Origin of the sequence: Profundibacter sp. (assembly GCF_965277155.1) — a bacterium.
GTDB lineage: Bacteria > Pseudomonadota > Alphaproteobacteria > Rhodobacterales > Rhodobacteraceae > Profundibacter.
Window position 1 is genome coordinate 639,380 of record NZ_CBDIBV010000013.1, and the last position, 57,671, is coordinate 697,050.

The following is a 57,671-nucleotide window of genomic DNA, read 5'->3' on the forward strand; positions in this document are numbered from 1 at the left end:
AGGTCCAGCCGCAACTGAAAAGACCCGTCAACACAGTTTTTACGATTGTAGCATTTCAGAAATCGAGGTCCAGCCGCAACACAGCGATCAGGACAGGCAGGCTCAAAGAGATTGTAGCATTTCAGAAATCGAGGTCCAGCCGCAACGGCGCGCACATCGGGCCATGAACGGGCCAATTGTAGCATTTCAGAAATCGAGGTCCAGCCGCAACTTGCATCAGGATACACACGATAAACATCAGATTGTAGCATTTCAGAAATCGAGGTCCAGCCGCAACTCTGATCAAATTGTAATCACGGAAGGTGTTATTGTAGCATTTCAGAAATCGAGGTCCAGCCGCAACTTATTTGTCCCCCGCCATGCATATACTTTCATTGTAGCATTTCAGAAATCGAGGTCCAGCCGCAACAATTTGGGACTTGTTCGAATTCTGCGACATATTGTAGCATTTCAGAAATCGAGGTCCAGCCGCAACTAGTCCATTGACGGTTTATGAGAAGATGAAATTGTAGCATTTCAGAAATCGAGGTCCAGCCGCAACTTTTTATACTTAACCCAATATTTACCAAAATTGTAGCATTTCAGAAATCGAGGTCCAGCCGCAACAATATATTCGGTTCGTCGACAGTGCTGTTCATTGTAGCATTTCAGAAATCGAGGTCCAGCCGCAACTTGAATAAACCCGTCAACACAGTTTTTACGATTGTAGCATTTCAGAAATCGAGGTCCAGCCGCAACAATCTGGGACTTGTTCGAATTCTGCGACATATTGTAGCATTTCAGAAATCGAGGTCCAGCCGCAACAGAGTTAGCTGTTAATGAGATCTTAGAGGTGGTCCCACTTTTTTGACCAGTCAGCAGCCAGTTTAAGATGGATCAGGGTTTCATTTAGGCTGCCAAACTCATTGGTTTTGTTTTTCTGTCATAGGCTTCATCCGGGGTCAATATTCCGTGGGTGGAATGCGGGCGCTCGGTGTTGTAGTAAGCCAACCATTTCCCGATCCCGGCGCGGGTCTGCGAACCCGTTTCAAATGCGTTGAGGTAAATGCATTCGTATTTCAAGGATCGCCAAAGCCGCTCGATCATCCGGTTATCGACCCAGCGACCTTTGCCATCCATCGAGATTTTCACGTCGGCTTCTTTCAGCGCCTGCGTCCATTCAAACCCGGTGAACTGGCTGCCCTGGTCGCTGTTCATGATATCGGGCTTGCCGTATTTGGCCATAGCCTCTTTCAGGGCTTCAACGCAAAAATCTGCCTCCATGCTGTTTGACAATCTCCAGCTCAAAACCTTGCGGCTGTGCCAGTCCATGATCGCGACCAAATAGAGGAACCCGCGCTGCATCGGAATGTAGGTGATATCTACGCACCACACATGGTTTGGACGATCAATCGTCAGGTCTCGCAGCAGATACGGGTAGATCTTATGCTGCGGATGTTTCTTGCTCGTGTTGGGCGTCTGGTAGATCGGAACCAACCGCATCAGCCGCATCAAACGGCGGACCCTGTGGCGACCACACTTGTAACCTTGGCGCTGCATGTGCCGGGCCATTTGCCGTGATCCATACCACGGCGTCTGCAAGAATTGCTTGTCGATTATTGTCATGAACCGCAAATTTTCAGCACTTTCGCCTTTTGGCTGGTAATACAGGTTCGAGCGCGCCAGAGAAAGTAGCCCGCATTGTCGTCGCACACTCAGATCATGCTCACGGCTCACCATTTTTTGCCTCGCTTCCCGAGCAACTGTTGCGAGGCGTTGGCTAAAAAATCCCGTTCCACGACCAGCTGACCAATCTTGGAGTGCAGCTTCTCAATCTGGGCTTCATCAACCCGATCAGGATCACGGCCCCGTCTGGAAAATGCCGTGGCCATGTTTTCAATCGCTGCTCGTTTCCATGTGCCAATCTGGGTTGGATGCACACCATACTTCTTCGACAGCTCCGCCATCGTCATTTCCTCGCGGATTGCTTCAAGCGCAACGCGGGCTTTGAATTCGGGAGAATGGTTCTTTCGTTTCGTCATTTTGAATCGTCTTTCTCATAAGTCGATCCACCTTAACAACTGGTCCGAATTTCCGCGACCACCTCTCTTTTGTGAATTGTAGCATTTCAGAAATCGAGGTCCAGCCGCAACTAGTCAACAGAAGGTTTACGCGATGAAGTATTGTAGCATTTCAGAAATCGAGGTCCAGCCGCAACTGACCGTAGACAGTTTGCCGGTTTTTCTGAATTGTAGCATTTCAGAAATCGAGGTCCAGCCGCAACGTTATTGCTGGTGACAGTATTAATATTGAAATTGTAGCATTTCAGAAATCGAGGTCTGTAAACGGCGGAGCAATACTAGGGTCGAGACTCAATCAAGTCCACCACAGGATAAAGGCAGCGATAGCGACGGCTGACAGGAAGTTTTGAGCCAGTTTGTCATAGCGGGTGGCAATGCGGCGGAAATCCTTGAGGCGGCAGAAGGCGCGTTCGATCAGGTTGCGAGCGCGATAAGCCTGCACATCATGGGGGATGGGGCGTTTTCGGGATCGGGTGGAGGGGATGACGGCCTCTGTTCCGGCCCGCGCAAGAGTTGCGCGCAGGCTGTTTGCATCATAGCCTCGGTCGCCGAGCAGGCGGCGTGGTGCGGGCATGGTTGCCAGCAGAGCAGGGGCAGCCGAGATGTCGGCAATGTTTCTGGGGGTCAGACTGAACGCGGCAATGCGCCCGTAACCATCTGTCAACGCGTGTATTTTCGTCGTGGGCCCGCCACGCGAGCGCCCGATGCAGTGAATCTTCGCCCCCCTTTTCCGCCATGCGCCGAGCGATGCGCCCGAACGGCAGTGGAATCGATACTCAGTTCGTGTGGGATTTCCGCCTGTCCGACCAACTCCGCGAAAATCTTCTGCCACAGTCCACGCCGGCTCCAGCGGTTGAACCGGTTGTAGATGGTCGTCGGCGGGCCGTATTCGCGCGGGCAGTCCTTCCAGCGACAGCCCGACTTCAGAACATGGATGATCCCGCTGATCACCCGTCGGTCATCTTTCCTGCGCGCGCCCGGTTGATTGTGCGGCAACAGCGGTTTGATCGCCGCCCACGCTTGATCCGAGAGCCAAAACCCTTCCGTCATCATCCACCTCCGGCTCGTTTTCCCGCAGTGAATCAGACACATATCGCAAAATCAACAGGTTGATTGGGTTTTAACCCTAAGGCGCGTGGCAAACAGGAACCCGGCCAATCCCGCGGTAAAGCCGGAAAACACATAGGTCAGAAACACCATCCGGCGCACCCTGATCCCCGCGTTGTGGGCCGACCGGCGCGACCCGCCCACAGCTAGGATATGCCAGCCGATGCGCGAACGGGTTAGGGCTATGTGGGCAATCACCGCAATGATCAACGCCGTCCAGACGGGCACAGACGCCCCCAGAATCGTATCATCCCCGATGAAATCCCACAGCTCGGAATAGACCTGGGACATCTGCGCCTTGCCCGCAAAGGTAGTGTCGCGAGTTTGGTGGAAATTCGAGGACGGCGTAATCTCCGGGTGCATCGAAGCCACCCAACCGGCGGCTGGAACCGCCAAGGAGATCACGCCATGACAAAGAATACAGCAACATCGACATCCGCGCTACTGGCCAATGAAGCAGGCTATGACCCGATTGAAGACCGGCTGCGCCAGAACATCCGCGCGACGATCGAGGCGGTTTTCGAAGAGGAGCTGGAGCAGTTTCTGGGCCGTTGCCGGTATGGCCGCAGCGGCGGGGCAAAGGCCGGATACCGCCACGGGCATCGCGAGCGGCAACTGGTCGGAACATTTGGAACCGAAACGGTGCGCGTGCCGCGTGCGCGGATCACAGGCGAGGCCGGCAAGGCCAGAGAATGGCGCTCGAAGGCATTGCCCCGCTACCAGCGGCTGACGAAGAAGGCCGAGGCGCTGATCGCTGCTGTCTACCTTTCGGGCACCAACACACGGCGGGTAAAACGCGCCCTGTTCGGCCTGTTTCAGGGGGCGGTCAGCAAGGATGTGGTGAGCCGCGCCTGGCGCAAGGTGAAGGTGGACTGGCAGGCGTGGTGCGCCCGCAGCCTTGCGGATGAAGACATCGTGCGGCTGATCCTGGACGGCACCGTGATCAAAACGCGGATTGACAGGAAGGCCACCAATATCTCGGTTCTGGCCGCGATTGGCGTGCGCCGGGATGGGCAGAAGGTCTTGTTATCACTGATGAACATGGGCGGCGAAAGCACCTCCGCCTGGCGTCAGTTCATCAACGATCTGGATGCGCGCGGGTTGAAACGGCCCGAATTTGTCATCGTGGACGGGGCACCGGGACTTGAGGTCGCTCTCATTGCCCTCTGGGGTGAAGATCTGCCGATCCAGAGGTGCACGGAGAGGTGGTCGCGGAAATTCGGACCAGTTGTTAAGGTGGATCGACTTATGAGAAAGACGATTCAAAATGACGAAACGAAAGAACCATTCTCCCGAATTCAAAGCCCGCGTTGCGCTTGAAGCAATCCGCGAGGAAATGACGATGGCGGAGCTGTCGAAGAAGTATGGTGTGCATCCAACCCAGATTGGCACATGGAAACGAGCAGCGATTGAAAACATGGCCACGGCATTTTCCAGACGGGGCCGTGATCCTGATCGGGTTGATGAAGCCCAGATTGAGAAGCTGCACTCCAAGATTGGTCAGCTGGTCGTGGAACGGGATTTTTTAGCCAACGCCTCGCAACAGTTGCTCGGGAAGCGAGGCAAAAAATGGTGAGCCGTGAGCATGATCTGAGTGTGCGACGACAATGCGGGCTACTTTCTCTGGCGCGCTCGAACCTGTATTACCAGCCAAAAGGCGAAAGTGCTGAAAATTTGCGGTTCATGACAATAATCGACAAGCAATTCTTGCAGACGCCGTGGTATGGATCACGGCAAATGGCCCGGCACATGCAGCGCCAAGGTTACAAGTGTGGTCGCCACAGGGTCCGCCGTTTGATGCGGCTGATGCGGTTGGTTCCGATCTACCAGACGCCCAACACGAGCAAGAAACATCCGCAGCATAAGATCTACCCGTATCTGCTGCGAGACCTGACGATTGATCGTCCAAACCATGTGTGGTGCGTAGATATCACCTACATTCCGATGCAGCGCGGGTTCCTCTATTTGGTCGCGATCATGGACTGGCACAGCCGCAAGGTTTTGAGCTGGAGATTGTCAAACAGCATGGAGGCAGATTTTTGCGTTGAAGCCCTGAAAGAGGCTATGGCCAAATACGGCAAGCCCGATATCATGAACAGCGACCAGGGCAGCCAGTTCACCGGGTTTGAATGGACGCAGGCGCTGAAAGAAGCCGACGTGAAAATCTCGATGGATGGCAAAGGTCGCTGGGTCGATAACCGGATGATCGAGCGGCTTTGGCGATCCTTGAAATACGAATGCATTTACCTCAACGCATTTGAAACGGGTTCGCAGACCCGCGCCGGGATCGGGAAATGGTTGGCTTACTACAACACCGAGCGCCCGCATTCCACCCACGGAATATTGACCCCGGATGAAGCCTATGACAGAAAAACAAAACCAATGAGTTTGGCAGCCTAAATGAAACCCTGATCCATCTTAAACTGGCTGCTGACTGGTCAAAAAAGTGGGACCACCTCTCGGTGCACAAGCACCGCAACCTTCTGGCCAAGGCACCCAAGCGTATGCATGATGAGTTGACAGAAGATTACCGCGACATGATCTACGCCAAAACACCCGAGGAAATCGCCACCCGCCGCAAGGCATTTCTGCGAAAATGGCGGCTGAAATGCAAGGCCGTCGCTGACAGCTTGGAAGAAGCAGGAGATAAGCTTTTCACCTTCACGCGTCTGCCACAAGGCCAGTGGAAATCGGCCAGAACGACAAATGCGATCGAACGCCTGAACGAGGAATTCCGCCGCCGCATCAAGACCCAGACCGTGCTGCCATGCGCCGAGACCGTGCCGATGCTGCTTTGGGCTCTGATGGCCTCGGGGCAGATCGTCATGCGAAAGGTCGATGGCTGGGAAACGCTCGCTCAGCCCGTCGCCGACGCAACCCTTGACCAAGCCGCCTGACCGGCGCATAACTCAACCCGCTCGGAGGTGCCTGAAATCAATTTCCACCACTTTCGAGACACAACCGAGTTCTCTTTTACTTTTCTGAAACGTAAATCTATAAAAAACAATCATTTTCTTAATTATTACCACCTTTTAACACCAATCTGCACGCCATATTATGGATACAGCCCTCACCAATCCCGTAGTGGTGGTAATGCCTGATATTTGCTCGCAAATATGCTGGGTCTGCCCCGACAAGAGGTAAATTTATGTATTCGGTGCGATATAGCCATCCCAAACACCTCTATTTCCCTACGGGAGAAAGATCTAACTGCGCTTACGGCTCAGCATCCCTTTTGATGGGTCATAAGCATAGATTGCAGCACCCATAAACAGCAGCGTCGCCCCTGACACCACAGCCAAAGCCAGCCAATTTATCTGGCCATACAGCCCAAAACGTATCAATTCGACGGCATATGTGAAGGGGTTGTAGCGACAGATATCATAGAGCAGGATGCTGGATTCTTTCATGCGCCACAGCGGATATAACGCGGATGATGCAAAAAACATCGGGAAGATCACGAAATTCATCACGCCCGCGAAATTTTCCAACTGCCGGATGGTTGACGATAAGAACAACCCCATCGCCCCCAGCATCAGCCCCGACAGCACCAGCGCGGGCAGCACTGTCAGATAGCCCAGCGGCGGCGGATCCACCCCCCAGAACCACGCGATCAACAGGAATGCGTAGACCTGCAAGATTGACACCACGACCCCTGCAAACAGTTTTGATGATAGCAGAAACCAACGCGGATAGGGGCTAACCAGAAAGATACGCATCGCACCGGTTTCACGGTCATAGACCATTGAAAGCGAAGATTGCATACCGTTGAAAAGCTGGATCATTGCGCACAGGCCCGGGGCGACGTAAACCTCGTACAGCACATAGGTTTCATAGGGCGGCGTGATCGACAGCCCCAGAACCGAGCGAAAACCGGCGGCAAAAATGAACAGCCAGACCAGCGGGCGCACCAGTGCCGACAGGAAGCGTTCGCGCTGTTTGGCAAAGCGCAGGGCCTCGCGCCAGATGATGCCGTATAGGGCGCGCATCCGACCGCTCCAGCCAAGGGGAGTGTCGCTCATAAGGCTCCCTCCTCTACGCCGGTCAGTGACAGGAAGGCTTGCTCCAACGTGGTTTTCCCAGCAATGTCGCGCGCTGATGCGGTGGTCAGGATTTTACCCTGATGCAGGATAGCGACGTTGTCTTGTGGCTGCACTTCGTCCAGCAAATGCGTGGCCCACAGCACCGCTACGCCTTCGTCGCGGATCAGCCCGCGCACCAGTTCGGCCACATCCAGACGCGATTTCACATCCAGCCCCACCGTTGCCTCGTCCAGCAGCAGCAGGCGCGGTTTGTGCATCAGGCTGCGGGCGATTTCTGCGCGCCGTGACTGGCCGCCCGACAGCGTGGACACCCGCGCATCCAGCTTGTCCGACAGACCGACACGTTCGATCATTTCGGCAGTGCGGGCGCGTGTATCGCGCCGTGACATACCGTGCAGGGCGGCGTGGTAAAACAGGTTCTGGCGCACGGTCAGATCGAGATCCAGCGAGCGGGTTTGAAACACGATCCCCAACCGCGCCAGCGCTGGCCCCGGCTGGCGTCGCACGTCATATCCGGCCACCTTTATCGTGCCTGTGATATTGTCATATAGCCGCGTGATCAGGGAAAACAGCGTGGTTTTGCCCGCGCCGTTGACCCCCAGAAGGGCCATGAACTGCCCTTCGCCTACCGCCAAAGATACATGATCCAGTGCTTTTAGCTTGCCAAAGGCGTGACTAACATCGGAAACTTCAAGCGCTGTCATATAAAATGCCCATCATTGCCCCATAATGTTAAAGACGGCTTTCTGTGTATCACCACGCGCGCCCGGAATAGACAAAACATACCGGCCGGGAATGATGGCAATGAAACCGATGGTCATTTCGCCTTCATCCTCCATCGCGATACCGTTCAGCCCCGTGGGCATGATAGTGCCACTTTCGGTTTCGATGCTATCGACCCAAACGGCCCGAAAGAAATCCCCGCCCGTCAGTTTTTGCGCGGTGGTGCCGTCCGCCATGATCGTCAATTCATAATAGGTGCCGGATGTCAGCATATAAGGCGCGTCGGTCAGTGGCTTGCCGGCACTCAGGGTGATTGGTTCCAGCTCTTCCTTGTTACTGCCCGCCAGCACACCGGCAGGCCCAAGACCCAGATCACGCGCCCCTGCTGGCAACGCCAAAATGATACTTGCAGCAATGATAATTCGTTTCATAAGAATCTCCTAGTTTGGCGACACCGCCACACCCCACGGCTGTTGCCCGACCTGAATGGATTTGGTCACCTTTTGCCGCGCTACATCGATCACTGAAATGTCGTTTGAATTGCCGTTGGTGGTAAACAGAAATTTCTGATCAGGCGTGAACGCCATCTGCCAGACGCGTTGACCGACCAGCAGATAATCCAGCACCTCGAAGGTCTTTCCATCCACCACAGCAACACGGTTGGCCGGTCCAAGTGCAACATAGATGATGCTGCCGTCCGCCGTCACCTTGACCCCGACCGGCTGAATGGTTTCATCGGGCAGGCCGGGAATTTCAAAGGTGATCTTGTGAATGGCTTCATGTTTAGCAACATCAATCACCGTCACAGTGCCGCCGATTTCGGCGCTGACAAACAGCAAGCTGCCGTCATCGGTGAACTGCGCATAGCGTGGGCGCTGGTCTACCAGCACATTCTCGACAATCTCGTAGCTGTCCGTGTCGATAAAATGCGCCATATTTGTGGTTTCCGAAGTGTTGATCACCACCTTGCCATCCGGGCTGATCGCCACACCTTCGGGTTCCACCCCGACCGGTATCTCCGCCAGAACCAGTTGGGTTTCTACATCTACAACGGTGACCAGATTGTCATCCTCGTTGGCGATATACAGCGGGTTGCCGGACGGGTGCAGGGCAAATTGTTCGGGGTCCGGCCCGCTGGGAAGGGTGTGCAGCAGTTTCAGCGTGGCGGTATCGAATACCTTAACCGTGTCCTCGTCGGAAACGCAGATATACAGCTGCGCACCATCCTTGCTGACCAGAATGCCACGCGGGCGCTGACCGACATTTATGGTGTCTGTCACTTCAAGCGTTTCACTGTCGAGCACGCTGACGGTGTTGTCTTTTTCATTTGTGACATAGACCGTATACGCCGCTGACATCGAGGGCAAAATCACCCCCAATAGCGCGGCAAGGCAGGCAATAATCAGTTTCATCGCGTTTCCTTTTTTCAATCAGCGGCCTTCCAGATGGCAGCCGCTTTCGGGCTGATCAATTCCTAATGTGTCCAGTTGCGAGACCTGATGCAAAAACCCCTCTTGCGGCGAAACCGAGACCAGAACCCTTGCCCCCACCAGCAGGATCGGTTGGCGCAACTGTCCGTTCCAAGGCCGGAATGTCAGCTTTTCACCCTTGAAGGCCGCAATTTCGAAATCATCCCCCAGCAGGTATTTTTCCAGCACGTCATGCCGATCAGATCTGGTGCGCGTTGCGGCTTCGCTTAAGACCCGTAAGGCCAACCAGACCTGATAATCCTCGGGTCGCATATAGCGCCCGTTCAGTTTCTCAAACCGGCGCTGGAACTGGGTTGCCCCCCAGGCCTCTTGCGCGGGGTGCCATGTGGCGGGACGCAGACCTGTCGATCCGGCGACGGGGCGGGCCTCCCATGTGTGAAAGGGCAGATAGACGGCGAATATATCGGCTTCGTCAGCAGCAATCATCACGTCATAATCCGGTGCGCGCTGGGTGAAAACGGGGATCTGTTTTTGCACTTGAACATGCCCTGAATCCGTTCGTCGCGCGCCGCCGGTATCCTCGAACACGCGCTGTTCGACGATCTTGGCCCCGAATTTGCGGGCAGCGCGGCGATAGGCGTCGGCCAGCGCCTTGTCTTCGGGGTGCGATCCCTCAACCAGAAACCAGCGGTTCCATTTCTTCCAGATCAGGAATTGTGCCAAGGCATCTGTCAGCATCGCGCGGCTGGGGGCGATATGCAGCAGATTGGCGCGGCAATTATCATTGCGAAGCGCATCATCCGGCGCCAAAGCATTCAGCACCAGCGCCCTGTCACCCGCTGCATCCGCCAGTTTTAAGACCATCGGAGCATCTGCCAATACCACGATATACTGCGCACCGTCGGCAATCGCCTTTTCCATTGCCGCAATGGCCCCGTCGGGCGGCACAGCTACATTTGCGGTAACAAACTCCTGCCCCATGAAACGCCCTGTGGTCTGGTTATCCTCGGTCGCCAGTGCACCCCCGGCAAAGCCCAGATCATCGGGCGGCAGATCAAGCCGCGAGATCGGCTTGGTCTTCGGCGTGTCCACCCGCAAAACCAGCGCTGAGATTACCTGCTTTTCCGCAGCGAATGCCGCACCGGACAGATCCGATATGATCACACAGATCACAAGGACCCACCGCACCTGCCAAACCGTTTTCGCCATGCCACTGATTGTTATCTGAATATCCATATCCCTGCCAGACTACGACCCAATGACCGCCCCTGCCCTTGGACTATGGTCGATATTGACCCGATCAAAGCCAGCGGGGACCATCGAATAACAATTCGGGCGCTTCAGGGAGGAAAAGATGAGAATTTACACAATTATGACCGCATTCATGGTGCTGCTGTTGTCAGCCCTGACCGCATACGCCCACGGCCCGTCACGCCAGAAGATCACCCTGACCGCCGAAGTTGCCGCCCCGCCAGAAGAAGTCTGGGCCGCGATTGGCAACTTTCAGGATATGAGCTGGCATCCGGTGGTGTTCAGCACCGAAGGTGAGGGCGGAAACGAGATCAACGCCACCCGAGTTTTGACACTGGGCAAAGAAGGCGGCCCGACCATCAACGAGTTGCTATACAAATACAGCGACGAGAAGATGAGCTATTCCTACCGGATCGAAAAAGTCGACGTGAAGGTTCTGCCCGTCACCAACTATTCCTCGCATCTGACAGTCAAACCACGCGAAGGCGGTGGCTCGATCGTTGAGTGGCGAGGGGCGTTTTATCGGGGGTATCCGAACAATGATCCGCCCGAGGAACTGAACGACGAAGCCGCAATCGCTGCCGTAACAGGCGTATACAAGGCCGGACTGGACGCCCTTGTCGAGCGGTTCGGCGCAGCCAATTGATCCACCTTCTCCCGGTCCTTCTGGTCGGTTGGCTGGGCATATCCTCTGCTTTGGCGGGGGATATTGCTTTTGTCACCAACCAGTCCAGCAATGATATCAGCGTGATCGATCTGGACAACGGCAAGACGCTGAAAACCATCCCCGTAGGTGGCAAACCAGCGGCGGTTGCAGTGGGTCCATACGGCGCGCGCATCTATGTGGTCAGCCCCGACAGCAAAACCCTGAGCGTGATCGCGCATGACACCCTGAGTGTGACCAAAAGGATAAAACTTGACGGTGGCCCGTTCGGGGTGGCGGTTCATCCTGACGGGCAGCGGGTTTACATCACCGACTGGTATAACGCGCGGGTGTTCGAAGTGGCACCGGACACGGGTCAGGTTTTACGCATTATCAAGGTCGGAGAGTCCCCCGCAGGTGTTGCCGTTACACCAGACGGAAGCAGGGTGTTGTCTGCGGATCGTGATTCAGACCAGGTTTCGATCATTGACACAGATAGCGGCGAACGCATTGCCATTGTCCCCGTCGGCGAACGCCCATTTGGCGTGACAATCGACAGCACCGGAACCCGCGCCTATACGGCGGATGTGGGGACAAATACGGTGACGGTGATCGACATCGCAAACGCCCGTGCAATCGGACAGGTCAAGGTGCAAGAACGGCCCTATGTGGTGGCGCTGACCGGCGGGCGCGGCTTTGTCACCAACCAGTATGCCGATACGGTCAGCGTGTTTGATCTGGAAACGCTGCAACCCGTTGGCACGATCGATGTCGGCGAATACCCCGAGGGGATCATCAATTCGACCGACGGGCGCAGGGTTTATGTTGCCAACTGGTTTTCCAACACCCTGTCAGTAATTGATGTGCAAACGCTGCGGGTAACAGCGGAATATGAAACCGGCGATGGCCCGCGGGCCTTTGGGGCGTTCCTTTTGGCCGAATGATCCATCTACGACCATAGGAACGGTGACAGGTCATTGACGCAAGGGAACCTCTGTAAATTCCCGTTTTCGCCTTCTTCGCGGCGGGGTGGACGGTTTTTCGCCTGTCCCGCCTGATTGCTTCGGATCATAAACCCATTTTCACCGGTTTCAAGCCGGTTTTGGGTATTTCAGGCACACCTCACCCCATGAACCCTTATCCCGGCGCCGCCAGGCCGCATTCGAACTGGACGAAGCGCTTCATGTTGTAGACCAGGTTCATCATCCCGATGCGAAATCGCGCCCGCTTCAGGCCGATGGAGCGGATCAGCTTGCCGCCCATGGAGCGCTCCTGAAAAGCGAATACATGCTCGACCCGGACCCGCACTTTCGAGCGCCTCCGGTTGGCCTTTTGCTGGCGCTCGCCAAGCGGCTTGCCGCGCCTGCCCTTGTGATGGATATGGCTGTGAAGCCCCCGCTCTTCCAGCTCGCTTTCGATCTTTTGCGAGCGATAGGCGCTGTCGGCCCACAGGTCCGATGAGGTGTTGCTCGCATCAATCAGACCGGCAAGCGCCTGGCTGTCATGCACGGCGGCATCGGTGACATCATAAGCGCGGATGAATTTGTGCCGCCGGTCGACATTGATGTGGTTCTTGTAGCCGTAATAGCTCTTGCCGTGCTTCTTCGTCCAGCGCGCATCCACGTCCTTCTGGCGCTTCTTGTGGGGTTTTTCCTCCCACTCTTCAGGCGTTTCGCCCGCCTTGATTTTCTCGTTCTCGTCCCTTTTGTTGTGCTGGCGCGGCGCCGGAACGATGCTCGCATCAACAATCTGCCCGCCCATCGCCAGATAGCCCTTTTCGCGCAGAAAGGCATCGAACTTGTCAAACAGCTCCTTCATCTTCCCGGCCCCGGCCAGCCTTTCACGGTAGGCCCAGATGGTCTTGGCGTCAGGTACGCTGTCTTCAATGCCAAGGCCGAGAAACCGCATGAACGACAGGCGGTCGCGGATCTGATACTCGATCTGATCGTCAGAGAGGTTGTAGAGCTGCTGCAAAACCATCGTCTTGAATATCAGCACCTCATCCCAAGGCGGGCGGCCAGCGTTGGATTTGCGCTGTTCGGGCGGCGTGCGCCATATGGCCTTCAGCTCGTCCCGGTAATCCTCGAACGGCACCATGTCGTTGAGCAACACCAGCGGATCACCAGATTTGTCCAGTCCCGCGTATCGGCTGGAAAGATCAAAAAATCCCATCTGACCCATGACAAAACCCCGTCGGTCGAATCATTTTCATCCTGATGACGATTCTACCCCGTCAGGCCGGATTTTGGGGGATTTTTAGAGGTTCCCTGAAGTCTTTTGGCCAGCTTAACGAGGTTGCCAGATGCACCTTTTGGGTTTCGCCCGGCGCGATCGTCATATCCCACGCCGCCACGCCGCGCACATCGTCCACATCTGTTTCCGAGGGGTTCGGGCGGATACGGGTGCTGACTACCAAATCCACTTGCTGGGAATAGGGCAATGCATATAGCGCGCGCACCTCTTGCGGCCTGTCGGTCAGGTTCTCGATCGAGAACTCCACCACATCCTCGCGGGTGTTGCTGGTGGTGATGATGCCGCTGTCGCCGGTTTCCTGACGCAGGGAAGTATAGGTCAGACGCACCCCTTCCATCGCGCCAAAGGGCAGGTCGGTTTCGGCCCCCGAGGGGATCAGATCAAAACTGTTACGCCCGATAAACGCCCCGTCGCGGTAATAGGACGCCATGCCGGGCAACAAGGGTTCGCCCGTATCGTTGGTGATCGCGGCCATAACGAATGCGGTTTCATCCCTGCGCGGGATCGCCAGCAGGCTGGTCTCGACCGGCAGATCGAAACTGTCCAGCACCAGTTGCACCGTTTCGTTATTCTCCAGCGTCACCTTGCGCGGATAGACATAGCGCAGGCTTAGCCCGTCGAATTGGGCCGAGGCCATGATGACCGCTTCTTCGACCATAACCGGTTCGGCCAAAGCCATATCCGCACCTGCCGACATGCGTGCCGTTGAGGTTAGCTTGGCCACCGGTGCATCCTCATAGATCGTGGCCAGATTACGCCCCGCATCGCTGGGCGCGGATTGCGAAAACGGGTTGGCCGTGGACAGAACCAGATCAATATCCGCCTACGCCTGCCCCGTGCCTTGCTGGACCACCACCTTGCGTTCCACCGTCAGACCGGGGTCATCGCCATAACTCAGGCGAAAATCGTAATCGACGCTCCACCGCGCGTTATCAACGATCCGCGCCACTTCAAAACTGGCACTGACCGGTGTGGTCACCTCGACCGAAATGGCCATCAAACCACCCTGACCGGCGGGCGGGGACAGGCGGGCGAACAGGCGTTCGGCCTCGGCCAGATCATCGTTCAGATCGCGCAATTCCTTGTTCAGGTCGCGTGATTGCTGTTCCAGTTCCAGCCGCCGCGCAATCGACGCTTCGGCCTCTTCCCGAACCAATTGCGCCAATGCGCGCACCTGTGCCGGATCGGCATTACCCAGTTCACTGCCGTTAATGGATTTCAAGAACCCTGCCTGCGTATCCAGCGCTACCAGTTGCAGGTTCACAGTGCGGGTTTGGGTCTGCTTGGCGGTGATCGCATCCTTTGCAGCCTCGACCGCCACCTTGGCTCTGGCCTGGGCGGGCGACAGCAACGCGTCCTGATCATAGGTCACATCGTCCAGATAATTGATCGCCCCGATGGTCACACCTTCACTGACCTTTAGCTGCGGTGGGGTGAAATTATAGCCGGACAGATCATAGGGCAGCAACACACGGTGACTGCCGGCGGGCAGGTCCACAGTAGCACGATAGGTCACGCTGGCCCCTTCGGAATAGATGGTGGCGGCCGTAACATTTAGCGGCGTGGTAATATCATCAGCCCACGCGGGCAGCGCGATGAACGAGGCAGAAAGACCCAGAAGAAGGTTACGCATGAAAGCACCTGTTTGTTAGGTTTAAAAAGTTGGCTCTAATTCTTTGACGTATCCTACCTTAGTATCCTTGGAAAAATATCCAAGCGGGTTGATCATCAAAAAGGGCTTGGCAGAAATCATCCGCCAAGCCCTGAAATTAACTTCGCAATACCCGAAAAATCAGCGCTTGCTTAGAATCCGGTTCACATAAACCTCGGCAATCTGCACCGCGTTCAGTGCAGCCCCCTTGCGCAGGTTGTCCGACACGCACCACAGGTTAATCCCGTTATCAATCGTGCTGTCCTGACGGATACGCGAAATGAAGGTGGCGTAATCACCCACACATTCAACCGGTGTGACGTAACCGCCGTCCTCGCGTTTGTCGATCACCATGATACCGGGGGATTCGCGCAGGATGTCGCGGGCTTCGTCCTCGTCCAGATGGTCTTCGAACTCGATGTTTACGGATTCGGCGTGGCCAACGAAAACCGGCACACGAACGCAGGTCGCGGTGACCTTGATGTTCTTGTCGATGATCTTTTTGGTCTCGGCGACCATCTTCCATTCTTCCTTGGTCGAGCCATCGTCCATGAACACATCAATATGCGGAATTACATTGAACGCGATCTGTTTGGTGAATTTCTTGGGCGGCTTGTTGTCGACCGGGTTGTAGATCGACTTGGTCTGATCCCACAACTCGTCAATGCCTTCTTTGCCGGCGCCTGATACAGACTGATAGGTCGAAACCACCACCCGTTTGATCGTGGCGCGGTCGTGCAGCGGTTTCAGCGCTACAACCATCTGCGCGGTCGAACAGTTGGGGTTGGCGATGATCATCTTGTTTTTGTAACCCTCGATCGCATCGGCGTTCACCTCGGGCACGATCAGCGGGATTTCGGGGTCGTAGCGATACAGCGACGAATTGTCGATCACCAGACAACCGGCCTTGGCGGCTATGGGGGCATATTTTTTGGTGGCGACCGAGCCAACAGCAAACAGCGCAATATCCCAGCCGGAAAAATCGAACGTATCCAGATCCTGCGTCTTGAGTGTTTTATCACCAAAGCTGACTTCGGTTCCCAGAGAGCGGCGCGAGGCAAGCACGGCAAGCGTATCCACGGGGAACTGGCGTTCATCCAGAATGTTCAGCATTTCGCGGCCCACGTTACCGGTGGCCCCAACGACGGCGATTTTATAGCCCATGACGGGTCTCCTAAATGGGAATCTCTTTGTAACGCTGCGCTGATACCGCAAGCGGGCGGTGGGGGAAAGGGGCAGTTCGCAACCTATGGCACAGCGGGCACAGCCGAACCGCGCCCCTCTGCTTCCAACACTCGCCTGTTGACATTCCCCCCCGCAACCCCGATATGCCATTCATCCCGAGCGGTCGCCGCGTGAGCAGCCCGCCTTAATTGGCAGTCGGGACGCCCCAAGGCGCGATAGCCTTTCACCAAGTTCCCATTCACGCGGGGTTCTGACGGCCACACTGGCCGCAACCTCAGACGTTGGCCCACATATGGGCCTAATTGCTGATTCCATCGGCTGGCCCGTTTTGTGCTGCCGAATACATATATGAAAGGGTCATTCCTTGACCACATTTGCAGATCTGGGCCTGTCGCCCAACATCCTGAAAGCCGTTGACGAAGCCGGCTATAAAACCCCCTCGCCTATTCAGGAACAGGCAATCCCGCTGGCATTGGCCGGCCATGACATCATGGGCCTTGCCCAGACCGGCACCGGCAAAACCGCCGCTTTCGGCCTGCCGCTGATCGAAAACCTGATGAGCGACGGCTACAAGGCCCCGCCGAAAAACACCAAGGCGCTGATCCTTGCGCCCACCCGCGAACTGGTTAACCAGATTGCCGAAAACCTGTGCGCCTATGTGCGCAAAACCCATCTCAAGGTGAACCTTGTGGTGGGCGGCGTATCAATCAACCGCCAGATTCAAAACCTGTCCAAAGGCACCGACATCCTTGTCGCCACGCCGGGCCGTTTGATCGATCTGCTGGATCGTCGCGCCATCTTCCTTGATAAAGCCCGCTTTCTGGTGCTGGACGAGGCCGACCAGATGCTGGACATGGGGTTCATCCACGCCCTGCGCAAAATCGCCCCCCTACTGGGCACCCCGCGCCAGACCATGCTGTTTTCGGCCACCATGCCCAAACTGATGAGCGAAATTGCCGGTGCCTATCTGAAAGACCCGAAAAAGGTTCAGGTTTCGACGCCGGGCAAAGCTGCCGACAAGATTGCCCAGACGCTGTATTACACCGCGCAAGCCAACAAGACGGAATTGCTGAAGGAATACCTGAACAAATCCCCCGATGGTCTGTCGCTGGTGTTTTCCCGCACCAAACACGGTGCGGAAAAGCTGAAACGCACGCTGGAAACAGCGGGTTATTCCGCTGTATCGATCCACGGCAACAAATCCCAGGGCCAGCGCGAACGCGCGATCAAGGCGTTCAAATCGGGCGAGGCCCGCGTGTTGGTGGCCACCGATGTTGCCGCGCGCGGTATCGACATTCCGGACGTTAGTCACGTTTACAACTACGACCTGCCCGAAGTGCCGGAAAACTATATCCACCGTATTGGCCGGACCGCCCGTGCAGGCAAAGGCGGCGAGGCGATTGCCTTTGTTTCCGCCACCGAAATCGGTTATCTGCGGCAGATCGAAAAACTGATGAAGATCGAAATTCCGGTCGCTGGCGGCATCCGCCCGCAAGAGGAAAAACCGGCCCCGCGTGGCGGTGGTGGTGGCCGCCGTGGTGGCGGCGGTGGCGGTCAACGTCGCGGTGGGGGCAAACCCCAAGGCGGCAATCCTTCCGGCGCACCCCAAGGCAACAAACCCAAACGCCGCCGCAATCGTCGCCGTAAACCGGCAGCCTGATTTGTGGCTATCCCGAGTTTGATCCGGGACCTGAAACCAAAAGGCCCCGCATCCGGTGCGGGGCCACACCAACCTTGACCAGCACGGCTTGAATCACCACTTACCCCGTATGGTTCGTATTTTTACCCGTCTGTTGTTCGTCCTGTTGCTCGGCCTTGTCGCGTTCATTGCCTATGATCGCTACACTCAGGAACCACCCCTCCACCCGCGCCACTGACCGAACAAATCGACCATATCCTGATTGAAAAATCTGCCCGTCGCCTGACAGTTTTTCGCAACGGCGAACCGGTGCGAACCTATAAAATCGCCCTTGGCTTTGCCCCCGCTGGCGACAAGGTGCAACAAGGCGATGGCAAGACCCCCGAAGGGATGTTCACCATCACCCGCCGCAATCCGGACAGCAAATATCACTTGTCACTGGGCATTGATTATCCGCAAGCAGACGACATCGCCCGTGCACAGGCGGCAGGGGTCGATCCCGGTGGTGATATTTTCATCCACGGACAGCCCAACGGATTCGGAAAACTCGCAACCATCCCGACGGATTGGACCGCCGGTTGCATTGCCGTTTCGGATACAGAAATCGAAGAACTATGGCGCGTAGTTCAAACTGGAACCACCGTGGAAATCAGACCTTAATTTCCTAGCAGCGCGATTGGCGCATTCACATCACGCACGAAATCCAGCGGTGCCTTGTCCTTGGCCACGGTGCTGCGTTTGAATTCATACACCATCTGGCCGTTCTCCTCTTCCGAGGCGACAATCAGGCACTGATACAGATGACGGGAACCATCATACAGATCGACCAGCCCACGCAGATGCGGCGCGTTTTCAGCATCCAGCGCAAAGCCGGTTTCCCAGAACCGCAGCACTGGAAAAATTTCGTCATCGGTATGCACCCGCAGACGGCTTTTACGTTTCAGATCGCGCTTGCGGGCCGCTTCCAGCCCCTCACGCACTTCTTTTGGCAGAAATTCAAACATCGCTCGCCCACCCAGTTTCCTCCCCCTACCTTGCCACGGTGTTGGTAAAGGTCAAGTTAAGGGAACCTCTGTAAATTCCCGTTTTCGCCTTCTTCGCGGCGGGGTGGACGGTTTTTCGCCTGTCCCGCCTGATTGCTTCGGATCATAAACCCATTTTCACCGGTTTCAAGCCGGTTTTGGGTATTTCAGGCACACCTCACCCCATGAACCCTTATCCCGGCGCCGCCAGGCCGCATTCGAACTGGACGAAGCGCTTCATGTTGTAGACCAGGTTCATCATCCCGATGCGAAATCGCGCCCGCTTCAGGCCGATGGAGCGGATCAGCTTGCCGCCCATGGAGCGCTCCTGAAAAGCGAATACATGCTCGACCCGGACCCGCACTTTCGAGCGCCTCCGGTTGGCCTTTTGCTGGCGCTCGCCAAGCGGCTTGCCGCGCCTGCCCTTGTGATGGATATGGCTGTGAAGCCCCCGCTCTTCCAGCTCGCTTTCGATCTTTTGCGAGCGATAGGCGCTGTCGGCCCACAGGTCCGATGAGGTGTTGCTCGCATCAATCAGACCGGCAAGCGCCTGGCTGTCATGCACGGCGGCATCGGTGACATCATAAGCGCGGATGAATTTGTGCCGCCGGTCGACATTGATGTGGTTCTTGTAGCCGTAATAGCTCTTGCCGTGCTTCTTCGTCCAGCGCGCATCCACGTCCTTCTGGCGCTTCTTGTGGGGTTTTTCCTCCCACTCTTCAGGCGTTTCGCCCGCCTTGATTTTCTCGTTCTCGTCCCTTTTGTTGTGCTGGCGCGGCGCCGGAACGATGCTCGCATCAACAATCTGCCCGCCCATCGCCAGATAGCCCTTTTCGCGCAGAAAGGCATCGAACTTGTCAAACAGCTCCTTCATCTTCCCGGCCCCGGCCAGCCTTTCACGGTAGGCCCAGATGGTCTTGGCGTTAGGTACGCTGTCTTCAATGCCAAGGCCGAGAAACCGCATGAACGACAGGCGGTCGCGGATCTGATACTCGATCTGATCGTCAGAGAGGTTGTAGAGCTGCTGCAAAACCATCGTCTTGAATATCAGCACCTCATCCCAAGGCGGGCGGCCAGCGTTGGATTTGCGCTGTTCGGGCGGCGTGCGCCATATGGCCTTCAGCTCGTCCCGGTAATCCTCGAACGGCACCATGTCGTTGAGCAACACCAGCGGATCACCAGATTTGTCCAGTCCCGCGTATCGGCTGGAAAGATCAAAAAATCCCATCTGACCCATGACAAAACCCCGTCGGTCGAATCATTTTCATCCTGATGACGATTCTACCCCGTCAGGCCGGATTTTGGGGGATTTTTAGAGGTTCCCTTAAGAATTTGCGACAATATGGATCAGGTGTTGTGATCCTCAACCAGATCAACCCCGACCACAGGTCGTAAAACATGTGGTTTATCAGGGTCATACAGCGCGGAATCCTTAAATTCCCGCACCTCGCCCAGCGCCGGACCAACCAGTATCAACGCCGTGCGTGTGATCTTCTCGACCCGCACTTTTTTACGAATATCCGTCAGGGTGCCCCGCAGAATCATCTCGTCCGGCCAGCCCACGCGATAGGCCACCACCACAGGGCAATCCGGCCCGTAATGGGGCACCAGAACGCGTTCGATCTCGCGCATGTTGCGCACGCCCAGATGGATCGCCAATGTGGCACCGGTGCGGGCGAAGTTCTCCAGTGTCTCGCCTTCGGGCATCGACGTGGATTGCATGGAAACCCGCGTCAGAACAATAGATTGCGCCACTTCGGGGATGGTCAATTCCTGCCCCAAAGCCGCCGCAGCCGCCGCATAGGCCGGTACGCCGGGAATGATCTCGTAAGGTATACCATCGGCCCGCAGCCGCCGGATTTGCTCGGCAATCGCGCCATATAACGACGGATCACCCGAATGAACCCGCGCCACATCCTCGCCCCGCTGGTGCGCGGCCAGAATTTCGGCGTGGGTATCATTCAGCGTCATCGCTGCCGTGTCCTTGACGGTCGCCCCCTTTGGCGCTCCGGCAACCACCTGTTCGGGCACCAGAGACCCCGCAAACAGGCACACCGGACAGGCCGCAATCAACCGCTGCGCCTTGAGCGTCAGCAACTCGGGATCACCCGGCCCCGCGCCAATAAAATAGACCGTCATGCCAAATCCCCATCAATTTTCCGCGCATAGCCGCGCGGGGTAAACATCCGCGGGCCTTCGCCCAGTTGCGCCAATCGCGAATGGCTGGAGCCAACCAGAACCACCGTCAGCATATCCACCTCATCCACCTGCAAATCCGCCAGATTGCGATAGCGGATATGTTCCTCGGGACGGCCCAGCGAACTGGCCAGCATCACTGGCGTATCGGAAGGGCGGTGTTGCAGCAGAATGTCCCGTGCCTCGGCCAGCAGGGTGCGGCGCCGCTTGGACACCGGATTGTAAAACGCAATCACGAAATCCCCCTCGGCGGCGGCCTTCAGCCGTCTTAGAATATCCTCGCGCGGGGTCAGCAGGTCGGACAGGGAAATCGCGCAGAAATCATGGCCCAGCGGCGCACCAGCCCGCGCCGCCGCCCCTTGCAACGCCGAAACGCCGGGGGTCGAGACCACCTGAACCCGCCGCGCCGCATCCGATACGCCATGCGCGTCCGGACCACGGTCCAGCAGTTCAAACACCAGCGCACCCATCGCGTAAATCCCGGCATCGCCGGAACAGATCAGCGCGACGTTTTTCCCTTTGCCCGCCTGCTCCAGCGCATATCGGCAGCGGTCCTCTTCCCCGCCCAATGGAAAATCCGAGCGCGCCTTGCCCGATACCAGCGGTCCCAGCAGGTCAATATACAAACCATAGCCCACCAATTCCTCGGCCTGTGCAATCAGCTGGCTGGCTTCGGGCGTGCGCCAACTGTGCTGCCCCGGCCCGATGCCGACAATCGACAGTTTGCCGCGTTTTCTGCCGTTTTGGGCTGTAATAGGTTCTGGTGCCCGCGCCAGCGCACAGGTGCAATTCGCCGTTTTGCGTTTTTCGACGGCCAGTTTCGCGTCCTTGCCCGCCGCCGCCAAAGCCGCCGCTTCGGATACCCCGTGGCAGCCCACTTCGGCAAAAACCACATCGGACGGGTTCGCCAAGCGCGCCGCCTCACCCTCCAGTTCCGCCGCTGTGAACAACCGCAAAGGCACCCCTAGCCGCCGCGCCAGTTCGTTCATCGCAGGTTCATCCGCCTTCAGGTCCAGCGTGTTGACCGAAGCAATCGCACCAGCGGCAATCCCCGCCTGATCCAGCGCACTCTCCACCAGTTCCCACAGCTCTGCCGGATCAGCCCCGCGCGCACAACCAACCCCCAGCGCAAACCGCTGCGGATGATAGACAAGCCGCGTGTCAGAGCCTGTTTCCGGCGCCTCATTCACCACCAATTCCACCGCGCCATCGGGATCAGCCGGCAGATCAAAGATCGCCTCGCCCACCTGTCGCGCGCCGCCGCCGTTCAGCAGCGCCATCATCACACCCTTGGCATCCTCGGGATTGGCCAGCCGATAGCCTACGGGTGGTTCGTCCAGCGCCACACCCAGCGCCACATCGCCCGCCGTGGTCACCGCTGCCTTGGCCTGCAACACTTGGGCAATCTGGCGCGCCAACCGGTTCGCGCCGCGATGCCCGCCCAGCAAAGGCACCACCACCGCGCCATCATCCGACACCGCCACCACCGGCGGCTCCACTCGTTTATCCGTCAACACCGGTGCCACCGCACGGATCAATATCCCCGCCGCGCAGACCCCGACCACCGGCGTGCCGCTGGCAAACAGCATGCGCACATGGTCCAGCGCATTGGGGAAATACGCATCCGCCACATCCACACGGCACTCGCGGCCATGCACCATCGCGCCCAGCTCAAGCGCCACATCATGGGCCACCGTCTCGCCTGCACGGGACAGGCAAATAACAACAGGTTTTAAAGCCACGGATCGGTCCCCTTTGTGATAAGTATCATTGAAAAATACGGCGCGTTTTGTGGGGCATCCTCCAGCGCCATCCGCTGTTCCTGCGCCAGAGAGGCCCGCTCGATATAATGCGCCCGATCCAGCAGGCCCAAACCGTCGATCACCCGCCTGATGCGCTCCAGATGCCGCCCGACCTTCATGATCACCAGTGAATCCGCAGTCGCAATCCGCGCCTTTAGCGCATCATCCTCCAGCGGCCCGGGGATCACGCTCAACACCTCGTTGCGTGCGGCCAAAGGCAGGCCCAAAGCTGCTGCGCTGGCTGTCATAGACGTTACCCCCGGCACCACCTCGACCGTGAACCGGCCCGACAGACGGGCATACAGATACATAAACGACCCATAGAAAAACGGATCCCCCGCGCACAGCACAACCACGTCCAAACCAGTCTCTAACATGGCGGTAATCTCGTCTGCAGCCTTGTCATAGGCCGCCTGCGCCGGTGCACGATCCACCACCATCGGCACATCAATCCTGATCTCCCGCACCCCGTCAGCCAGCAGGTCCGCCGCAATGCTTCGCGCAAAACTCTCGCCACCGGCCAGCGCCGGATAGGCCACCACCCGCGCCGCCCCGATCAACCGCGCCGCCTTCAGCGTCATCAGCTCCGCATCTCCGGGGCCAAGGCCGATACCGTACAAAGTGCCACTCATCGTTTGATCAGGCTCCACTGTGTCACCGGCCGCATCGGTTTCCAGCCGCTTAACGGCCCCAAAGCCTCGACCCGGCTTGCCGCGATCTTCACCAGATCACCGCCAAATTCCCTGTGCAACGCAATCAACACCGCCTCGCTCTCCAGCGTCACCGCATTGGCCACCAACCGGCCCAGTGGGCGCAACGCCTCCCACGCCGCTGCAAACACCTCGCGGCTTAACCCCCCGCCGATGAATATCGCATCCGGCGCTTCCAGCCCGTCCAGCGCCTCGGGCACCATACCGTCAACCAGTTCCAGCTTTGGCACCCCCAACGCCAGCGCATTCGCCGCCGCCAATGCGCGTCTGTCTGCCCGCGGTTCAATGCCGATTGCCCGCGCATAGTGCGCGCCGCGCATCCACTCCACCGCAACCGAACCACAGCCGCACCCGACATCCCACAACAATGCCCCGCGCATCGGCATTAGTTTCGCCAAGGTCAACGCCCGCACTTCCTGCTTGGTCATGGTGCCGTCGTGTTGAAACAGATCATCCGCCAACCCCGGCACCCGAGGCAACAATGCCGCATCGGGCGCAGCCACACATTCCACCGCCAGCGTGTTGAACGGCGGCACCACATGGGTCCAGCTTTCGGCCACACCGTCAAACCGCGCCTCGTCCTCTCCGCCCATATTCGCCAGCACTGCCATCCGGCTCTTGCCAAAGCCACGTTCGGTCAGAAACGCGGCAATCTGCGCCGGTGTTTCCTCGCCCGTGGTCAGGATTAACAGCCTCTGATCCGGCTGGATATAGGCAATCATCTGCTCGACCGGACGCCCATGCACAGTCAGCGTTTCCAGATCAGCCATAGACCAGCCCATCCGCGCCGCCGCCAGTTGAAACGCACCGACCTGCGGATGGTAAACCACCTCGGATGGATCAATCTTGCGCCCAATCTTTGCTCCAACCGAATACCACAACGGATCACCTGACGCCAAAACCACCACCCGCTTGCCGCGATTGGTCTTCAGCGTGTCAATCAGGGCATCAAAGGGGGATGGCCAACTGACCCGCTCGGCCCCTGACAAACCCGCCAGCGCATGGTGCCGCATCCCGCCGACAATAACCTCGGCCGCCTCGACCACCGCGCGGGTCGCAGGCGTCAAACCATCCAAACCGTCTTCACCAATCCCGACAATATGCAACCAGGGTTTCATTTCGACCCCTCCATTACCGTTCCCGAAATATCCCCGCCGGAGGCATAGAATCTCTTCATGCCCCCACCTCGGGCAATCCCGCCGCCAACGCATTCACCGCCGCAGACCCCATCGCCGACCCCCCGCGCCGCCCACGCAGGGCAACAAACTCGCACCCGCGCGGATTACCGGCCAGTTCCGCCTTGCTCTCGGCCGCGCCAACAAACCCCACAGGGAAGCCCAATATCACGGCAGGCTTTGGCCAGCCCCCATCCAGCAACTCCAACAGATGAAACAGCGCTGTCGGCGCATTGCCGATCACCACCACAGCACCCTCGATATGATCCCGCCACAGTTCAACTGCTGCCGCTGACCGCGTATTTTCGATCTCCTTGGCCAATGCGGACACCGAAGGATTATTCAATGTCACCACTACATCATTCCCCGCAGGCAAATACCGCCGGATAATCCCCGCGCCCACCATCTCGCAGTCACACAAAACTGGCGCACCAGCCTCTAATGCGGCCCGTCCGGCCTGATAAGCCCCATTGGAAAACGCCAGCCGGTCCGCTACCTCGACCATGCCACAGGCATGAATCAACCGGATTGCCACCGCTTCCATCCCCGCACCGAACCGCCCCAACCGCGCTTCTTTGCGGACCGTGGCAAAGCTCTGGGCATAGATTGCCGATGGCTCCTTTTCATAAGGTCTCATGTGCGCACCTCGCCACAAGCACCAATCAAAATATAGTGCAAACGCCCCGCAAGGGGCGTTTTCCGCTTGGTTAAACTACGCATCTTTCTTGCGCGCGCTTTCCGGCCCCAAGGGGTGTTTTGCGTGCGGATATTCCGGATGGTGGTGGTGATCATGGTCATGATGATGATGCCCATCCCCGTGGTCATGATCGTGATGATGGTGGTGGTGATCCATATCCAGCCGACATTCGCCGGTGCAGAACGTATCGCACAAATCACAGGTTTCCACCGTCGCACCGGGTGCATTGGCACCCTGACCTTCAACATGGTGATGGTGGCTTTCCTGAACCGCGCCCACCTCGGCCTCGAACCCCAATACCTGCGTGCGGTATTTGCACGTTCCGCAGGTTTCCGGTGGCATATCGCCCAGTTGCTCCATCACCCGTTCGGCAAAGGTTTCCAGCACCTGCGCATGATCATTCAGATAGCCCGCCTTCACAAACTGGATATCCGGATGTGCCGCCGCCACCTTGTCGGTAAAGCCATAAATCCGGTCAATCAGGATGCCTGCAAACAGGAAATACGGAAATACGATCACCCGCTTGTAGCCCAGCCGCGTGGTGTGCTCCAGACAGGGTTCGACCAGCGGAAAGGTCACGCCGGAATAGCCAACCTCGCACCAGCCAAACCCCATGCCTTCCCACAGCATCCGCGCCACTTTGGCGACATTGGCGTTGGCATCGGGATCAGACGCACCGCGCCCGATCACCACCAGACATGTTTCTTCCAGCGGCAGATCACCAAATTCGGCATTGGCCGCGTCAACCGCTTCCTGCACCCGCGCACCGGCGGCTGCGATCATTTTGGGGTCCACGCCCAATTCGCGCCCGTAGGTCACATCAATGCCGTGCTTTTTGGCATAGGTGTTCAGCACCGTCGGAATATCGTTCTTAGTGTGCATCGCGGCAAACAGCATCCCCGGAACGGCAATGATACGATCACATCCGGCCCCACGCAGACGGTCCAGACCGTCGCGGATCACCGGATTGGCAAACTCCAGATAGCCGTAATCAACCGCATAATCATCCGGCAACAATGCTGGCAGCTTTTCGGCAAGCACCGCAAATTCATTCACTGCATCTTGCGAGCGCGAGCCGTGGCCGCAGATCATCACACCAATCTTGCCCATAAACTCAGGCCTCCTGCGGTTCAGCGTCGGTTTCTTCTTCTTCCGAAGCTTCCTGCTCCTTACCCTTTTTGGCTTGCCACAGGGCAGCCGCCGCCGCAGCGGCAATCGCTGCCAGTCCAATCCAGTGGCTATGGCCTGCAACCTCGATAATATGGGTCGGATGCGCAAAGGCTGGGGCGGCCATCATGACCAGCATCACAGAAATCAGGGTTTTCATCGCATATATCCTCTCGTAACCGGCCCAAACAGGTCAGGTGACAGGAACATATGCTCCCGACGACGCTGGTTTTGATCCCCTGTTTGGGTCAATCATCCACCAGCCAACCGTTCTGGCCCTTTGGGCTTCGTCTGATCCAGCTATAGGACGGCAAACCCGTCACTGCAAACGGATTCACGACGGCCAAGGCGCGGATGGCGACATCCCTCTTGCAATCGGGCGGGTAATCCGTTTCATCGGACCAGAACAAAGGAAACCCGCATGACCACCACCATCACCATCTGCGACACATGCAAACGCGAAGGCTGGGATGAAACCACCCACAAAACAGACGGCGAATTGATGGCCGATCTGATCGAGGCGGCTGCCAGCGACACCCCCGTCAAAACCCGCCGGTTTTCCTGCCTGATGGGCTGTGACCGCGCCTGCAATGTCACCATTCAGGCCGAGGGCAAGTTGAACTATACCCTTGGACAATTCACCCCCACGCCCGAGGCCGCCGAAGCCATTGTTGCCTATGCCACCCTGCACGCCGACAGCACATCGGGGCAGGTGCCCTATCGCGACTGGCCGCAAGCGATCAAAGGCCACTTTACCACCCGCCATCCACCACTTCAGACAGACGAATGAACACCGCGCTGATCCTTTTGCTGGCCATGCTGCTGGATGCCCTGCTGGGCGAGCCAAAATGGCTGTGGTCCCGCGTGCCGCATCCGGCGGTGCTGATGGGGCGGGCTGTGGGTTGGCTGGATGAAAACTTCAATACCTCTGTGATCGGCATTGACCCGAAGGAACGCAAACGCAGCGGCATCCTGACCATGGCTGCGCTGGTTCTGGCAGCGTGGGTTGTTGGGGTTATCGTCTCTAACCTGCCGGATTTCGGCATTTTGCAAATCATTCTGGCCGCAATGCTGCTGGCCCAGAAAAGCCTGACCCAGCACGTCACCGCCGTGGCCGACGCCCTGCGCCTGTCCACCGCTGACGGACGGCTGATGGTGGCGCGAATTGTCGGACGTGATACGGCGACGATGGACGATACAGCCGTGGCCCGTGGCGCGATTGAAAGTGCGGCGGAAAACCTGTCGGACGGGGTGATTGCACCTGCCTTCTGGTTCCTGTTGTTGGGTCTGCCCGGTCTGCTGATCTATAAAATCACCAACACGGCAGATTCGATGATCGGCTATAAAACCGAACGCCACGCCGATTTTGGCTGGGCCGCCGCGTGGCTGGATGATGTGTTGAACTACATCCCCGCCCGCCTGACGGCCCTGCTGATTGCCGCTACCCATGGCACCTTGAACAAATGGCGCCTGATTCTGCGCGATGCACCCCTGCACCGTTCGCCTAATGCCGGCTGGCCCGAAGCGGCCATGGCCGTCACCCTGAACATCGCCTTGTCCGGCCCGCGCAGCTATCACGGGCAGATGCGCGATTTCCCCTATGTCCACCCCGAAGGCCGCCGCATCCTGACTCCGGGCGACATTGATGCGGCAATAATAGCGTTGTGGCGGGCATGGGGCGGAATGGTCGCAATTGTCGCCATAGCGGCACTGTTCACCTGACCTATTGCCACTGGCCGCAGCCCTGCTAATCTGCGCCCGAATTGGTATTTTGAAAGGCCCTTTTATGCGTAACCCAATAATCCCGATGATGGCGGTTCTTTGCCTGACCCTGACACCCGCTTTTGCAGGCAGTCAATGCGGCGGCAAATTCAGCAGCTTTGTTGCCAACCTGAAAAAAGAGGCCATCAGTAAAGGCCATGACCGCGCCACGGTGGATCGTTTCTTTGCCTCGGTCCGGCAAGACCCGAAAACCCTGAAAGCGGATCGCGCCCAAGGGGTGTTCCAGAAAGATTTCATCGCCTTTTCCCGCGCCCTGATCAGCAAATCCCGCTTGAATAAGGGTATATCCAACGCTCGGAAATACGACAGTGTGTTTGACCGCATCCAGCAGAGTAATGCCCGAAAGTTGGTGATGGGGTGATTGGGTGGCATATCATGGCGGTGTTGACGCGCCGCGATTCTCAGAGAGAAAAGGATATGCCACATGGAAGACGATACTATTTTGGAGTTTACCGATCCAGCCGGAATTTCACCTGATCCGCTGACGGATATCTTGCGCAAAGGCGCGCGGGATCTGTTGGCACAGGCGGTCGAGGCCGAGGTTTGTGATCTGATGGCGCAACACGCGCATTTGAGGGATTCGGCCGGTCGCCAGCGCCTTGTTCGCCACGGATACCTGCCGGAGCGCGAGGTGATGACGGGGATCGGCCCTGTCCCGGTGAATGTGCCTCGGGTGCGTGATCGTGGCACGGGGGCGGAGAAGATCAGGTTCACCTCGACGCTTCTGCCGCCGTATCTGCGCCGGGCAAAGTCGGTCGAGGAGTTGTTGCCCTGGCTCTATCTCAAAGGTATTTCCACGGGTGATTTCGGCGAAGCACTGGCGGCCCTTCTGGGGCCTGATGCGGGTGGTTTGACATCGAGCACGATTTCGCGCCTGAAGGCGGAGTGGTGGGCAGAATACGAGCGTTGGAACCGGCGTGACCTGTCGGCCAAACGCTATGTGTATTTCTGGGCCGACGGGGTTTATTTCAAGCCGCGCACGGATGCTGACAAGCAATGCATGCTGGTGATCATCGGCGCGGACGAGTGGGGTAACAAGGATGTTCTGGGCCTCGTGGACGGGTATCGAGAAAGCAGCCAGAGCTGGCGTGAACTGCTGCTGGACTTGCAACGTCGTGGCCTCAGAAAAGCCCCTGATCTGGCCGTTGGTGATGGCGCGCTCGGCTTCTGGAACGCCTTGCGGGAGGTGTTCGGTGAGACCCGGGAGCAGCGCTGCTGGGTGCATAAAACCGGCAACGTCCTGAATGCCATGCCGAAGTCGCTGCAAGCCAAAGCCAAGGGCCATCTACAGGACATCTGGATGGCCGAGAACAAACGGGACGCCGAGGCCGCGTTCAATTTCTTCATCGAAGCCTATGGCGTGAAATACGAGCGTGCCGTGGGGAAGCTGACCAAGGACCGGGACGTGCTGCTGACCTTCTACGACTTCCCTGCCGAGCACTGGAAACACATCCGCACATCCAACCCCATCGAAAGCATATTTGCCACCGTGCGGCACCGAACGAAGAAGACCAAAGGCTGCCTCGGGCGCAAGACCGCCTTGGCAATGACCTTCCGCCTGATGATGTCGGCAAAGAAGAAATGGCGTAAACTCGACGGCGCATTCCGATTGCCGGAAATCATCGAAGGGGTTGAATTTAAGGACGGGATCAAGCAGGAAAAACATGCCGCCTGATTACTGCGTCACCAACTTTTGGGCATAGCTCCATCCAGCAGAAATACGGTATCAACCGTGGTGTTTTACTGGCTTTCTGGGCTTTTGAAACCGATTTCGGTGCGGTTCAGGGCAATTTCAATACGCTGAATTCACTGGTCACACTGGCGCATGACTGCCGCCGCCCGCAACTGTTCCACCCGCAGATTTTTGCGGCATTATCGCTATATGAACAAGGCGATTTTTCCCCGACCAAAACCAAAGGTGCGTGGGCGGGCGAAATCGGGATGGTGCAAATGCTGCCTGCCGATATTCTGGAAAACGGTGTGGACGGGGATGGCGACGGGCATATCCGCCTTAAAACATCACCTGCGGATGCCCTGATGTCCGGGGCCAAAATGCTGTCCGGCCTTGGCTGGCGACCAAACCAGCCGTGGTTGCAGGAAATCATCGTACCGCAAAACCTAGGGAACCTCTAAAAATCCCCCAAAATCCGGCCTGACGGGGTAGAATCGTCATCAGGATGAAAATGATTCGACCGACGGGGTTTTGTCATGGGTCAGATGGGATTTTTTGATCTTTCCAGCCGATACGCGGGACTGGACAAATCTGGTGATCCGCTGGTGTTGCTCAACGACATGGTGCCGTTCGAGGATTACCGGGACGAGCTGAAGGCCATATGGCGCACGCCGCCCGAACAGCGCAAATCCAACGCTGGCCGCCCGCCTTGGGATGAGGTGCTGATATTCAAGACGATGGTTTTGCAGCAGCTCTACAACCTCTCTGACGATCAGATCGAGTATCAGATCCGCGACCGCCTGTCGTTCATGCGGTTTCTCGGCCTTGGCATTGAAGACAGCGTACCTGACGCCAAGACCATCTGGGCCTACCGTGAAAGGCTGGCCGGGGCCGGGAAGATGAAGGAGCTGTTTGACAAGTTCGATGCCTTTCTGCGCGAAAAGGGCTATCTGGCGATGGGCGGGCAGATTGTTGATGCGAGCATCGTTCCGGCGCCGCGCCAGCACAACAAAAGGGACGAGAACGAGAAAATCAAGGCGGGCGAAACGCCTGAAGAGTGGGAGGAAAAACCCCACAAGAAGCGCCAGAAGGACGTGGATGCGCGCTGGACGAAGAAGCACGGCAAGAGCTATTACGGCTACAAGAACCACATCAATGTCGACCGGCGGCACAAATTCATCCGCGCTTATGATGTCACCGATGCCGCCGTGCATGACAGCCAGGCGCTTGCCGGTCTGATTGATGCGAGCAACACCTCATCGGACCTGTGGGCCGACAGCGCCTATCGCTCGCAAAAGATCGAAAGCGAGCTGGAAGAGCGGGGGCTTCACAGCCATATCCATCACAAGGGCAGGCGCGGCAAGCCGCTTGGCGAGCGCCAGCAAAAGGCCAACCGGAGGCGCTCGAAAGTGCGGGTCCGGGTCGAGCATGTATTCGCTTTTCAGGAGCGCTCCATGGGCGGCAAGCTGATCCGCTCCATCGGCCTGAAGCGGGCGCGATTTCGCATCGGGATGATGAACCTGGTCTACAACATGAAGCGCTTCGTCCAGTTCGAATGCGGCCTGGCGGCGCCGGGATAAGGGTTCATGGGGTGAGGTGTGCCTGAAATACCCAAAACCGGCTTGAAACCGGTGAAAATGGGTTTATGATCCGAAGCAATCAGGCGGGACAGGCGAAAAACCGTCCACCCCGCCGCGAAGAAGGCGAAAACGGGAATTTACAGAGGTTCCCCCTAGATTGGTCAAAAACCGGCCTGACCCACGAGTTACCGGTCAGCCAATGGGCAAAACTGGGGGTGAAGGCCCGAAACGGCAAGCTGGCATCAGGCAAACTTCCGGCCTCGGTTCTGCTACCAATGGGACGCAAGGGACCGGCGTTTCTGACCTATCCGAACTTCCGCGTCTATTTTGAATGGAATCAAAGCTTTGTCTATGTCACCACAGCCGCCTATTTTGGCACGCGGATAGAGGGTGCCAAACCCTATAACGCGGGCAAACCCGATCCGGCGCTGAGCGGCACGCAAATGAAAGCCTTGCAGAAAAAGCTGGTCGCGCGCGGATATGATGTAGGTAAAATAGACGGTATTCTGGGCGCTAAAACCCGTGCTGCCGTTCAGGCCGAGCAAATCCGGCTGGGGTTGCCAGCCGACGCCTGGCCAACAAAGGCCCTGTTGAACAAGCTGTGAAAACCAAAAAGCCCCGCGCGGTTTGCACGGGGCTTTTGTATTAGTCAGTACCAGCGATTACCAGTCGATAAACTCTTCAAATTCCTCAATAAGGAGGCGCCACCAATCAACCGTATCAACAAAGTTTGGGGCTGACCCAGATAACCTAAAAAGAGGTTATGATGGGAAGCATGAGAAAGAGTCGCCTGAGCCACTACAAGCAAGACCGTCTTACGGAGCATTTTGTTTCGGGATCGACAGCACGAACAGCAGCCAGTTTGTGTGGTGTAAACCGCAAGACCGCAGCGTTTTATTTTCTACGCCTGCGCGAGATAATCGCCTATGAGCTGGAGGCGGAAAGCCAAGCTATGTTCGGCGGAGAAATAGAAGTGGACGAAAGCTACTTTGGCGGCAAACGCAAAGGTAAACGCGGGCGTGGTGCGGCAGGTAAAATTCCCGTTTTTGGTATATTAAAAAGGGGTGGGAAGGTTTACATCAAGATCATCCCGGACGCCAAATCCGCCACTCTGATCCCGATCATAGAGCGCAAAGTCGTGCCGGATTCCATCGTCTATTCCGATTGTTGGCGCGGTTATAATGTGCTGGATGTGTCAGACTTCCACCACTTTCGCATCAACCATTCCAAGCTCTTTGCAGACCGTCACAACCACATCAATGGCATCGAGAATTTCTGGAACCAAGCCAAGCGCCACATGCGCCGATTTAACGGTGTCCCCAAGGCCCAATTTGGGCTATATTTGAAGGAATGCGAGTGGCGTTTCAACAACAGTGACCCTTCAGCTCAGTTATTGCAGCTAAGACAATGGGTTAAGCGTTACTTGAAGTAGTTATCTGGGTCAGCCCCCAAAGTTTTTCTCTCCGACGCCATCATAGGCCAAATTAACATCCATTTCGATTATTGGATCACCTTCGTCATCAATATAGGCTTTTGCAAAACGATTTTCTTGATTCCATTCATTTATTTTTAATGCCGAAATTCCTACTTTCAAATCATACGCCGCTTTGAACATCACTGATGTGCAGTTCTTATTATCTTCACAACCCCAAAAATACACAAAAAAATCTGAGTCTGATACGTGACTAATGATTTTGGGGTCGCCCTGTTCATCCTTGTCCATTGAGGCTTCTAACCCATAACCCTTTAACTCGTTCATAATGACAAATGCATCCGTTGCAGTCACTTCGGCTGTCGTCACTGCGGGCGCACCAACAATGGCAATAACCGTCAACCCGCCAAATAGTTTCGTTTTAAATGTCATGGTGCACCTTTTCATCAAAGTTGTAATTCTGGGGGACTGAAACAAATATCGGCCGGTTGGTCAACGCGATTTCATGTCTCAGGCAACCATTTGCTCGGCTTTTTTCAGATCAACGCTCACCAATTGGCTGACGCCCAGCTCGCCCATTGTCACCCCGAACAGCCGATCCATCCGTGCCATTGTCACAGCATGGTGGGTGATAATCAGAAAACGCGTATCGGTGCGCCGCGTCATTTCGTCCAGCATATCGCAGAACCGCGTGACGTTGGCATCATCCAGCGGCGCGTCCACCTCGTCCAGCACACAGATCGGGGCCGGGTTGGCAAGGAACACCCCGAAAATTAGGGCCAATGCCGTTAGCGTCTGTTCCCCGCCGGACAGCAGCGAAAGTGTTGACAGTTTCTTACCGGGCGGTTGGCACATGATTTCCAGCCCCGCCTCGAGCGGGTCATCGCTTTCGACCAGAACCAGCTTGGCTTCGCCACCGCCGAACAGATGTTTGAACAACATACTGAAATTCGAGTTCACCTGCTCGAACGCCGTTAACAGCCGTTCGCGGCCCTCTTTGTTCAGGCTGGCAATGCCGGTGCGCAGTTTCTTGGTGGCCTCTTCCAGATCAATCTTTTCATTCAGCAGGGTGTCGTGTTCTTCCTGCACTTCGCGGGCGTCTTCCTCGGCGCGCAGGTTCACAGCCCCCAAGGCATCGCGCTGGCGTTTCAGACGATTCACGTTGGATTCGATGCTTTCGGATGACGGGATCTGATCGGGGTCGGTGTCCAGTTCCTCAAGCAGGTTTTGCGGCGTGGTTTCCAGTTCTTCGGCAATCCGGTCGGCGGCATAAGCCACGGTTTCCCGTGCCGCATCTGCCCGTGCTTCTGATCGTGCGCGCGCCTCGCGGGCCTCGGAGGCCGCACGTTCGGCATCGCGTTCGCCGTCCACGGCCTGACGCAGGGCCGTTTCGGCCTCAGCCAAAGCATCGGCGGCGGCGCGGCGACGCACCTCGGCCTCGCCAATCGCATCGGCCAACTCGTCACGTTTGGCGGCGATTTCCTTGGGGGCGGCGCTGGCCTCTTTCAACTCGGCCTCGGATTGAACCCTGCGCTCCTCCAGTTCCGCAATCCGCTTTTCGGCGGTTTCCAGACGGTGCCGCCAGCCGGAAATCTCTTTGGTAATCTCTTGGCTGCGCTTAACACGCGCCTCGCCTTCGCGGCGCAATTCGTCATGACCGGAACGTTTGGACATCATCGTGATCCGCGCGGCTTCGACCGTCATTTTGGTGTCTTCTACCTCGGCCCGCGCAGCTTCCAGATCGCCCAGATCTGCCACGGCTTTTTCTGCCTCGGCCAAACGTTGGCGGGCCTCCATCGCTTCTTCTTCAAACCGCGACACCGCTAGTCCCAGATTTTCCAGCTTGCCCGCCGCAATGCTCTGATCCGCTTCGGCGCGGGACAAGGCGCGGTTAGCATCAGCCACGGCACGATCTGCCTCCCGACGGGCTTCGCGGGCCTGCTGATCCTCGACGGTCAGGCGTTTCAGTTCCTCGGACAGCAATTCATGGGCGCGGGTGGCGCCCTCGGCGCGCGCACTGGCCTCTTCCAGATCGCGTTTCAGTTCGACCAGACGGTTCAGCTGTTGCAACCGCAGGGCCGCCGCACTTGGCGCGTCCTCGGCACCAGCGCGAAAACCGTCCCAGCGCCACAGATCACCGGCAAGACTGACCAGACGCTGACCCGGTTTCAGATCTTTTTGCAACCGTGCGCCATCGGCAAAATCGACCAGACCGATCTGGCTGATCCGCCGCGCCAGAACCTCGGGCACAGTGACGTAGTTTGACAGCGATTTCACACCATCCGGCAGGGATTGCGCATTTGAATAGCCCGGCAATACCGCCCAGCCCGACAGCGCGTCCGGCCCAACCTGCGGCGCGCGCAGATCATCCGCCAGCGCCGCGCCCAGCGCTTTTTCATAGCCCGATTGCACCCGCACGGCATCCAGCACCTGACCACCCTCGGCGGTGTCGCGTTCAACCAGTTTGGCCAGCGCGCCAACCTCGGCCCGCAGCGCGTTCGCTTCGCCTTCAGCTTCGGAACGTTCGGCCCGCGCATCCACTTCGCGCGATTGCGCCTCGGCGCGGGCATCATCGGCCCGCAGCAGGGCCTCTTCTGCCGCTTCCGATGCCGCAGCAGCAGCCACCTGCGCCGCTTGTGCCGCTTCAAGATCCGCCAAAGCCTTTTCCAGCGCTGCCTTTGATCCGGCAACCGCCTCGCGTGCGCGCCCGGCCTCGGCTTCGTTTTTCTCAAGCGTCTTGCGGCTGTCCTCTTGCAGGCGATGCGCCGAATGATGTCTGGCCGACAATCGCGCCACGTCTTCGGTCATCTGGGTCAGGGCCGCCTCGCGTTCCTGCAACACGCGGGCCGCATCACTGGCGGCTTCGGCAGCTTCTTCAACCCGCGCCTCGTGGCCTTCGCTGGCCTTGGCAATCTGCGCTTGTTCCCATTCCAGCCGTTCAATGGTTTCGCCCGCGTCCTTGTTCAGACCCGCTTCGCGCTCCATGTCATGCGTTAACTGGTTGATCCGCGCTTTCAGCGTTTCGATCATTTGCAACGCGCGGGCTTCTTGGTCCTGCAAGGTATCGCGCTGCACCGTCAGACGCTGCAACACTGCCGCTGCAATCGCTTCTTCTTCGCGCAAGGGGGGCAATTTCTCCTCGGCCGCTTCGCGGGTTTTGGTCGAAGTCCGCGCGGCCCCTTCGGCCTGTGCCGCCAGTTTGGTGCGGTCGGTCAGTTCGGCCTGTGTCTTGGCCTGTGCTTCGTCCGCCTCTTTCCAGCGGCGATACAGCAACAGCCCTTCAGCCTTGCGCAAATCATCCCCAATGGTGCGATACCGCGCCGCTTGCCGCGCTTGCCGTGCCAGTTGCGCCAACTGGCTGGCCAATTGCTCGATCACATCCTCGACCCGCGCCAGATTGGCCTCGGTGCCCTTCAGCTTCAACTCGGCCTCGTGACGACGTTGATACAGGCCGGAAATCCCGGCGGCCTCTTCCAATACACGGCGGCGGTTCTTGGGCTTGGCGTTGATCAGTTCCGAAATCTGCCCCTGCCGCACCAGTGCCGGCGAATGGGCGCCAGTAGACGCATCGGCAAATAGCATCTGCACGTCCTTGGCACGCACATCTTTGCCGTTCGCCTTATAGGCACTGCCCGCATCCCGCGTGATCCGGCGCACGATTTCCAGCGTATCCTGATCGTTGAAACCGGGAGGGGCCAGACGGTCGGTATTATCAATCGTCAGAATGACTTCGGCAAAATTACGGGCAGGGCGGCTGGACGCACCGGCAAAGATCACATCCTCCATCCCGCCGCCACGCATCGCCTTGGCACGGGTTTCTCCCATCACCCAGCGCAACGCCTCGAGCAGGTTGGATTTGCCACAGCCATTCGGCCCGACAACGCCGGTCAGCCCGTCCGCGATCACCAGATCGGTCGGGTCGACAAAGCTTTTGAAGCCGTTCAGTCTGAGTTTCGAAAATTGCAAAGCGCCTGTAAGCCTTCTGATTCCAATAGAATGTAAATCTGACGGAGCATTTGGGTGCGAGTCAACGGATAACCACATGATCTGCCTGCTTTGGGCGACTTATCCACAAGATATTGCGCTTTTACGCATAATTCTGCCGATTTATCAGGGCGCGAAAAACCTGTTGAATGTCGCAAACCCACTTGACCCGGATCAACAAATGACTGCAAACAGTATGGGTAAGGTTCCCCGCACGGGCGTTCAAACGCTTGGGGATGAAACTGGGAATGTGGTGATGGTGACCCAAACAGGGGCCAGATGCCACAGCCGCCCCCGCGACTGTAAGCGGAGAGTGCACGTCAATATCCACTGGGGGTCCCCCGGGAAGGAGGCGCAGCACATCGACCCGCAAGCCAGAAGACCGGCCTGACACTGAACCGAAACCAACCTGTCGGGTGTGACAGGACAAGGAGACTAAAATGAAAACTTTGAACCAGACTCAATCCCGCGCAACTGTCGATACCGGTCTGCTGCCCATTGTGTCAGCTGTTATTGCTGGTGTGTTCCTGATCTATTTCACAGGTTTTGCGCAGGCTGCGCAGTATCACGACTCGGCGCATGATACGCGTCACACTCTGGCATTTCCCTGCCACTAACCCATGACCGCACGTTTGTTTACCAGCGCGTTGTTCGCTGGTCTGGTTGCAGGGCTGATTGCCGTCCTGCTCCAGTGGGCTCTTATGGAAAAACTGATTCTGGAAGGTGAAGAATACGAAACCGGAAACAAAAGCCACTTTGGCGGTGTTCTGGTGATCAACGAGGCACAAGAAACCGCCAATCCCGATGCAGCACCAACGGAAGATGCCGCACCGGCAGAGGACGACGAGGAAAGCCTGTTCACACGCTATTCTCTGGCCTTTTTTGCAGACTTTACCACCTTCGTTGGCTGGTCTTTGATGATGGTTGCAGGATTTGCACTTGCTGAAAGGTTCGGACAGCGGATCACAATAAAGGATGCGTTAATATGGGGGGGAGCGGGATTTGCTGCCATTCAGATCATGCCGGGTATCGGATTGGCCCCCGAATTGCCGGGAACACCCGCCGCCGAACTTGAAGCGCGGCAACTGTGGTGGGTAGCGACAGCAATTTCTGCGGCACTGGCCTTTGCGCTATTTGGGTATGGGCGCACGCTGTTATATGTTGTCATAGGCATTGCGTTGCTGATTGCACCACAGCTGATCGGTGCCCCGCGCCTGGATGGCTATGCCGGAGTTGCTCCGCCGGAATTGGCAGGCGAATACGTGGCCCGCTCTTACGCTGTTGCTTTTATCGACTGGATAGTTCTGGGATTGGCCGCCGGTTATTTCTGGAACCGTGGTGCCGACACCCAAAACGCATAAATCACTGCGGGGCCTGAACGGCCCCGCAGCCAAACCGAAACACAGTCTGGATATTCATTATGGCCGCCAAAATCCCCGCAACTGTTGTCACCGGCTTCTTGGGTGCCGGTAAAACCACGCTGATCCGGCACATGCTGGACAACGCAAACGGCAAACGCATTGCCCTGATCATCAACGAATTTGGTGATCTGGGGGTGGATGGCGATATCCTGAAGGGCTGCGGTGATGCGGCGTGTAATGACGACGATATCATGGAGCTGTCGAACGGCTGTATCTGCTGCACCGTGGTCGATGAATTCATCCCCACCATGCAAAAGCTGCTGGAGCGGGACAATCCGCCTGACCATATCGTGATCGAAACATCGGGTCTGGCCCTGCCGCAACCTTTGGTGCGCGCCTTTAACTGGCCCGAGATCAGCACCCGTGTGACGGTGGACGGGGTGGTAACCGTGGTGGATGGGCGCGCCGTGGTTGATGGCCAGTTCGCAAACAATATTGCCGCCGTGGACGCCCAGCGGGCGCAGGACGACAACCTTGACCATGAAACGCCACTGTCCGAGCTGTTTGACGACCAGATCGCCTGTGCCGATATGATCGTGGTGAACAAGGCCGATCTGCTGACAGACGATGAATCCGCTGCGTTAGTGACTGATTTGCGGGATAGTTCCCGTGATGGCGTGCAGGTGGTCAAAGCCACGATGGGCGCTTTGCCGGTGGATGTTCTGCTGGGGCAGGGCATGGGGGCCGAGGAGGATCTGGGATCGCGTCACGAGGTGCATCACCATCATCACCACGATGACGAGGACGACGACGACCACCACCACCATGATCACGAACATGAACACGGCCACGACGAATTCCAGAATTTCGCGGTCACCATGGGTGAAATATCCGATCCCGCCGCCTTCACCGCCAAAATTGCCGATGTGATCCGCACACATGACATCCTGCGCCTGAAAGGCTTCGCCGCTGTTGCGGGAAAACCCATGCGCCTGACCATTCAGGCGGTTGGCCCGCGCGTTGACAGCTATTTCGACCGCCCCTTTGCCTCAGGCGAAGACCGCAGCACAACACTGGTGGTGATCGGGCAGGCCGGACTGGATCAGGCGGCCATTACCGACGCCCTGAACACCTGATGCTGATCGTCGAGCAGGGTGATCCACGCGCACCACAGGCCACGGCGCTGTTACAGGCCAGCCATGCCCTGATGGAACGCCTGTTCCCGCCCGAGGACAACCATTACCTGTCGATTGACGCCCTTTGCACCCCCAACATCCGCTTCTTCATCGCCCGCGAAGGGGATGCGGTTCTGGGTTGTGCCGCGCTGGCCGACAAAGGCGGTTATGGCGAAATGAAATCCATGTTCGTATCCGAAGACGCGCGGGGCAAAGGCGTGGCCGACGCCCTGATGCGCCAGCTTGAGGATTACACCCGCGAACTGGACCTGCCCGTTATCCGGCTGGAAACCGGCGATCTGCTGCACGCCGCGCAACGGCTGTATGAACGCCACGGGTTTGTCAAATGCGCACCGTTCGGGGATTATGAGGCGAACAAAACCAGTGTTTTCATGGAAAAGCGGCTCTAATGCACCTACTTGCGGCAACTCCCGGTTCAATTGACGATGGCAAGGAGCCTGTCGATCTGGGTCAGACTCCGGCCGATGTGCTGTTCATTTCCGCCGCCGATACCGAGCTTGCCGCCCTGTCCGAGGCCCGTTCGGAAATGGCCGAAGCCCCCACACTGCGGCTGGCCAACCTGACCCACCTGCAACATCCGATGTCGGTTGATCTGCATATCGAGGCCTGCGCGACCAAATCCAAACTGGTGATCGCCCGCGTGCTGGGCGGGGCGGGCTACTGGAAATACGGGCTGGAACAATACGCCGCCCATCTGCATGACGCAGACGTGCCCTTTGTCGCCCTGCCGGGGGACGACAAACCCGACCCCGACCTGTGGCGCTTGTCTACGGTCTCGCGGGCGGATTACGATGCGCTTTGGGCCTATATGGTCGAGGGCGGACCAGCCAACGCCAGCGGATTTCTGGCCTACGCCCGCGCCATGCTGGACGGCACCGACAAACCCGCCGCCGCCACGCCGCTGTTGCGGGCGGGGGTTTACTGGCCCGGCGCGGGTGTGGCCGATCTGGGCGCGGCACGGGAAAACTGGACCCAAGGCGCGCCTGTGGTGCCGCTGATCTTTTACCGCGCTTTGGTGCAGGGCGCGGGGCTGCATCCTGTGAACCGAATGGTCAAGGCACTGCTGCGCCAAGGGCTGAACCCGTTGCCGGTGTTCGTGGCATCCCTGAAAGACCCCGTATCGGTGGCCACGCTGGAACAGTTGTTCACCGCCGCCCCGCCCGATGTAATCCTGAACTGCACGTCTTTTGCCGTGGGTTCTCCGCATCAAGGGGACCATCACGCGGGGGCATTGAACCCCCTTGCGATGGAGGCCGCCAAGGGTTGCACGGTTTTTCAGGTGGTGCTTGCGGCCTCTTCCGAGGATACGTGGGAGGACGGGTTGACCGGCCTGTCAGCACGGGACATCGCCATGAACGTCGCCCTGCCCGAAGTGGACGGGCGCATACTGTCCCGCGCGATTTCCTTCAAGGGCGAGGCCTATTTTGACGGAGCCACCGAATGCCCCATCGCCGCCTATCGGGCACGGGGGGATCGGGTGACTTTTGTTGCGGAACTGGCGGCAAACTGGGCCCGTTTGCGCAACGAGGTGCCCGAGAAACGCAAGGTGGCGCTGGTGCTGGCGAACTATCCGAACAAGGACGGGCGCCTTGCAAACGGGGTTGGGCTGGATACGCCCGCCGCCACGGTGCATGTGCTGAAACTGCTGTCTGAAGCGGGCTATTTCGTCTCTAACCCGCCTGAAAACAGTGATGAGTTGATGCAAACCATCCTGAAGGGGCCAACGAACTGGCTGACGGATCGGGCGCAGAAAACCGGCGGTGTGCAGATGAGCATGGCGGATTACCAGATCTCCTATGGTCAGCTGCCCTATGAGGTGCGTCAGAAGATCGAGGAACGGTGGGGCACACCGGAACAGGATCCGTTTTACACCCCAGGTTCGGTCGATTGCGGGTATTTCGCCCTGTCGGTACTGCAATTCGGCAATGTGATCGTCGGCCTGCAACCGGCACGCGGCTATAACATTGATCCGACCGACACCTACCATTCCCCCGACCTAGTGCCGCCGCACAATTATCTGGCCTTCTATTACTGGCTGCGGCATCAGTTCGGCGCCCATGCGATTGTGCATATGGGCAAGCACGGCAATCTGGAATGGCTGCCCGGCAAAGCGCTGGCGCTATCGGAAACATGTATCCCCGAAGTGGTGCTTGGACCGATGCCGCATATCTATCCGTTTATCGTCAATGATCCGGGCGAGGGCACGCAGGCCAAACGCCGCGCGCAGGCCGTGATTATCGACCACCTGACGCCACCGCTGACGCGGGCCGAGACCTATGGGCCGCTGAAAGAGCTGGAGGCGCTGGTGGATGAATATTACGAGGCCGCAGGGGTGGACCCGCGCCGGATTGACCATTTGCGGCGTGAAATCCTGTCGCTGACTTCGGTCACGGGGCTGGATCAGGATGCGGGGCTGTCGGGTTCGGACGAAGAAAGCGATCTGGCCAAGCTGGATGCCTATTTGTGCGAGCTGAAAGAAGCGCAGATCAGGGACGGATTGCATGTGTTCGGGCAATCGCCCAGTGGCACGCTGGAACGTGATCTGGTGATTGCGCTTGTCAGGGTGCCGCGGGGGGACGGGGCGGGCGAAAATGCATCTCTAATACAGGCAATATCGCAGGATTTGGGGCTGGGGTTTGATCCGTTGGATGCTGATATGGCCACCGCGTGGGGCGGGACGCGGCCCGATGTTTTGGCGGCGGTCTGCGATGATAACTGGCGCAGCACCGGAGATACGATCGAGCGGCTGGAGATGCTGGCGATTGAATTGATCGAGGGCAGGGCCAATGTGTGCGGGGATGTCACAGCAATGGTTCTGCAGCATATAAGATCCACCGTTTTCCCCTGTGTTAGAGATTGTGGACCAAAGGAGGGCGCGGGCCTTCTCACTGCCCTTTCAGGGCACTTCGTCGCCCCGGCGCCGTCCGGCGCGCCCACCCGCGGGCGTCTGGATGTCCTGCCGACAGGGCGGAATTTCTACAGCGTAGACAGCCGCGCGGTGCCAACGCCGACGGCTTGGACATTGGGGTGGAAATCGGCCAACCTGCTGATCGAAAAGCACCTGCAAACCCATGGCGATTGGCCGCGCACGATGCTGCTGACCGCATGGGGCACCGCCAATATGCGCACCGGTGGCGATGACATTGCCCAGTGTCTGGCGCTGATGGGGGTCAAACCGACATGGGACAGCGCCAATCGACGGGTCACGGGGTTTGAGGTTCTGCCCCAAGGGGTGCTGGGCCGTCCGCGCGTGGATGTTACCCTGCGAGTCTCGGGTTTTTTCCGCGATGCATTCCCGCAGTTGATTGCACTGGTCGACAGCGCCGCCCGCGCTGTGATGGCACTGGACGAGCCGGATGACCTGAACCCCGCTGCCGTGCGGTTCCGGCAAGAGGGCGAGGCGGGCAGCTATCGCGTATTCGGCTCGAAACCCGGCGCATACGGGGCCGGATTGCAGGCGATGATTGACGAACGGCTGTGGGCGGATAAGGCTGATCTAGCCGAAGCCTATCTGGAATGGGGCAGTTACGCCTATGGAAAAGGGGCCGAAGGGCGCAAGGTTAGAGCCGCGTTTGAAACCCGATTAGGGCAGGTCGAGGCGATTGTGCAAAATCAGGACAATCGCGAACATGATTTGCTGGACAGTGATGATTATTACCAGTTCGAAGGCGGTGCGGCGGCGGCGGTTTCGACCATTCAGGGCCAGAACAGGCCGATCTATCACAACGACCATTCCCGACCCGAACGCCCCGTGATCCGCACGTTAGAGGATGAAATCGGCCGCGTGGTGCGGGCGCGTGTGGTGAACCCGAAGTGGATCGAGGGGGTCAAACGCCACGGCTACAAGGGCGCGTTTGAAATGGCCGCGACGGTGGATTACCTGTTTGCCTTTGCCGCCACCACGGGGGCCGTGCGCGGGCATCACTTTGATCTGGTGCATGCGGCGTTTCTGGAAGATGATGACACACGCGAGTTTATAGCCGAACACAACACCCCTGCGTTACGCGAAATAGCCCAGCGGTTGAACGAAGCAATCGAGCGAGGGCTTTGGGTGCCAAAATCAAATTCAGCGCGCGCACTAATTGAAGCATTACTTTGAAAAAGCATTGTTTTGCTGGGTGACAATTCGTCATTGATAGTGGTAATTGTCAGTCGGCTGTGCCTTCATTTACAAGTGCTTAAACAGAAAGACCGCAATGATAGATATTTCTGAACAACTGGACGCAATCAATGCGGCATTTGATTCTGTACGCATTTCCGCATTTGCCGATCTATCAGTCCAATTGGTTCTGGCCGACTCGTCCAAATCCGACATTGGCCAAGAACTTCTGGATGAAATGTGTATTCAGGCTGCCAATGCTTTCGAATGTCCCACCATATCCTCTGACAATTCATTGGGAACCTCTGTAAATTCCCGTTTTCGCCTTCTTCGCGGCGGGGTGGACGGTTTTTCGCCTGTCCCGCCTGATTGCTTCGGATCATAAACCCATTTTCACCGGTTTCAAGCCGGTTTTGGGTATTTCAGGCACACCTCACCCCATGAACCCTTATCCCGGCGCCGCCAGGCCGCATTCGAACTGGACGAAGCGCTTCATGTTGTAGACCAGGTTCATCATCCCGATGCGAAATCGCGCCCGCTTCAGGCCGATGGAGCGGATCAGCTTGCCGCCCATGGAGCGCTCCTGAAAAGCGAATACATGCTCGACCCGGACCCGCACTTTCGAGCGCCTCCGGTTGGCCTTTTGCTGGCGCTCGCCAAGCGGCTTGCCGCGCCTGCCCTTGTGATGGATATGGCTGTGAAGCCCCCGCTCTTCCAGCTCGCTTTCGATCTTTTGCGAGCGATAGGCGCTGTCGGCCCACAGGTCCGATGAGGTGTTGCTCGCATCAATCAGACCGGCAAGCGCCTGGCTGTCATGCACGGCGGCATCGGTGACATCATAAGCGCGGATGAATTTGTGCCGCCGGTCGACATTGATGTGGTTCTTGTAGCCGTAATAGCTCTTGCCGTGCTTCTTCGTCCAGCGCGCATCCACGTCCTTCTGGCGCTTCTTGTGGGGTTTTTCCTCCCACTCTTCAGGCGTTTCGCCCGCCTTGATTTTCTCGTTCTCGTCCCTTTTGTTGTGCTGGCGCGGCGCCGGAACGATGCTCGCATCAACAATCTGCCCGCCCATCGCCAGATAGCCCTTTTCGCGCAGAAAGGCATCGAACTTGTCAAACAGCTCCTTCATCTTCCCGGCCCCGGCCAGCCTTTCACGGTAGGCCCAGATGGTCTTGGCGTCAGGTACGCTGTCTTCAATGCCAAGGCCGAGAAACCGCATGAACGACAGGCGGTCGCGGATCTGATACTCGATCTGATCGTCAGAGAGGTTGTAGAGCTGCTGCAAAACCATCGTCTTGAATATCAGCACCTCATCCCAAGGCGGGCGGCCAGCGTTGGATTTGCGCTGTTCGGGCGGCGTGCGCCATATGGCCTTCAGCTCGTCCCGGTAATCCTCGAACGGCACCATGTCGTTGAGCAACACCAGCGGATCACCAGATTTGTCCAGTCCCGCGTATCGGCTGGAAAGATCAAAAAATCCCATCTGACCCATGACAAAACCCCGTCGGTCGAATCATTTTCATCCTGATGACGATTCTACCCCGTCAGGCCGGATTTTGGGGGATTTTTAGAGGTTCCCCATTGATAGACCAGCCAGTAGAAGCTATCGTTATGACAGACAAAGGAATCCTGTTAACCCTGCGTTCAACCGAGTTTTCACCAAACGCACTAATATTCGAGTGCGACTATGATATTAATCTGAAGGACATTTTGACGATGGCGAGGGATACTTTGAAGAAAACGGGTGCAGAATGATCGAGTCGCAAGACATCATGAAGCGGCTGAAATCCCTCGGAAATAGATCGCGCTTTAATCAGAATAATGCCCGAATTATTGCTTCGGGCAATCCTGAGGATAGAGGTGGTCGCGGAAATTCGGACCAGTTGTTAAGGTGGATCGACTTATGAGAAAGACGATTCAAAATGACGAAACGAAAGAACCATTCTCCCGAATTCAAAGCCCGCGTTGCGCTTGAAGCAATCCGCGAGGAAATGACGATGGCGGAGCTGTCGAAGAAGTATGGTGTGCATCCAACCCAGATTGGCACATGGAAACGAGCAGCGATTGAAAACATGGCCACGGCATTTTCCAGACGGGGCCGTGATCCTGATCGGGTTGATGAAGCCCAGATTGAGAAGCTGCACTCCAAGATTGGTCAGCTGGTCGTGGAACGGGATTTTTTAGCCAACGCCTCGCAACAGTTGCTCGGGAAGCGAGGCAAAAAATGGTGAGCCGTGAGCATGATCTGAGTGTGCGACGACAATGCGGGCTACTTTCTCTGGCGCGCTCGAACCTGTATTACCAGCCAAAAGGCGAAAGTGCTGAAAATTTGCGGTTCATGACAATAATCGACAAGCAATTCTTGCAGACGCCGTGGTATGGATCACGGCAAATGGCCCGGCACATGCAGCGCCAAGGTTACAAGTGTGGTCGCCACAGGGTCCGCCGTTTGATGCGGCTGATGCGGTTGGTTCCGATCTACCAGACGCCCAACACGAGCAAGAAACATCCGCAGCATAAGATCTACCCGTATCTGCTGCGAGACCTGACGATTGATCGTCCAAACCATGTGTGGTGCGTAGATATCACCTACATTCCGATGCAGCGCGGGTTCCTCTATTTGGTCGCGATCATGGACTGGCACAGCCGCAAGGTTTTGAGCTGGAGATTGTCAAACAGCATGGAGGCAGATTTTTGCGTTGAAGCCCTGAAAGAGGCTATGGCCAAATACGGCAAGCCCGATATCATGAACAGCGACCAGGGCAGCCAGTTCACCGGGTTTGAATGGACGCAGGCGCTGAAAGAAGCCGACGTGAAAATCTCGATGGATGGCAAAGGTCGCTGGGTCGATAACCGGATGATCGAGCGGCTTTGGCGATCCTTGAAATACGAATGCATTTACCTCAACGCATTTGAAACGGGTTCGCAGACCCGCGCCGGGATCGGGAAATGGTTGGCTTACTACAACACCGAGCGCCCGCATTCCACCCACGGAATATTGACCCCGGATGAAGCCTATGACAGAAAAACAAAACCAATGAGTTTGGCAGCCTAAATGAAACCCTGATCCATCTTAAACTGGCTGCTGACTGGTCAAAAAAGTGGGACCACCTCTGAGCATCTGGAACAATTTATCCAGACAGTATCCCGGTTCACCAAAGATGCAAATGAACTGTCGGTTATTGCATCAACTCCTGAACAGGAGTTTGATACAAGCGCTGTGGGCCTTCAGGCCGGGCGGCTGATTAAAAGCATTCCGGAAACAGGCAATGCCGAGGATAAGGCAATCGAAGCCGGCAATGCGGCAATTCAGATTTTAACAAGCACCCCGGACATAACAGATTGGCTGATTTTAAAAGGCGAAGATGCCGGTGTGAATTCAGGTGAATCAACAAATGTTGCCGCACTGGAAAAAGTTTCTGAAAGTAACCTTGATAAATATGACTCCTATCTGGATCAATTCACGGCAAGCCAAAATGATCCCGCCGCAGCGATTGTTGGCACATTATCGGGGAATCGGGATTCAATTCTTTGTTTTCGTATCGGCGCGCAGCTCGGGTTAGCAGTCGTCAAAGGTGATGCAACCCAGTTAATCATTAATAAATGGCGTGATCTACACAACTAGAACGGTCTTTTTGCACGTCGTAATTGCATTCTTAATTATGCCCCAACAACAGCCTGTTTTTTCTAATTGTTGCCATAAATTTTCCTTACATTCCCAATAGCTGCCAAGCAGTCCCAGAGAGTCTGCGATAATTCAGGCTGCTCTACCAAATAGCGCCTCCTTGAATACGAATTTACTAGTAGGCCGAATTACCTGTTACAGGAGATAAGACATTGAAAACCTATTTGAACAAGGGTCGCAATCGCACATTGCAGATGGCCGCACTTACCACCTCTTTACTGCTATCCAGCGTTGCGTTTGCCGGTGAAGTGACCTTGAAATCCGCTGACGGCACTGTAGACCTGAAAGGTGAACTGGTCGAATTCAAAGATGATAACTATGTCATTCGTACTGCTTTGGGCGAACTGGCCATTTCATCCAGTCGTGTTCGCTGTGAAGGGGCCTCGTGTCCGACGTTTGATACCGTCGCAACCGATGTGCATTTTTATGGTTCAGAGGCCGTGGGCCTTGGGGTTATGCCACTTCTTCTTAGTGGATATGCCGCCAATATGAATGCAGAAATCGAAATCAATGAAACCCAGAACGAAGATGAAACTCTGGCAAAACTTGTTGCGGACAACGGATTTGGTGACGAGATCGGTTCTTTCCTTGTAACCTCGACCGCTTCAAATGATGCTTTTGATGCTTTGCTGAATGATGATGCTGCAATCGGCATGTCTTCCCGCCGGATCACACCGGCAGAAGCACGCGCCCTTCGTGCGGCAGGCAAAGGCAATATGATCAGCATTGATCAGGAACATATCCTTGCCGTTGACAGTCTGGTTATCATTGTGAATCCGGACAATGGCGTGGAAACTGTCTCTATTGAAGACCTTAAGGGTATCTACTCGGGCGCAATCACCAACTGGAGCCAGCTGGGCGGCGCCGATATGCCCATTCAGGTTGTTTCCTGTGAAGAAGGCACAGGGACATTCGAAGTTTTCCAGAACCGCATATTTGGCAAAGATGCTCACTCGGCGCCTGAAGGGGCAATTGTCGAAAATGACAGCAACAAGGTTGCTGCCTTTGTCAACGAAACCCCCGGTGCAATTGGTTACGTTGGCTATGCTTTTCAACGCGGCGCCAAGCCGCTTAACCTTGTTAACGAATGCGGGATCACATCAACACCGGATCCATTCTCGGCCAAAACCGAAGAATACGCGCTCCAGCGTCGCATGTATCTGTATAACACAGAAAACCCTGCACCAAAGATTTCCGACTTTATCTCTTATGCAACATCAGATGCGGCCGATGGCGTGATTGCAAAAGCCGGGTTTATCGATCTGGGGATTATCAGCCGTGAACAGGCACTGGACAGCCCGCGTGCGGCTTCGCTTCTGAATGCTGATGTTGATGCATTCGAAGGTAACGTAATCCGTGAAATGCTGGCAGAGATGACCAAATATGACCGCCTGTCCACGACTTTCCGCTTTAACCTAGGCTCGTCGCAACTGGATCCGCGTGGATTAGAAGATATGAAACGCCTGGCGAATTATCTTGCTGATATGCCTAAAGGTAGAGGTGGTCCCACTTTTTTGACCAGTCAGCAGCCAGTTTAAGATGGATCAGGGTTTCATTTAGGCTGCCAAACTCATTGGTTTTGTTTTTCTGTCATAGGCTTCATCCGGGGTCAATATTCCGTGGGTGGAATGCGGGCGCTCGGTGTTGTAGTAAGCCAACCATTTCCCGATCCCGGCGCGGGTCTGCGAACCCGTTTCAAATGCGTTGAGGTAAATGCATTCGTATTTCAAGGATCGCCAAAGCCGCTCGATCATCCGGTTATCGACCCAGCGACCTTTGCCATCCATCGAGATTTTCACGTCGGCTTCTTTCAGCGCCTGCGTCCATTCAAACCCGGTGAACTGGCTGCCCTGGTCGCTGTTCATGATATCGGGCTTGCCGTATTTGGCCATAGCCTCTTTCAGGGCTTCAACGCAAAAATCTGCCTCCATGCTGTTTGACAATCTCCAGCTCAAAACCTTGCGGCTGTGCCAGTCCATGATCGCGACCAAATAGAGGAACCCGCGCTGCATCGGAATGTAGGTGATATCTACGCACCACACATGGTTTGGACGATCAATCGTCAGGTCTCGCAGCAGATACGGGTAGATCTTATGCTGCGGATGTTTCTTGCTCGTGTTGGGCGTCTGGTAGATCGGAACCAACCGCATCAGCCGCATCAAACGGCGGACCCTGTGGCGACCACACTTGTAACCTTGGCGCTGCATGTGCCGGGCCATTTGCCGTGATCCATACCACGGCGTCTGCAAGAATTGCTTGTCGATTATTGTCATGAACCGCAAATTTTCAGCACTTTCGCCTTTTGGCTGGTAATACAGGTTCGAGCGCGCCAGAGAAAGTAGCCCGCATTGTCGTCGCACACTCAGATCATGCTCACGGCTCACCATTTTTTGCCTCGCTTCCCGAGCAACTGTTGCGAGGCGTTGGCTAAAAAATCCCGTTCCACGACCAGCTGACCAATCTTGGAGTGCAGCTTCTCAATCTGGGCTTCATCAACCCGATCAGGATCACGGCCCCGTCTGGAAAATGCCGTGGCCATGTTTTCAATCGCTGCTCGTTTCCATGTGCCAATCTGGGTTGGATGCACACCATACTTCTTCGACAGCTCCGCCATCGTCATTTCCTCGCGGATTGCTTCAAGCGCAACGCGGGCTTTGAATTCGGGAGAATGGTTCTTTCGTTTCGTCATTTTGAATCGTCTTTCTCATAAGTCGATCCACCTTAACAACTGGTCCGAATTTCCGCGACCACCTCTGGTACCCGCGTTGAAATGGTGGGTTTCACTGACAACGTCGGTTCTTTCGAAGCAAACAAGAAGCTAAGTCTGGGACGCGCGCAACAAGTTATTGCAAAGCTGCAAGAGATTGGCGGCGACCGGATTGCACATATCGAATTCGAAGCCTCCGAGTTTGGTGAAATCTCTCCTACTGGCTGTAATAGTTCCGAAGCTGGACGTGGCGCAAACCGTCGGGTCGAAGTGTGGCTGGCCAAAAACTAACCACATACCAGTTAAGCAACTTTTACCGAGTGTCCGGGGTTACATCCGGTCAGTACGAGGGAATAGAAAATGAAACTAATTCATAAGAAAACCGGATTGCGCACAGCCTTAAGGGCTGTGACGCTATCCACCTTCACCGTGTTCTGTTTTGCGCTGCCGGCCCATCAAGTTCAGGCCGACGCTTCCAATATCGAAGACGATGGCGCCAGCCAGCGGATAAACTCTTCTGGCAAATTACGGATGTTAAGGGAACCTCTAAAAATCCCCCAAAATCCGGCCTGACGGGGTAGAATCGTCATCAGGATGAAAATGATTCGACCGACGGGGTTTTGTCATGGGTCAGATGGGATTTTTTGATCTTTCCAGCCGATACGCGGGACTGGACAAATCTGGTGATCCGCTGGTGTTGCTCAACGACATGGTGCCGTTCGAGGATTACCGGGACGAGCTGAAGGCCATATGGCGCACGCCGCCCGAACAGCGCAAATCCAACGCTGGCCGCCCGCCTTGGGATGAGGTGCTGATATTCAAGACGATGGTTTTGCAGCAGCTCTACAACCTCTCTGACGATCAGATCGAGTATCAGATCCGCGACCGCCTGTCGTTCATGCGGTTTCTCGGCCTTGGCATTGAAGACAGCGTACCTGACGCCAAGACCATCTGGGCCTACCGTGAAAGGCTGGCCGGGGCCGGGAAGATGAAGGAGCTGTTTGACAAGTTCGATGCCTTTCTGCGCGAAAAGGGCTATCTGGCGATGGGCGGGCAGATTGTTGATGCGAGCATCGTTCCGGCGCCGCGCCAGCACAACAAAAGGGACGAGAACGAGAAAATCAAGGCGGGCGAAACGCCTGAAGAGTGGGAGGAAAAACCCCACAAGAAGCGCCAGAAGGACGTGGATGCGCGCTGGACGAAGAAGCACGGCAAGAGCTATTACGGCTACAAGAACCACATCAATGTCGACCGGCGGCACAAATTCATCCGCGCTTATGATGTCACCGATGCCGCCGTGCATGACAGCCAGGCGCTTGCCGGTCTGATTGATGCGAGCAACACCTCATCGGACCTGTGGGCCGACAGCGCCTATCGCTCGCAAAAGATCGAAAGCGAGCTGGAAGAGCGGGGGCTTCACAGCCATATCCATCACAAGGGCAGGCGCGGCAAGCCGCTTGGCGAGCGCCAGCAAAAGGCCAACCGGAGGCGCTCGAAAGTGCGGGTCCGGGTCGAGCATGTATTCGCTTTTCAGGAGCGCTCCATGGGCGGCAAGCTGATCCGCTCCATCGGCCTGAAGCGGGCGCGATTTCGCATCGGGATGATGAACCTGGTCTACAACATGAAGCGCTTCGTCCAGTTCGAATGCGGCCTGGCGGCGCCGGGATAAGGGTTCATGGGGTGAGGTGTGCCTGAAATACCCAAAACCGGCTTGAAACCGGTGAAAATGGGTTTATGATCCGAAGCAATCAGGCGGGACAGGCGAAAAACCGTCCACCCCGCCGCGAAGAAGGCGAAAACGGGAATTTACAGAGGTTCCCTTAAGCCAAAGAATACCGGCGGCTGCATGCGTCGTGGTTTATTCGGGCAATCCAGAATCAGCCGTTCAGGCATTGGATGCCGCCAGCGCTGAATTTGGCAAGATACTTATTGCGCTTAAAGATGGCGATCCGGAGATGGGTATTTTGGGCGCGGAAGAAAAACGTCGAACACTTGCCAAACTTGACGAATTAACTGCCCTGTGGGAGCCTTTCCACGCTGCAATTAATGATCTTCGTGCAGGCAAGGACATTGATACGTCCATGGCACATCTTTCCGAAAACAACATGGCGCTACTGGGGGCGGCAAAGGCATTGGTTACAGAAGAGACTGCTGAATATGCCAATCCCTTCGAGATGACAGCAGAAGATGCATTGCTTATCGATTTTGCTGGCCGCCAGCGCATGCTGACCCAGAAAATTGCCAAGGAAAGCTGCGGTATCGAAACCGGAAATGCGGCACTTGGAACTATGGATGACATGAAGGCGACTGTGTCCATGTTTGAATTGACACTGGGCGCCCTAAGGGACGGCATGCCTGCGGCTGGTGTCAAAGCCCCGCCAACCGGCGAAATCCATGATAGTCTGGTTGCCGCAACCGATGACTGGAACGAAGCCAAATCACTTCTGGATGGTGTAACCGAGTAATGCCCGAAAGTTGGTGATGGGGTGATTGGGTGGCATATCATGGCGGTGTTGACGCGCCGCGATTCTCAGAGAGAAAAGGATATGCCACATGGAAGACGATACTATTTTGGAGTTTACCGATCCAGCCGGAATTTCACCTGATCCGCTGACGGATATCTTGCGCAAAGGCGCGCGGGATCTGTTGGCACAGGCGGTCGAGGCCGAGGTTTGTGATCTGATGGCGCAACACGCGCATTTGAGGGATTCGGCCGGTCGCCAGCGCCTTGTTCGCCACGGATACCTGCCGGAGCGCGAGGTGATGACGGGGATCGGCCCTGTCCCGGTGAATGTGCCTCGGGTGCGTGATCGTGGCACGGGGGCGGAGAAGATCAGGTTCACCTCGACGCTTCTGCCGCCGTATCTGCGCCGGGCAAAGTCGGTCGAGGAGTTGTTGCCCTGGCTCTATCTCAAAGGTATTTCCACGGGTGATTTCGGCGAAGCACTGGCGGCCCTTCTGGGGCCTGATGCGGGTGGTTTGACATCGAGCACGATTTCGCGCCTGAAGGCGGAGTGGTGGGCAGAATACGAGCGTTGGAACCGGCGTGACCTGTCGGCCAAACGCTATGTGTATTTCTGGGCCGACGGGGTTTATTTCAAGCCGCGCACGGATGCTGACAAGCAATGCATGCTGGTGATCATCGGCGCGGACGAGTGGGGTAACAAGGATGTTCTGGGCCTCGTGGACGGGTATCGAGAAAGCAGCCAGAGCTGGCGTGAACTGCTGCTGGACTTGCAACGTCGTGGCCTCAGAAAAGCCCCTGATCTGGCCGTTGGTGATGGCGCGCTCGGCTTCTGGAACGCCTTGCGGGAGGTGTTCGGTGAGACCCGGGAGCAGCGCTGCTGGGTGCATAAAACCGGCAACGTCCTGAATGCCATGCCGAAGTCGCTGCAAGCCAAAGCCAAGGGCCATCTACAGGACATCTGGATGGCCGAGAACAAACGGGACGCCGAGGCCGCGTTCAATTTCTTCATCGAAGCCTATGGCGTGAAATACGAGCGTGCCGTGGGGAAGCTGACCAAGGACCGGGACGTGCTGCTGACCTTCTACGACTTCCCTGCCGAGCACTGGAAACACATCCGCACATCCAACCCCATCGAAAGCATATTTGCCACCGTGCGGCACCGAACGAAGAAGACCAAAGGCTGCCTCGGGCGCAAGACCGCCTTGGCAATGACCTTCCGCCTGATGATGTCGGCAAAGAAGAAATGGCGTAAACTCGACGGCGCATTCCGATTGCCGGAAATCATCGAAGGGGTTGAATTTAAGGACGGGATCAAGCAGGAAAAACATGCCGCCTGATTACTGCGTCACCAACTTTTGGGCATAGCTCCCCGGCACAAGCCAAACACCTGTTTGCCGAAAATAAAATGCACCCGATCCACAAACGGGAACGGGCGCATAAATGTTATAGGCACTGTATGACCGGTCTATTTCACTGTTTTGGAATAAGCCGTATACAGACCGGTAATTGTATTCATTTCTTTTAGCTCTTTGGTCAACATATCAAACAGCTGTTCTTGCGCTTCGTTGCCGATTGAACCTTTGCTGGTTACACCGAGCTATGCCCAAAAGTTGGTGACGCAGTAATCAGGCGGCATGTTTTTCCTGCTTGATCCCGTCCTTAAATTCAACCCCTTCGATGATTTCCGGCAATCGGAATGCGCCGTCGAGTTTACGCCATTTCTTCTTTGCCGACATCATCAGGCGGAAGGTCATTGCCAAGGCGGTCTTGCGCCCGAGGCAGCCTTTGGTCTTCTTCGTTCGGTGCCGCACGGTGGCAAATATGCTTTCGATGGGGTTGGATGTGCGGATGTGTTTCCAGTGCTCGGCAGGGAAGTCGTAGAAGGTCAGCAGCACGTCCCGGTCCTTGGTCAGCTTCCCCACGGCACGCTCGTATTTCACGCCATAGGCTTCGATGAAGAAATTGAACGCGGCCTCGGCGTCCCGTTTGTTCTCGGCCATCCAGATGTCCTGTAGATGGCCCTTGGCTTTGGCTTGCAGCGACTTCGGCATGGCATTCAGGACGTTGCCGGTTTTATGCACCCAGCAGCGCTGCTCCCGGGTCTCACCGAACACCTCCCGCAAGGCGTTCCAGAAGCCGAGCGCGCCATCACCAACGGCCAGATCAGGGGCTTTTCTGAGGCCACGACGTTGCAAGTCCAGCAGCAGTTCACGCCAGCTCTGGCTGCTTTCTCGATACCCGTCCACGAGGCCCAGAACATCCTTGTTACCCCACTCGTCCGCGCCGATGATCACCAGCATGCATTGCTTGTCAGCATCCGTGCGCGGCTTGAAATAAACCCCGTCGGCCCAGAAATACACATAGCGTTTGGCCGACAGGTCACGCCGGTTCCAACGCTCGTATTCTGCCCACCACTCCGCCTTCAGGCGCGAAATCGTGCTCGATGTCAAACCACCCGCATCAGGCCCCAGAAGGGCCGCCAGTGCTTCGCCGAAATCACCCGTGGAAATACCTTTGAGATAGAGCCAGGGCAACAACTCCTCGACCGACTTTGCCCGGCGCAGATACGGCGGCAGAAGCGTCGAGGTGAACCTGATCTTCTCCGCCCCCGTGCCACGATCACGCACCCGAGGCACATTCACCGGGACAGGGCCGATCCCCGTCATCACCTCGCGCTCCGGCAGGTATCCGTGGCGAACAAGGCGCTGGCGACCGGCCGAATCCCTCAAATGCGCGTGTTGCGCCATCAGATCACAAACCTCGGCCTCGACCGCCTGTGCCAACAGATCCCGCGCGCCTTTGCGCAAGATATCCGTCAGCGGATCAGGTGAAATTCCGGCTGGATAGAGGTGGTCCCACTTTTTTGACCAGTCAGCAGCCAGTTTAAGATGGATCAGGGTTTCATTTAGGCTGCCAAACTCATTGGTTTTGTTTTTCTGTCATAGGCTTCATCCGGGGTCAATATTCCGTGGGTGGAATGCGGGCGCTCGGTGTTGTAGTAAGCCAACCATTTCCCGATCCCGGCGCGGGTCTGCGAACCCGTTTCAAATGCGTTGAGGTAAATGCATTCGTATTTCAAGGATCGCCAAAGCCGCTCGATCATCCGGTTATCGACCCAGCGACCTTTGCCATCCATCGAGATTTTCACGTCGGCTTCTTTCAGCGCCTGCGTCCATTCAAACCCGGTGAACTGGCTGCCCTGGTCGCTGTTCATGATATCGGGCTTGCCGTATTTGGCCATAGCCTCTTTCAGGGCTTCAACGCAAAAATCTGCCTCCATGCTGTTTGACAATCTCCAGCTCAAAACCTTGCGGCTGTGCCAGTCCATGATCGCGACCAAATAGAGGAACCCGCGCTGCATCGGAATGTAGGTGATATCTACGCACCACACATGGTTTGGACGATCAATCGTCAGGTCTCGCAGCAGATACGGGTAGATCTTATGCTGCGGATGTTTCTTGCTCGTGTTGGGCGTCTGGTAGATCGGAACCAACCGCATCAGCCGCATCAAACGGCGGACCCTGTGGCGACCACACTTGTAACCTTGGCGCTGCATGTGCCGGGCCATTTGCCGTGATCCATACCACGGCGTCTGCAAGAATTGCTTGTCGATTATTGTCATGAACCGCAAATTTTCAGCACTTTCGCCTTTTGGCTGGTAATACAGGTTCGAGCGCGCCAGAGAAAGTAGCCCGCATTGTCGTCGCACACTCAGATCATGCTCACGGCTCACCATTTTTTGCCTCGCTTCCCGAGCAACTGTTGCGAGGCGTTGGCTAAAAAATCCCGTTCCACGACCAGCTGACCAATCTTGGAGTGCAGCTTCTCAATCTGGGCTTCATCAACCCGATCAGGATCACGGCCCCGTCTGGAAAATGCCGTGGCCATGTTTTCAATCGCTGCTCGTTTCCATGTGCCAATCTGGGTTGGATGCACACCATACTTCTTCGACAGCTCCGCCATCGTCATTTCCTCGCGGATTGCTTCAAGCGCAACGCGGGCTTTGAATTCGGGAGAATGGTTCTTTCGTTTCGTCATTTTGAATCGTCTTTCTCATAAGTCGATCCACCTTAACAACTGGTCCGAATTTCCGTGACCACCTCTGGATCGGTAAACTCCAAAATAGTATCGTCTTCCATGTGGCATATCCTTTTCTCTCTGAGAATCGCGGCGCGTCAACACCGCCATGATATGCCACCCAATCACCCCATCACCAACTTTCGGGCATTACTCTATGCTTGTCATGCGAAGTCAGAGCTTCGCGTATCCGTTCAGGTCTCATGGAAAAGACGGCGGTGATCTGACTATTCAACGGCCCTAAATGACCAAGCTCCTTTCGATCCTACCGCCGCCGCTGGCTGGCATAATCAGAGTGCCGGACAGCGGCCCTCTTTTACAGGAAAGCCACGTAAAATCATAAGACAAGCTACTCTAACTACGCTTTGAAATTTTCACCAATAACACCTTGGCCGCGGCCTGTTCGGCCTGTCGTTTCGAATTTGCCGTGGCGGCTTCTCTTTCGCCATTTTCCAGCCGCGCCTCGATGGTGAAAACCGGCGCGTGGTCCGGCCCTGTGCGCGCTGTCACCACATATTTCGGCGGTGGTAATTTGCGGGCTTGCGCCCATTCTTGCAATGCGGTTTTGGCATCACGCGCATCGGCGTCTACTGCCGTAACCCGCTTGCCCCACAGACGCAGCACCAATGCTTTGGCTGCCTCGAACCCGCCGTCCAGATAAACAGCCGCAATCACCGCTTCCATGGCGTCGGCCAGCAGCGCCTCTTTGCGACGCCCACCGGACAGCATTTCCGAACGGCCCAGTTTCAGCACCGCCCCCAGATCGAATTCCCGCGCCACATCGGCGCAAGTTTCCTTGCGCACCAGCGCGTTGAACCGCGGCGCCAACTGACCCTCAGTGGCGGATGTGTCGGCCATGAACAAAGCCTCGGCCA

General features: G+C 56.8%; 55 protein-coding genes, 3 pseudogenes, 1 CRISPR repeat array and 1 riboswitch (2 of these 60 running past the window's edge). Of the genes and pseudogenes, 29 read left to right on the forward strand and 29 right to left on the reverse strand.

From position 1 onward, the window contains the following. Positions 1-805: a CRISPR direct-repeat array (repeat unit 36 nt; unit sequence ATTGTAGCATTTCAGAAATCGAGGTCCAGCCGCAAC) (it extends 2,258 nt beyond the left edge of the window). 83 nt (positions 806-888) lie between these two features. From ACQY4M_RS18375 to ACQY4M_RS18385, 3 genes are all read right to left on the reverse strand, one after another. After that, positions 889-2,021, reverse strand: a protein-coding gene (locus tag ACQY4M_RS18375) for an IS3 family transposase (RefSeq protein WP_428539245.1) whose coding sequence is annotated in 2 segments (ribosomal slippage) — positions 889-1,769 and positions 1,769-2,021 — 1,134 coding nt in all. Because the reading frame shifts where the segments join, the coding sequence is not laid out codon by codon here. A gap of 334 nt (positions 2,022-2,355) precedes the next feature. Beyond that, positions 2,356-3,110 (reverse strand): IS5 family transposase gene (locus ACQY4M_RS18380; RefSeq protein WP_428547178.1). Its coding sequence is split into 2 segments (ribosomal slippage): positions 2,356-2,780 and positions 2,780-3,110, totalling 756 coding nucleotides; the frame shifts between segments, so codons are not numbered across the junction. 51 nt (positions 3,111-3,161) lie between these two features. Then, entirely contained in the window at positions 3,162-3,530 is a 369-nt protein-coding gene (locus ACQY4M_RS18385) for an ABC transporter permease (protein ID WP_428547181.1), read from the reverse strand. A 45-nt stretch (positions 3,531-3,575) separates the two neighbouring features. On the opposite strand from ACQY4M_RS18385, the gene ACQY4M_RS18390 reads away from it, so the two are divergent. The 3 genes and pseudogenes from ACQY4M_RS18390 to ACQY4M_RS18400 all read left to right on the forward strand — a co-directional run. Then, positions 3,576-4,487 carry an IS256 family transposase gene (locus ACQY4M_RS18390; protein WP_428548270.1) on the forward strand — a complete coding sequence of 304 codons (912 nt, stop codon included), beginning with the start codon at positions 3,576-3,578 and terminating at the stop codon, positions 4,485-4,487. Further along, positions 4,435-5,567 (forward strand): IS3 family transposase gene (locus ACQY4M_RS18395; protein WP_428539245.1). Its coding sequence is split into 2 segments (ribosomal slippage): positions 4,435-4,687 and positions 4,687-5,567, totalling 1,134 coding nucleotides; the frame shifts between segments, so codons are not numbered across the junction. Before ACQY4M_RS18390 ends, ACQY4M_RS18395 begins: the two co-directional genes overlap by 53 nt. A gap of 23 nt (positions 5,568-5,590) precedes the next feature. Next, positions 5,591-6,064 (forward strand): annotated as a pseudogene (locus ACQY4M_RS18400) (transposase); the annotation flags it as partial. 309 nt (positions 6,065-6,373) lie between these two features. Here ACQY4M_RS18400 and ACQY4M_RS18405 read toward each other — a convergent pair. The 5 genes from ACQY4M_RS18405 to ACQY4M_RS18425 are packed head-to-tail and all read right to left on the reverse strand — an operon-like array spanning position 6,374 to position 10,551. Then, positions 6,374-7,189, reverse strand: coding sequence for an ABC transporter permease (locus ACQY4M_RS18405; RefSeq protein WP_428547184.1), 816 nt, complete (start codon positions 7,187-7,189; stop codon positions 6,374-6,376). Continuing rightward, positions 7,186-7,914 (reverse strand): ABC transporter ATP-binding protein, encoded by a 729-nt coding sequence (locus ACQY4M_RS18410; protein WP_428547187.1) that lies wholly within the window; start codon positions 7,912-7,914, stop codon positions 7,186-7,188. The genes ACQY4M_RS18405 and ACQY4M_RS18410 overlap by 4 nt, the downstream gene beginning before the upstream one ends. A 12-nt stretch (positions 7,915-7,926) precedes the next feature. Then, positions 7,927-8,364: a hypothetical protein gene (locus ACQY4M_RS18415; RefSeq protein WP_428547190.1), complete on the reverse strand. Its 438-nt coding sequence runs from the start codon at positions 8,362-8,364 to the stop codon at positions 7,927-7,929. 9 nt (positions 8,365-8,373) lie between these two features. Next, positions 8,374-9,345, reverse strand: coding sequence for a YVTN family beta-propeller repeat protein (locus ACQY4M_RS18420; protein WP_428547193.1), 972 nt, complete (start codon positions 9,343-9,345; stop codon positions 8,374-8,376). A gap of 18 nt (positions 9,346-9,363) precedes the next feature. Further along, a complete protein-coding gene (locus ACQY4M_RS18425) occupies positions 9,364-10,551 on the reverse strand; it encodes an ABC transporter substrate-binding protein (protein WP_428547196.1) in 1,188 nt (395 codons plus the stop codon). 166 nt (positions 10,552-10,717) lie between these two features. Here ACQY4M_RS18425 and ACQY4M_RS18430 point away from each other — a divergent pair, with 166 nt between their 5' ends. Continuing rightward, positions 10,718-11,260 (forward strand): SRPBCC family protein, encoded by a 543-nt coding sequence (locus ACQY4M_RS18430; RefSeq protein WP_428547199.1) that lies wholly within the window; start codon positions 10,718-10,720, stop codon positions 11,258-11,260. Further along, positions 11,257-12,201, forward strand: coding sequence for a YncE family protein (locus ACQY4M_RS18435; RefSeq protein ID WP_428547202.1), 945 nt, complete (start codon positions 11,257-11,259; stop codon positions 12,199-12,201). The genes ACQY4M_RS18430 and ACQY4M_RS18435 overlap by 4 nt, the downstream gene beginning before the upstream one ends. A 5-nt stretch (positions 12,202-12,206) precedes the next feature. Here ACQY4M_RS18435 and ACQY4M_RS18440 read toward each other — a convergent pair whose 3' ends face one another. The 5 genes from ACQY4M_RS18440 to ACQY4M_RS18460 all read right to left on the reverse strand — a co-directional run bounded on the left by ACQY4M_RS18440 (position 12,207) and on the right by ACQY4M_RS18460 (position 16,325). After that, on the reverse strand, positions 12,207-12,329 hold the full coding sequence (locus ACQY4M_RS18440) for a hypothetical protein (protein ID WP_428547205.1): 123 nt from the start codon (positions 12,327-12,329) through the stop codon (positions 12,207-12,209). Between the two features lie 65 nt (positions 12,330-12,394). Further along, positions 12,395-13,438 carry an IS5 family transposase gene (locus ACQY4M_RS18445; protein WP_428539227.1) on the reverse strand — a complete coding sequence of 348 codons (1,044 nt, stop codon included), beginning with the start codon at positions 13,436-13,438 and terminating at the stop codon, positions 12,395-12,397. Between the two features lie 52 nt (positions 13,439-13,490). Then, positions 13,491-14,327 (reverse strand): DUF4139 domain-containing protein, encoded by an 837-nt coding sequence (locus ACQY4M_RS18450; RefSeq protein WP_428548273.1) that lies wholly within the window; start codon positions 14,325-14,327, stop codon positions 13,491-13,493. 6 nt (positions 14,328-14,333) lie between these two features. Next, a complete protein-coding gene (locus ACQY4M_RS18455) occupies positions 14,334-15,143 on the reverse strand; it encodes a DUF4140 domain-containing protein (protein WP_428547208.1) in 810 nt (269 codons plus the stop codon). Positions 15,144-15,302: 159 nt separating this feature from the next. Further along, positions 15,303-16,325, reverse strand: a complete 1,023-nt coding sequence (locus ACQY4M_RS18460; RefSeq protein WP_428547211.1) for an aspartate-semialdehyde dehydrogenase — start codon at positions 16,323-16,325, stop codon at positions 15,303-15,305. Between the two features lie 385 nt (positions 16,326-16,710). Here ACQY4M_RS18460 and ACQY4M_RS18465 point away from each other — a divergent pair, with 385 nt between their 5' ends. Next, positions 16,711-18,006, forward strand: coding sequence for a DEAD/DEAH box helicase (locus ACQY4M_RS18465; RefSeq protein ID WP_428547214.1), 1,296 nt, complete (start codon positions 16,711-16,713; stop codon positions 18,004-18,006). Between the two features lie 288 nt (positions 18,007-18,294). Next, the gene (locus ACQY4M_RS18470) at positions 18,295-18,645 is read left to right on the forward strand and encodes a L,D-transpeptidase family protein (RefSeq protein ID WP_428547217.1); all 351 of its coding nucleotides are present in this window, start codon (positions 18,295-18,297) and stop codon (positions 18,643-18,645) included. On the opposite strand, the gene ACQY4M_RS18475 is transcribed toward ACQY4M_RS18470, so the two are convergent. The 9 genes from ACQY4M_RS18475 to ACQY4M_RS18515 form a co-directional block, all read right to left on the reverse strand. Continuing rightward, positions 18,642-18,989: a hypothetical protein gene (locus tag ACQY4M_RS18475; RefSeq protein ID WP_428547220.1), complete on the reverse strand. Its 348-nt coding sequence runs from the start codon at positions 18,987-18,989 to the stop codon at positions 18,642-18,644. The genes ACQY4M_RS18470 and ACQY4M_RS18475 overlap by 4 nt on opposite strands. Positions 18,990-19,200: 211 nt before the next feature. Beyond that, a complete protein-coding gene (locus ACQY4M_RS18480; protein ID WP_428541692.1) occupies positions 19,201-20,244 on the reverse strand; it encodes an IS5 family transposase in 1,044 nt (347 codons plus the stop codon). Between the two features lie 110 nt (positions 20,245-20,354). Next, positions 20,355-21,146, reverse strand: a complete 792-nt coding sequence (cobM, locus tag ACQY4M_RS18485; RefSeq protein ID WP_428547223.1) for a precorrin-4 C(11)-methyltransferase — start codon at positions 21,144-21,146, stop codon at positions 20,355-20,357. Continuing rightward, complete coding sequence (cobJ, locus tag ACQY4M_RS18490; protein ID WP_428547226.1) at positions 21,143-22,945, reverse strand: precorrin-3B C(17)-methyltransferase; 1,803 nt, start codon at positions 22,943-22,945, stop codon at positions 21,143-21,145. The genes cobM and cobJ overlap by 4 nt, the downstream gene beginning before the upstream one ends. Then, complete coding sequence (cobI, locus tag ACQY4M_RS18495) at positions 22,936-23,637, reverse strand: precorrin-2 C(20)-methyltransferase (protein ID WP_428547229.1); 702 nt, start codon at positions 23,635-23,637, stop codon at positions 22,936-22,938. Before cobI ends, cobJ begins: the two co-directional genes overlap by 10 nt. Continuing rightward, entirely contained in the window at positions 23,634-24,833 is a 1,200-nt protein-coding gene (cbiE, locus tag ACQY4M_RS18500; RefSeq protein WP_428547232.1) for a precorrin-6y C5,15-methyltransferase (decarboxylating) subunit CbiE, read from the reverse strand. The genes cobI and cbiE overlap by 4 nt, the downstream gene beginning before the upstream one ends. A gap of 55 nt (positions 24,834-24,888) precedes the next feature. Beyond that, positions 24,889-25,527 carry a precorrin-8X methylmutase gene (locus ACQY4M_RS18505; protein WP_428547235.1) on the reverse strand — a complete coding sequence of 213 codons (639 nt, stop codon included), beginning with the start codon at positions 25,525-25,527 and terminating at the stop codon, positions 24,889-24,891. A gap of 75 nt (positions 25,528-25,602) precedes the next feature. After that, positions 25,603-26,697: a sirohydrochlorin chelatase gene (locus tag ACQY4M_RS18510; protein ID WP_428547238.1), complete on the reverse strand. Its 1,095-nt coding sequence runs from the start codon at positions 26,695-26,697 to the stop codon at positions 25,603-25,605. 4 nt (positions 26,698-26,701) lie between these two features. Then, positions 26,702-26,914 carry a DUF6732 family protein gene (locus ACQY4M_RS18515; protein WP_428547241.1) on the reverse strand — a complete coding sequence of 71 codons (213 nt, stop codon included), beginning with the start codon at positions 26,912-26,914 and terminating at the stop codon, positions 26,702-26,704. A 261-nt stretch (positions 26,915-27,175) separates the two neighbouring features. Here ACQY4M_RS18515 and ACQY4M_RS18520 point away from each other — a divergent pair, with 261 nt between their 5' ends. The 8 genes and pseudogenes from ACQY4M_RS18520 to ACQY4M_RS18555 all read left to right on the forward strand — a co-directional run bounded on the left by ACQY4M_RS18520 (position 27,176) and on the right by ACQY4M_RS18555 (position 33,220). Then, the gene (locus ACQY4M_RS18520; RefSeq protein ID WP_428547244.1) at positions 27,176-27,544 is read left to right on the forward strand and encodes a DUF1636 family protein; all 369 of its coding nucleotides are present in this window, start codon (positions 27,176-27,178) and stop codon (positions 27,542-27,544) included. Then, entirely contained in the window at positions 27,541-28,476 is a 936-nt protein-coding gene (gene cbiB / locus ACQY4M_RS18525) for an adenosylcobinamide-phosphate synthase CbiB (RefSeq protein WP_428547247.1), read from the forward strand. Before ACQY4M_RS18520 ends, cbiB begins: the two co-directional genes overlap by 4 nt. Positions 28,477-28,540: 64 nt before the next feature. Continuing rightward, a complete protein-coding gene (locus tag ACQY4M_RS18530) occupies positions 28,541-28,897 on the forward strand; it encodes a lytic murein transglycosylase (protein WP_428547250.1) in 357 nt (118 codons plus the stop codon). Between the two features lie 63 nt (positions 28,898-28,960). Further along, positions 28,961-30,211 carry an IS256 family transposase gene (locus tag ACQY4M_RS18535; protein WP_428539230.1) on the forward strand — a complete coding sequence of 417 codons (1,251 nt, stop codon included), beginning with the start codon at positions 28,961-28,963 and terminating at the stop codon, positions 30,209-30,211. A 32-nt stretch (positions 30,212-30,243) separates the two neighbouring features. Beyond that, positions 30,244-30,657 (forward strand): annotated as a pseudogene (locus tag ACQY4M_RS18540) (lytic murein transglycosylase); the annotation flags it as partial. 87 nt (positions 30,658-30,744) lie between these two features. Then, complete coding sequence (locus ACQY4M_RS18545) at positions 30,745-31,788, forward strand: IS5 family transposase (RefSeq protein ID WP_428539227.1); 1,044 nt, start codon at positions 30,745-30,747, stop codon at positions 31,786-31,788. A gap of 152 nt (positions 31,789-31,940) precedes the next feature. Then, positions 31,941-32,393: pseudogene (locus ACQY4M_RS18550) on the forward strand (peptidoglycan-binding protein); the annotation flags it as partial. Positions 32,394-32,563: 170 nt separating this feature from the next. Next, positions 32,564-33,220 carry an IS1595 family transposase gene (locus ACQY4M_RS18555; protein WP_428548276.1) on the forward strand — a complete coding sequence of 219 codons (657 nt, stop codon included), beginning with the start codon at positions 32,564-32,566 and terminating at the stop codon, positions 33,218-33,220. Between the two features lie 9 nt (positions 33,221-33,229). On the opposite strand, the gene ACQY4M_RS18560 is transcribed toward ACQY4M_RS18555, so the two are convergent. Then, positions 33,230-33,652, reverse strand: coding sequence for a YbjN domain-containing protein (locus ACQY4M_RS18560; protein ID WP_428547253.1), 423 nt, complete (start codon positions 33,650-33,652; stop codon positions 33,230-33,232). A 78-nt stretch (positions 33,653-33,730) separates the two neighbouring features. Further along, positions 33,731-37,186, reverse strand: a complete 3,456-nt coding sequence (gene smc, locus ACQY4M_RS18565; RefSeq protein WP_428547256.1) for a chromosome segregation protein SMC — start codon at positions 37,184-37,186, stop codon at positions 33,731-33,733. Positions 37,187-37,390: 204 nt separating this feature from the next. Then, a riboswitch (cobalamin riboswitch) is annotated at positions 37,391-37,609 on the forward strand. 35 nt (positions 37,610-37,644) lie between these two features. Here smc and ACQY4M_RS18570 point away from each other — a divergent pair. The 6 genes from ACQY4M_RS18570 to ACQY4M_RS18595 all read left to right on the forward strand — a co-directional run bounded on the left by ACQY4M_RS18570 (position 37,645) and on the right by ACQY4M_RS18595 (position 44,245). Beyond that, positions 37,645-37,821, forward strand: a complete 177-nt coding sequence (locus ACQY4M_RS18570) for a CbtB domain-containing protein (RefSeq protein ID WP_428547259.1) — start codon at positions 37,645-37,647, stop codon at positions 37,819-37,821. 3 nt (positions 37,822-37,824) lie between these two features. Beyond that, positions 37,825-38,565, forward strand: a complete 741-nt coding sequence (locus ACQY4M_RS18575; protein ID WP_428547262.1) for a CbtA family protein — start codon at positions 37,825-37,827, stop codon at positions 38,563-38,565. 59 nt (positions 38,566-38,624) lie between these two features. Further along, on the forward strand, positions 38,625-39,701 hold the full coding sequence (gene cobW, locus ACQY4M_RS18580) for a cobalamin biosynthesis protein CobW (protein WP_428547265.1): 1,077 nt from the start codon (positions 38,625-38,627) through the stop codon (positions 39,699-39,701). Beyond that, positions 39,701-40,150, forward strand: coding sequence for a GNAT family N-acetyltransferase (locus ACQY4M_RS18585; protein WP_428547268.1), 450 nt, complete (start codon positions 39,701-39,703; stop codon positions 40,148-40,150). Before cobW ends, ACQY4M_RS18585 begins: the two co-directional genes overlap by 1 nt. Beyond that, positions 40,150-43,860, forward strand: coding sequence for a cobaltochelatase subunit CobN (gene cobN, locus ACQY4M_RS18590; RefSeq protein ID WP_428547271.1), 3,711 nt, complete (start codon positions 40,150-40,152; stop codon positions 43,858-43,860). The genes ACQY4M_RS18585 and cobN overlap by 1 nt, the downstream gene beginning before the upstream one ends. A 97-nt stretch (positions 43,861-43,957) precedes the next feature. Continuing rightward, positions 43,958-44,245 (forward strand): hypothetical protein, encoded by a 288-nt coding sequence (locus ACQY4M_RS18595; protein ID WP_428547274.1) that lies wholly within the window; start codon positions 43,958-43,960, stop codon positions 44,243-44,245. A 63-nt stretch (positions 44,246-44,308) separates the two neighbouring features. Here ACQY4M_RS18595 and ACQY4M_RS18600 read toward each other — a convergent pair whose 3' ends face one another. After that, complete coding sequence (locus ACQY4M_RS18600) at positions 44,309-45,352, reverse strand: IS5 family transposase (RefSeq protein WP_428539227.1); 1,044 nt, start codon at positions 45,350-45,352, stop codon at positions 44,309-44,311. Positions 45,353-45,782: 430 nt separating this feature from the next. On the opposite strand from ACQY4M_RS18600, the gene ACQY4M_RS18605 reads away from it, so the two are divergent. From ACQY4M_RS18605 to ACQY4M_RS18615, 3 genes are all read left to right on the forward strand, one after another. Then, a protein-coding gene (locus tag ACQY4M_RS18605; protein WP_428539245.1) for an IS3 family transposase occupies positions 45,783-46,915 on the forward strand; the annotation gives its coding sequence in 2 pieces (ribosomal slippage) (positions 45,783-46,035 and positions 46,035-46,915; 1,134 coding nt in all). A 165-nt stretch (positions 46,916-47,080) separates the two neighbouring features. Then, a complete protein-coding gene (locus ACQY4M_RS18610; protein WP_428547277.1) occupies positions 47,081-47,485 on the forward strand; it encodes a hypothetical protein in 405 nt (134 codons plus the stop codon). A 212-nt stretch (positions 47,486-47,697) separates the two neighbouring features. Then, positions 47,698-49,083: a PstS family phosphate ABC transporter substrate-binding protein gene (locus tag ACQY4M_RS18615; RefSeq protein WP_428547279.1), complete on the forward strand. Its 1,386-nt coding sequence runs from the start codon at positions 47,698-47,700 to the stop codon at positions 49,081-49,083. Positions 49,084-49,101: 18 nt separating this feature from the next. On the opposite strand, the gene ACQY4M_RS18620 is transcribed toward ACQY4M_RS18615, so the two are convergent. Further along, positions 49,102-50,234, reverse strand: a protein-coding gene (locus ACQY4M_RS18620; RefSeq protein WP_428539245.1) for an IS3 family transposase whose coding sequence is annotated in 2 segments (ribosomal slippage) — positions 49,102-49,982 and positions 49,982-50,234 — 1,134 coding nt in all. Because the reading frame shifts where the segments join, the coding sequence is not laid out codon by codon here. Positions 50,235-50,282: 48 nt separating this feature from the next. Here ACQY4M_RS18620 and ACQY4M_RS18625 point away from each other — a divergent pair. From ACQY4M_RS18625 to ACQY4M_RS18645, 5 genes are all read left to right on the forward strand, one after another. Continuing rightward, positions 50,283-50,543 carry an OmpA family protein gene (locus tag ACQY4M_RS18625; protein ID WP_428548279.1) on the forward strand — a complete coding sequence of 87 codons (261 nt, stop codon included), beginning with the start codon at positions 50,283-50,285 and terminating at the stop codon, positions 50,541-50,543. Between the two features lie 69 nt (positions 50,544-50,612). Then, complete coding sequence (locus ACQY4M_RS18630) at positions 50,613-50,825, forward strand: hypothetical protein (protein ID WP_428547282.1); 213 nt, start codon at positions 50,613-50,615, stop codon at positions 50,823-50,825. Positions 50,826-50,877: 52 nt separating this feature from the next. Continuing rightward, complete coding sequence (locus ACQY4M_RS18635) at positions 50,878-51,921, forward strand: IS5 family transposase (protein WP_428539227.1); 1,044 nt, start codon at positions 50,878-50,880, stop codon at positions 51,919-51,921. Between the two features lie 184 nt (positions 51,922-52,105). Further along, positions 52,106-52,717: a type IV pili methyl-accepting chemotaxis transducer N-terminal domain-containing protein gene (locus ACQY4M_RS18640; RefSeq protein WP_428547285.1), complete on the forward strand. Its 612-nt coding sequence runs from the start codon at positions 52,106-52,108 to the stop codon at positions 52,715-52,717. Between the two features lie 88 nt (positions 52,718-52,805). Next, complete coding sequence (locus tag ACQY4M_RS18645; RefSeq protein WP_428539230.1) at positions 52,806-54,056, forward strand: IS256 family transposase; 1,251 nt, start codon at positions 52,806-52,808, stop codon at positions 54,054-54,056. Positions 54,057-54,344: 288 nt separating this feature from the next. Here the strand turns inward: ACQY4M_RS18645 and ACQY4M_RS18650 are convergent, their stop codons facing one another. The 3 genes from ACQY4M_RS18650 to rnc form a co-directional block, all read right to left on the reverse strand. Further along, positions 54,345-55,601, reverse strand: a complete 1,257-nt coding sequence (locus ACQY4M_RS18650; protein WP_428548281.1) for an IS256 family transposase — start codon at positions 55,599-55,601, stop codon at positions 54,345-54,347. Positions 55,602-55,624: 23 nt separating this feature from the next. Further along, a protein-coding gene (locus ACQY4M_RS18655; protein WP_428539245.1) for an IS3 family transposase occupies positions 55,625-56,757 on the reverse strand; the annotation gives its coding sequence in 2 pieces (ribosomal slippage) (positions 55,625-56,505 and positions 56,505-56,757; 1,134 coding nt in all). 393 nt (positions 56,758-57,150) lie between these two features. Beyond that, positions 57,151-57,671 carry the 3' portion of a ribonuclease III gene (gene rnc / locus ACQY4M_RS18660; protein ID WP_428547288.1) on the reverse strand. 166 nt of this gene lie beyond the right edge of the window, so only the last 521 of its 687 coding nucleotides appear in the window; the start codon falls outside the window, past its right edge; its stop codon occupies positions 57,151-57,153.

Coding starts and splice junctions, on each gene's coding strand:
- ACQY4M_RS18385 (WP_428547181.1), bottom strand. CDS start 3,530: ATGCACCCGGAGATTACGCCGTCCTCGAATTTCCACCAAACTCGCGAC.
- ACQY4M_RS18390 (WP_428548270.1), top strand. CDS start 3,576: ATGACAAAGAATACAGCAACATCGACATCCGCGCTACTGGCCAATGAA.
- ACQY4M_RS18405 (WP_428547184.1), bottom strand. CDS start 7,189: ATGAGCGACACTCCCCTTGGCTGGAGCGGTCGGATGCGCGCCCTATAC.
- ACQY4M_RS18410 (WP_428547187.1), bottom strand. CDS start 7,914: ATGACAGCGCTTGAAGTTTCCGATGTTAGTCACGCCTTTGGCAAGCTA.
- ACQY4M_RS18415 (WP_428547190.1), bottom strand. CDS start 8,364: ATGAAACGAATTATCATTGCTGCAAGTATCATTTTGGCGTTGCCAGCA.
- ACQY4M_RS18420 (WP_428547193.1), bottom strand. CDS start 9,345: ATGAAACTGATTATTGCCTGCCTTGCCGCGCTATTGGGGGTGATTTTG.
- ACQY4M_RS18430 (WP_428547199.1), top strand. CDS start 10,718: ATGAGAATTTACACAATTATGACCGCATTCATGGTGCTGCTGTTGTCA.
- ACQY4M_RS18440 (WP_428547205.1), bottom strand. CDS start 12,329: ATGATCCGAAGCAATCAGGCGGGACAGGCGAAAAACCGTCCACCCCGC.
- ACQY4M_RS18445 (WP_428539227.1), bottom strand. CDS start 13,438: ATGGGTCAGATGGGATTTTTTGATCTTTCCAGCCGATACGCGGGACTG.
- ACQY4M_RS18455 (WP_428547208.1), bottom strand. CDS start 15,143: ATGCGTAACCTTCTTCTGGGTCTTTCTGCCTCGTTCATCGCGCTGCCC.
- ACQY4M_RS18460 (WP_428547211.1), bottom strand. CDS start 16,325: ATGGGCTATAAAATCGCCGTCGTTGGGGCCACCGGTAACGTGGGCCGC.
- ACQY4M_RS18475 (WP_428547220.1), bottom strand. CDS start 18,989: ATGTTTGAATTTCTGCCAAAAGAAGTGCGTGAGGGGCTGGAAGCGGCC.
- ACQY4M_RS18480 (WP_428541692.1), bottom strand. CDS start 20,244: ATGGGTCAGATGGGATTTTTTGATCTTTCCAGCCGATACGCGGGACTG.
- cobM (WP_428547223.1), bottom strand. CDS start 21,146: ATGACGGTCTATTTTATTGGCGCGGGGCCGGGTGATCCCGAGTTGCTG.
- cobI (WP_428547229.1), bottom strand. CDS start 23,637: ATGAGTGGCACTTTGTACGGTATCGGCCTTGGCCCCGGAGATGCGGAG.
- cbiE (WP_428547232.1), bottom strand. CDS start 24,833: ATGAAACCCTGGTTGCATATTGTCGGGATTGGTGAAGACGGTTTGGAT.
- ACQY4M_RS18505 (WP_428547235.1), bottom strand. CDS start 25,527: ATGAGACCTTATGAAAAGGAGCCATCGGCAATCTATGCCCAGAGCTTT.
- ACQY4M_RS18510 (WP_428547238.1), bottom strand. CDS start 26,697: ATGGGCAAGATTGGTGTGATGATCTGCGGCCACGGCTCGCGCTCGCAA.
- ACQY4M_RS18515 (WP_428547241.1), bottom strand. CDS start 26,914: ATGAAAACCCTGATTTCTGTGATGCTGGTCATGATGGCCGCCCCAGCC.
- ACQY4M_RS18520 (WP_428547244.1), top strand. CDS start 27,176: ATGACCACCACCATCACCATCTGCGACACATGCAAACGCGAAGGCTGG.
- cbiB (WP_428547247.1), top strand. CDS start 27,541: ATGAACACCGCGCTGATCCTTTTGCTGGCCATGCTGCTGGATGCCCTG.
- ACQY4M_RS18530 (WP_428547250.1), top strand. CDS start 28,541: ATGCGTAACCCAATAATCCCGATGATGGCGGTTCTTTGCCTGACCCTG.
- ACQY4M_RS18535 (WP_428539230.1), top strand. CDS start 28,961: ATGGAAGACGATACTATTTTGGAGTTTACCGATCCAGCCGGAATTTCA.
- ACQY4M_RS18545 (WP_428539227.1), top strand. CDS start 30,745: ATGGGTCAGATGGGATTTTTTGATCTTTCCAGCCGATACGCGGGACTG.
- ACQY4M_RS18555 (WP_428548276.1), top strand. CDS start 32,564: ATGAGAAAGAGTCGCCTGAGCCACTACAAGCAAGACCGTCTTACGGAG.
- ACQY4M_RS18560 (WP_428547253.1), bottom strand. CDS start 33,652: ATGACATTTAAAACGAAACTATTTGGCGGGTTGACGGTTATTGCCATT.
- ACQY4M_RS18570 (WP_428547259.1), top strand. CDS start 37,645: ATGAAAACTTTGAACCAGACTCAATCCCGCGCAACTGTCGATACCGGT.
- ACQY4M_RS18575 (WP_428547262.1), top strand. CDS start 37,825: ATGACCGCACGTTTGTTTACCAGCGCGTTGTTCGCTGGTCTGGTTGCA.
- cobW (WP_428547265.1), top strand. CDS start 38,625: ATGGCCGCCAAAATCCCCGCAACTGTTGTCACCGGCTTCTTGGGTGCC.
- ACQY4M_RS18585 (WP_428547268.1), top strand. CDS start 39,701: ATGCTGATCGTCGAGCAGGGTGATCCACGCGCACCACAGGCCACGGCG.
- cobN (WP_428547271.1), top strand. CDS start 40,150: ATGCACCTACTTGCGGCAACTCCCGGTTCAATTGACGATGGCAAGGAG.
- ACQY4M_RS18595 (WP_428547274.1), top strand. CDS start 43,958: ATGATAGATATTTCTGAACAACTGGACGCAATCAATGCGGCATTTGAT.
- ACQY4M_RS18600 (WP_428539227.1), bottom strand. CDS start 45,352: ATGGGTCAGATGGGATTTTTTGATCTTTCCAGCCGATACGCGGGACTG.
- ACQY4M_RS18630 (WP_428547282.1), top strand. CDS start 50,613: ATGAAACTAATTCATAAGAAAACCGGATTGCGCACAGCCTTAAGGGCT.
- ACQY4M_RS18635 (WP_428539227.1), top strand. CDS start 50,878: ATGGGTCAGATGGGATTTTTTGATCTTTCCAGCCGATACGCGGGACTG.
- ACQY4M_RS18645 (WP_428539230.1), top strand. CDS start 52,806: ATGGAAGACGATACTATTTTGGAGTTTACCGATCCAGCCGGAATTTCA.